Source organism: Micromonospora sp. CNZ297 (assembly GCF_007827625.1).
In genome coordinates this window covers 402739-460409 of record NZ_VISU01000002.1, presented here as the reverse complement: position 1 = coordinate 460409, position 57671 = coordinate 402739, and the positions used below count along the sequence as shown (strand labels likewise).

General features: G+C 72.9%; 51 protein-coding genes and 2 tRNA genes (2 of these 53 only partly in view). 32 read left to right on the top strand and 21 right to left on the bottom strand.

From position 1 onward, the window contains the following. On the bottom strand, positions 1-695 hold the beginning of the coding sequence (locus FB454_RS05585) for a hypothetical protein (protein WP_145753042.1). Its footprint begins 1891 nt before the window's first position; the window shows 695 of its 2586 coding nt (coding positions 1-695); its start codon is at positions 693-695; its stop codon lies off the left edge, out of view. Positions 696-778: 83 nt separating this feature from the next. Then, the gene (locus FB454_RS05580; RefSeq protein ID WP_145753040.1) at positions 779-1345 is read right to left on the bottom strand and encodes a sugar O-acetyltransferase; all 567 of its coding nucleotides are present in this window, start codon (positions 1343-1345) and stop codon (positions 779-781) included. A 140-nt stretch (positions 1346-1485) separates the two neighbouring features. On the opposite strand from FB454_RS05580, the gene FB454_RS05575 reads away from it, so the two are divergent. Then, positions 1486-4836: a S8 family serine peptidase gene (locus tag FB454_RS05575; protein ID WP_145822601.1), complete on the top strand. Its 3351-nt coding sequence runs from the start codon at positions 1486-1488 to the stop codon at positions 4834-4836. 57 nt (positions 4837-4893) lie between these two features. Here FB454_RS05575 and dapD read toward each other — a convergent pair whose 3' ends face one another. Next, the gene (gene dapD, locus FB454_RS05570) at positions 4894-5853 is read right to left on the bottom strand and encodes a 2,3,4,5-tetrahydropyridine-2,6-dicarboxylate N-succinyltransferase (RefSeq protein WP_013288428.1); all 960 of its coding nucleotides are present in this window, start codon (positions 5851-5853) and stop codon (positions 4894-4896) included. Between the two features lie 102 nt (positions 5854-5955). On the opposite strand from dapD, the gene dapE reads away from it, so the two are divergent. Beyond that, complete coding sequence (dapE, locus tag FB454_RS05565; protein WP_030273854.1) at positions 5956-7029, top strand: succinyl-diaminopimelate desuccinylase; 1074 nt, start codon at positions 5956-5958, stop codon at positions 7027-7029. 48 nt (positions 7030-7077) lie between these two features. Here the strand turns inward: dapE and FB454_RS34790 are convergent, their stop codons facing one another. Beyond that, positions 7078-7239, bottom strand: a complete 162-nt coding sequence (locus FB454_RS34790; RefSeq protein ID WP_013288426.1) for a hypothetical protein — start codon at positions 7237-7239, stop codon at positions 7078-7080. A gap of 173 nt (positions 7240-7412) precedes the next feature. Here FB454_RS34790 and FB454_RS05560 point away from each other — a divergent pair, with 173 nt between their 5' ends. From FB454_RS05560 to FB454_RS05530, 7 genes are all read left to right on the top strand, one after another. Beyond that, positions 7413-8276 (top strand): LOG family protein, encoded by an 864-nt coding sequence (locus FB454_RS05560; RefSeq protein ID WP_013288425.1) that lies wholly within the window; start codon positions 7413-7415, stop codon positions 8274-8276. Between the two features lie 3 nt (positions 8277-8279). After that, positions 8280-8825, top strand: coding sequence for a TIGR00730 family Rossman fold protein (locus FB454_RS05555; RefSeq protein ID WP_145822600.1), 546 nt, complete (start codon positions 8280-8282; stop codon positions 8823-8825). A gap of 291 nt (positions 8826-9116) precedes the next feature. Further along, positions 9117-12839: an ATP-dependent DNA helicase gene (locus FB454_RS05550; RefSeq protein WP_145822636.1), complete on the top strand. Its 3723-nt coding sequence runs from the start codon at positions 9117-9119 to the stop codon at positions 12837-12839. 55 nt (positions 12840-12894) lie between these two features. After that, entirely contained in the window at positions 12895-16299 is a 3405-nt protein-coding gene (locus FB454_RS05545; protein ID WP_013288422.1) for an ATP-dependent helicase, read from the top strand. Between the two features lie 204 nt (positions 16300-16503). Beyond that, the gene (gene cspE / locus FB454_RS05540) at positions 16504-16707 is read left to right on the top strand and encodes a transcription antiterminator/RNA stability regulator CspE (protein ID WP_013288421.1); all 204 of its coding nucleotides are present in this window, start codon (positions 16504-16506) and stop codon (positions 16705-16707) included. A 178-nt stretch (positions 16708-16885) separates the two neighbouring features. Next, positions 16886-18139 (top strand): DEAD/DEAH box helicase, encoded by a 1254-nt coding sequence (locus tag FB454_RS05535; protein ID WP_013288420.1) that lies wholly within the window; start codon positions 16886-16888, stop codon positions 18137-18139. 200 nt (positions 18140-18339) lie between these two features. Further along, positions 18340-18525 (top strand): hypothetical protein, encoded by a 186-nt coding sequence (locus FB454_RS05530; RefSeq protein WP_123110462.1) that lies wholly within the window; start codon positions 18340-18342, stop codon positions 18523-18525. 174 nt (positions 18526-18699) lie between these two features. Here the strand turns inward: FB454_RS05530 and FB454_RS05525 are convergent, their stop codons facing one another. The 4 genes from FB454_RS05525 to FB454_RS05510 are packed head-to-tail and all read right to left on the bottom strand — an operon-like array spanning position 18700 to position 21859. Then, entirely contained in the window at positions 18700-19143 is a 444-nt protein-coding gene (locus FB454_RS05525) for an RrF2 family transcriptional regulator (protein WP_030273860.1), read from the bottom strand. 4 nt (positions 19144-19147) lie between these two features. After that, positions 19148-20032, bottom strand: coding sequence for an ABC transporter permease (locus tag FB454_RS05520; protein ID WP_013475242.1), 885 nt, complete (start codon positions 20030-20032; stop codon positions 19148-19150). Further along, positions 20022-20801, bottom strand: coding sequence for an ABC transporter ATP-binding protein (locus tag FB454_RS05515; protein WP_013288416.1), 780 nt, complete (start codon positions 20799-20801; stop codon positions 20022-20024). Before FB454_RS05515 ends, FB454_RS05520 begins: the two co-directional genes overlap by 11 nt. Next, on the bottom strand, positions 20798-21859 hold the full coding sequence (locus FB454_RS05510; protein ID WP_145822599.1) for an ABC transporter substrate-binding protein: 1062 nt from the start codon (positions 21857-21859) through the stop codon (positions 20798-20800). The genes FB454_RS05515 and FB454_RS05510 overlap by 4 nt, the downstream gene beginning before the upstream one ends. A 148-nt stretch (positions 21860-22007) precedes the next feature. Between FB454_RS05510 and FB454_RS05505 the strand changes: the two genes are divergently transcribed. From FB454_RS05505 to nudC, 3 genes are read left to right on the top strand one after another with little or no spacing between them, the layout of a single operon-like run. After that, positions 22008-23318 carry a M16 family metallopeptidase gene (locus FB454_RS05505; RefSeq protein WP_013288414.1) on the top strand — a complete coding sequence of 437 codons (1311 nt, stop codon included), beginning with the start codon at positions 22008-22010 and terminating at the stop codon, positions 23316-23318. Continuing rightward, on the top strand, positions 23315-24643 hold the full coding sequence (locus FB454_RS05500) for a M16 family metallopeptidase (protein WP_013288413.1): 1329 nt from the start codon (positions 23315-23317) through the stop codon (positions 24641-24643). The genes FB454_RS05505 and FB454_RS05500 overlap by 4 nt, the downstream gene beginning before the upstream one ends. Further along, positions 24640-25587: an NAD(+) diphosphatase gene (gene nudC, locus FB454_RS05495; protein ID WP_145822598.1), complete on the top strand. Its 948-nt coding sequence runs from the start codon at positions 24640-24642 to the stop codon at positions 25585-25587. Before FB454_RS05500 ends, nudC begins: the two co-directional genes overlap by 4 nt. A gap of 826 nt (positions 25588-26413) precedes the next feature. Here nudC and FB454_RS05490 read toward each other — a convergent pair. From FB454_RS05490 to FB454_RS05480, 3 genes are all read right to left on the bottom strand, one after another. Continuing rightward, positions 26414-26683, bottom strand: coding sequence for a hypothetical protein (locus tag FB454_RS05490; RefSeq protein WP_013288411.1), 270 nt, complete (start codon positions 26681-26683; stop codon positions 26414-26416). A gap of 196 nt (positions 26684-26879) precedes the next feature. Next, positions 26880-27119, bottom strand: a complete 240-nt coding sequence (locus FB454_RS05485; protein WP_013288410.1) for a DUF397 domain-containing protein — start codon at positions 27117-27119, stop codon at positions 26880-26882. 71 nt (positions 27120-27190) lie between these two features. After that, a complete protein-coding gene (locus FB454_RS05480; protein ID WP_013288409.1) occupies positions 27191-28171 on the bottom strand; it encodes a helix-turn-helix domain-containing protein in 981 nt (326 codons plus the stop codon). Positions 28172-28374: 203 nt separating this feature from the next. On the opposite strand from FB454_RS05480, the gene FB454_RS05475 reads away from it, so the two are divergent. Beyond that, positions 28375-29628: an MFS transporter gene (locus tag FB454_RS05475; protein ID WP_030273871.1), complete on the top strand. Its 1254-nt coding sequence runs from the start codon at positions 28375-28377 to the stop codon at positions 29626-29628. A 58-nt stretch (positions 29629-29686) separates the two neighbouring features. Here FB454_RS05475 and FB454_RS05470 read toward each other — a convergent pair whose 3' ends face one another. Beyond that, positions 29687-29929: a mycoredoxin gene (locus FB454_RS05470; protein WP_013288407.1), complete on the bottom strand. Its 243-nt coding sequence runs from the start codon at positions 29927-29929 to the stop codon at positions 29687-29689. Positions 29930-30020: 91 nt separating this feature from the next. Here FB454_RS05470 and FB454_RS05465 point away from each other — a divergent pair, with 91 nt between their 5' ends. The 3 genes from FB454_RS05465 to FB454_RS05455 all read left to right on the top strand — a co-directional run bounded on the left by FB454_RS05465 (position 30021) and on the right by FB454_RS05455 (position 33027). Then, a complete protein-coding gene (locus FB454_RS05465; RefSeq protein ID WP_013288406.1) occupies positions 30021-32144 on the top strand; it encodes an ATP-dependent DNA helicase UvrD2 in 2124 nt (707 codons plus the stop codon). Positions 32145-32273: 129 nt separating this feature from the next. Next, a complete protein-coding gene (locus tag FB454_RS05460) occupies positions 32274-32528 on the top strand; it encodes a hypothetical protein (protein ID WP_013288405.1) in 255 nt (84 codons plus the stop codon). Positions 32529-32661: 133 nt separating this feature from the next. Continuing rightward, positions 32662-33027: a WhiB family transcriptional regulator gene (locus FB454_RS05455; protein ID WP_013288404.1), complete on the top strand. Its 366-nt coding sequence runs from the start codon at positions 32662-32664 to the stop codon at positions 33025-33027. A 322-nt stretch (positions 33028-33349) separates the two neighbouring features. Here the strand turns inward: FB454_RS05455 and FB454_RS05450 are convergent, their stop codons facing one another. The 3 genes from FB454_RS05450 to FB454_RS05440 all read right to left on the bottom strand — a co-directional run bounded on the left by FB454_RS05450 (position 33350) and on the right by FB454_RS05440 (position 36165). Beyond that, the gene (locus FB454_RS05450; RefSeq protein ID WP_013288403.1) at positions 33350-34696 is read right to left on the bottom strand and encodes an ABC1 kinase family protein; all 1347 of its coding nucleotides are present in this window, start codon (positions 34694-34696) and stop codon (positions 33350-33352) included. A 10-nt stretch (positions 34697-34706) separates the two neighbouring features. Continuing rightward, on the bottom strand, positions 34707-35819 hold the full coding sequence (locus FB454_RS05445) for a hypothetical protein (RefSeq protein ID WP_145822597.1): 1113 nt from the start codon (positions 35817-35819) through the stop codon (positions 34707-34709). A gap of 178 nt (positions 35820-35997) precedes the next feature. Beyond that, positions 35998-36165 carry a DUF5679 domain-containing protein gene (locus FB454_RS05440; RefSeq protein WP_007464795.1) on the bottom strand — a complete coding sequence of 56 codons (168 nt, stop codon included), beginning with the start codon at positions 36163-36165 and terminating at the stop codon, positions 35998-36000. 473 nt (positions 36166-36638) lie between these two features. Here FB454_RS05440 and FB454_RS05435 point away from each other — a divergent pair, with 473 nt between their 5' ends. Together FB454_RS05435 and FB454_RS05430 are read left to right on the top strand one after the other, a co-directional pair. Further along, positions 36639-37160 carry a M48 metallopeptidase family protein gene (locus FB454_RS05435; protein ID WP_013288401.1) on the top strand — a complete coding sequence of 174 codons (522 nt, stop codon included), beginning with the start codon at positions 36639-36641 and terminating at the stop codon, positions 37158-37160. Positions 37161-37272: 112 nt separating this feature from the next. Continuing rightward, a complete protein-coding gene (locus FB454_RS05430; RefSeq protein ID WP_145822596.1) occupies positions 37273-37908 on the top strand; it encodes a hypothetical protein in 636 nt (211 codons plus the stop codon). A 245-nt stretch (positions 37909-38153) separates the two neighbouring features. On the opposite strand, the gene FB454_RS05425 is transcribed toward FB454_RS05430, so the two are convergent. After that, on the bottom strand, positions 38154-39425 hold the full coding sequence (locus tag FB454_RS05425; RefSeq protein ID WP_082171395.1) for a zinc-dependent metalloprotease: 1272 nt from the start codon (positions 39423-39425) through the stop codon (positions 38154-38156). Positions 39426-39540: 115 nt separating this feature from the next. Between FB454_RS05425 and FB454_RS05420 the strand changes: the two genes are divergently transcribed. The 6 genes from FB454_RS05420 to FB454_RS05395 all read left to right on the top strand — a co-directional run bounded on the left by FB454_RS05420 (position 39541) and on the right by FB454_RS05395 (position 45585). Beyond that, entirely contained in the window at positions 39541-40554 is a 1014-nt protein-coding gene (locus FB454_RS05420; protein ID WP_030273878.1) for a YlbL family protein, read from the top strand. 127 nt (positions 40555-40681) lie between these two features. Beyond that, on the top strand, positions 40682-43672 hold the full coding sequence (locus tag FB454_RS05415; protein WP_225319643.1) for a UPF0182 family membrane protein: 2991 nt from the start codon (positions 40682-40684) through the stop codon (positions 43670-43672). A gap of 150 nt (positions 43673-43822) precedes the next feature. Then, the gene (locus tag FB454_RS05410) at positions 43823-44332 is read left to right on the top strand and encodes an RNA polymerase sigma factor (protein ID WP_013288396.1); all 510 of its coding nucleotides are present in this window, start codon (positions 43823-43825) and stop codon (positions 44330-44332) included. Continuing rightward, the gene (locus FB454_RS05405; RefSeq protein WP_013475253.1) at positions 44322-45248 is read left to right on the top strand and encodes a hypothetical protein; all 927 of its coding nucleotides are present in this window, start codon (positions 44322-44324) and stop codon (positions 45246-45248) included. Before FB454_RS05410 ends, FB454_RS05405 begins: the two co-directional genes overlap by 11 nt. Positions 45249-45298: 50 nt before the next feature. Then, positions 45299-45372: transfer RNA gene (locus tag FB454_RS05400), tRNA-Met, on the top strand. 136 nt (positions 45373-45508) lie between these two features. After that, a tRNA-Met gene (locus FB454_RS05395) sits at positions 45509-45585 on the top strand. 38 nt (positions 45586-45623) lie between these two features. Here FB454_RS05395 and FB454_RS05390 read toward each other — a convergent pair. Together FB454_RS05390 and FB454_RS05385 are read right to left on the bottom strand one after the other, a co-directional pair. Then, positions 45624-46199: a TetR/AcrR family transcriptional regulator gene (locus FB454_RS05390; RefSeq protein ID WP_013288394.1), complete on the bottom strand. Its 576-nt coding sequence runs from the start codon at positions 46197-46199 to the stop codon at positions 45624-45626. Next, complete coding sequence (locus tag FB454_RS05385) at positions 46186-47718, bottom strand: MFS transporter (RefSeq protein WP_013475254.1); 1533 nt, start codon at positions 47716-47718, stop codon at positions 46186-46188. The genes FB454_RS05390 and FB454_RS05385 overlap by 14 nt, the downstream gene beginning before the upstream one ends. A 135-nt stretch (positions 47719-47853) precedes the next feature. Between FB454_RS05385 and FB454_RS05380 the strand changes: the two genes are divergently transcribed. Next, positions 47854-48102, top strand: a complete 249-nt coding sequence (locus tag FB454_RS05380; protein ID WP_013288392.1) for a hypothetical protein — start codon at positions 47854-47856, stop codon at positions 48100-48102. 42 nt (positions 48103-48144) lie between these two features. On the opposite strand, the gene FB454_RS05375 is transcribed toward FB454_RS05380, so the two are convergent. Then, positions 48145-49467, bottom strand: coding sequence for an ABC transporter substrate-binding protein (locus FB454_RS05375; RefSeq protein WP_013475256.1), 1323 nt, complete (start codon positions 49465-49467; stop codon positions 48145-48147). 118 nt (positions 49468-49585) lie between these two features. Here FB454_RS05375 and FB454_RS05370 point away from each other — a divergent pair, with 118 nt between their 5' ends. The 5 genes from FB454_RS05370 to FB454_RS05350 all read left to right on the top strand — a co-directional run bounded on the left by FB454_RS05370 (position 49586) and on the right by FB454_RS05350 (position 53556). Next, complete coding sequence (locus FB454_RS05370) at positions 49586-50419, top strand: phosphoribosylaminoimidazolesuccinocarboxamide synthase (protein ID WP_030273884.1); 834 nt, start codon at positions 49586-49588, stop codon at positions 50417-50419. 381 nt (positions 50420-50800) lie between these two features. Further along, on the top strand, positions 50801-51199 hold the full coding sequence (locus FB454_RS34785; protein ID WP_030273886.1) for a hypothetical protein: 399 nt from the start codon (positions 50801-50803) through the stop codon (positions 51197-51199). 460 nt (positions 51200-51659) lie between these two features. Then, a complete protein-coding gene (locus FB454_RS05360) occupies positions 51660-52241 on the top strand; it encodes a MauE/DoxX family redox-associated membrane protein (protein ID WP_047892761.1) in 582 nt (193 codons plus the stop codon). Between the two features lie 14 nt (positions 52242-52255). Further along, positions 52256-52798: a hypothetical protein gene (locus tag FB454_RS05355; protein ID WP_198039684.1), complete on the top strand. Its 543-nt coding sequence runs from the start codon at positions 52256-52258 to the stop codon at positions 52796-52798. Positions 52799-52896: 98 nt separating this feature from the next. Further along, complete coding sequence (locus FB454_RS05350) at positions 52897-53556, top strand: hypothetical protein (protein WP_145753024.1); 660 nt, start codon at positions 52897-52899, stop codon at positions 53554-53556. Positions 53557-53664: 108 nt separating this feature from the next. Here the strand turns inward: FB454_RS05350 and glpK are convergent, their stop codons facing one another. After that, positions 53665-55149: a glycerol kinase GlpK gene (glpK, locus tag FB454_RS05345; RefSeq protein WP_222433924.1), complete on the bottom strand. Its 1485-nt coding sequence runs from the start codon at positions 55147-55149 to the stop codon at positions 53665-53667. 64 nt (positions 55150-55213) lie between these two features. Between glpK and FB454_RS05340 the strand changes: the two genes are divergently transcribed. Continuing rightward, positions 55214-56152 (top strand): ribose-phosphate diphosphokinase, encoded by a 939-nt coding sequence (locus FB454_RS05340; protein WP_145822593.1) that lies wholly within the window; start codon positions 55214-55216, stop codon positions 56150-56152. Between the two features lie 14 nt (positions 56153-56166). Here FB454_RS05340 and FB454_RS05335 read toward each other — a convergent pair whose 3' ends face one another. Then, positions 56167-56634 (bottom strand): ATP-binding protein, encoded by a 468-nt coding sequence (locus FB454_RS05335; protein WP_145822592.1) that lies wholly within the window; start codon positions 56632-56634, stop codon positions 56167-56169. A 115-nt stretch (positions 56635-56749) separates the two neighbouring features. Here FB454_RS05335 and macS point away from each other — a divergent pair, with 115 nt between their 5' ends. Next, a protein-coding gene (gene macS / locus FB454_RS05330) for a MacS family sensor histidine kinase (RefSeq protein ID WP_013475260.1) crosses the window boundary here: on the top strand, positions 56750-57671 show its 5' portion. The gene runs 200 nt beyond the window's last position; the window shows 922 of its 1122 coding nt (coding positions 1-922); the start codon lies at positions 56750-56752; its stop codon lies beyond the right edge, outside the window.

The window sequence follows — 57671 nt, the reverse complement described above, 5'->3', positions numbered from 1 at the left end:
TTCTGCGGGGGCTCGCGCGGGTTCGGTCGTTCGACCGGCTCACCATCCTCCCGGGCCGGCGCGTGGTGGTGCGGGTCGGCGGGCATCTGCGCCTCGTACTGGTAGGTGCGGAAGGCGACGAGCCCGATCGCGGCCAGCACGAGCAGCGGCAGCAGCAGCCCCAGCGCGAGCGCCCGGGTGCCCTCGCGCCACCAGGAGTCGCCGAGGAACTCCCACGGGCCGGGGAGCCGGCCGAGGCAGGCCGCGTCCACGCACTGCCAGCCGACCAGGTCCACTCCGACGCCGGTCACTGTGACGACGAGCGTGCAGGTCAGGCTCAGGCAGAAGAGGCGGATCAACCAGGCGGTGATGCCGGACCGGCTGGCCCAGCGTTCCTGGTCCGGGTCGGGCGGGATGCCGGCGCGGGCGTGCAGCGCGACGTTCGCCAGCGCGAAAGGGAGCATCAGCGTCCACAGCGCTCGTTCCACGTCCCGCCGGGTCCGCGCGCCGGAGGTCAACTGCCCCCAGCTGTACGCCTCGACCGTGATCGGGTCGTCCCGGCCGGCGGTGCTGGACCGGTAGAAGCCGGTGGTCTGACCGCCGGCGACCAGTGTTGGTTGCGCACCGTCACCGTTGACACCGGCGGTCAGGCCGAGCAGCTGATCCGGCGGGGTGTTGGAGACCCCGTGCACCCGCAGTTCGAGGACCCGTTCCATTGTGCCTCCCGGTAAACGCACTACTACCCAGAGTGCGTGACCGGACGGGAATCCGCATCCGCTGGAGCGGTTGTTCCCGCAGCTCAGGACGGTTGATCCAGGTTCCTGATCGGGCGAGCGGGGTTACCCACCGCCACCACGTTGGCCGGTAGGTCGCGGGTGACCACCGCGCCGGCGCCGACCACCGTGTTCTCGCCGATGGTCACCCCGGCCAGCACGATCACGCCCCCGCCGAGCCAGACGTTGTCACCGATGGTGATGGGCTGGGCCGACTCCCACTTGGCCCGGCGCGCCTCCGGCTCCACCGGGTGGGTGGCGGTGAGCAGCTGCACGTTCGGTCCGATCTGGACGTCCGCGCCGATGGTGATGCGGGCGACGTCGAGGAGGACCGCGTTGAAGTTGACGAAGGTGCGCGGGCCGATGTGCGTCTGGAAGCCGTAGTCGCAGTACAGCGGCGGCCGGACCCAGGCGTCGTCGCCGAGCGAGCCGAGCAGTTCGCGCAGCGCGGCGAGGCGGCCCGCCGGGTCGTCGGCGGAGCTGCGGTTGAAGCGTTCGCCGAGCCGGGCCGCGCGCTCCAGATCGGCGATGATCGCGGGGTCGTCGGCGATGTACTGCTCGCCGGCCAGCATCCGGTCCTTCATGGAGGTCATTGCTCGATCGTCCCGGCCCGCCCGGGACCGGGGCGGCGGTTCCGTCGGATCGGCGACTTCCCGATGCATACGCGGTATGCAATCCTGATACCCGCGTCGATGTGTCTCTCATCGATGAAACGTCCGACGAAGGAGGAAGGTTGCTCCGGAACCGCAGAAAGATGACGGCGCTCGGCCTCGGCCTGGCGCTGGCGCTCGGCCTGCCGGTGCCCGCGCTGGCCGCCACGCCCACCGCGCCGACCGGCCCGTCCGCCCCTGCCGGCCCGTCCGCCCAGCCCGGCGCCGGCCCGGTCACCGTCACCCTGATCACCGGCGACCGGGTCACAGTCGCCTCGGGCGGCCGTGCCGCGGTACGCCCCGGCGCCGGCCGCGCCGGCATCCAGTTCCTGGTCGGGCGGGAGCGCGACCGGCTCACCGTGATGCCGCAGGACGCGCTCCCGCTGGTCCGCGCCGGCAAGCTCGACCGGCGCCTGTTCGACGTGAGCGGGCTGATCGAGGCCGGGTACGACGACGCGCGGCGCGGCAGCGTACCGCTGCTCGTGACGTACCGGCCGGGGGTGGCCCGGCGGACGGCGGCCCCGCTCGCCGGCGCGCGGGTGACCCGCGACCTGCCGGCGATCGCCGGCGCGGCCGTCGTCGCCGACAAGGGCGACACCGGCGCGCTCTGGAAGGCGGTGAGCGCCGACCGCTCCGGCGCCCGGCTCGACGCGGCGGGGGGTGTCGACCGGATCTGGCTCGACGGCCGGCGGCGGCTGACTCTCGATCACAGCGTGCCGCAGATCGGCGCGCCGACCGCCTGGGCCGCCGGCTGGACCGGTAAGGGCGTGCGGGTCGCGGTGCTCGACACCGGCGTCGACCTCAGCCACCCGGACCTGGCCGGCAAGGTCGCCGAGTCGCGCAACTTCACCGAGGAGGCGGACCCGGACGACATCGTCGGGCACGGCACGCACGTGGCCTCCACCATCGCGGGCAGCGGCGCCGCCTCGGGCGGGAAGTACCGGGGCGTGGCGCCGGACGCCACGCTGCTGTCCGGGAAGGTCTGTGAGGTCTACGGCTGCACCGAGTCGGCCATCCTGGCCGGCATGCAGTGGGCCGCGGCCGAGCAGCACGCCACTGTGGTCAACATGAGCCTCAGCGGCGGTGACACCCCGGAGGTGGACCCGCTGGAGGAGGCGGTCGGTACGCTCACCGAGCAGCACGGGACGCTGTTCGTGATCTCCGCCGGCAACGACGGCGCCGACGGTTCGGTCGGCTCGCCGGCCACCGCCGACGCCGCGCTCGCGGTCGGCGCTGTGGACCGGGACGACGTGCTCGCCGACTTCTCCAGCCGCGGGCCCCGGGTCGGCGACGGGGCGATCAAGCCGGACATCACCGCGCCGGGTGTGGAGATCGTGGCCGCGCGGGCCGCGCACGGCCAGATCGGCGACCCGGTGGGGGACCGGTACGCCTCGCTGTCCGGCACGTCGATGGCCGCCCCGCACGTGGCCGGCGCGGTCGCGCTGCTCGCCCAGCAGCACCCCGGCTGGACGCCCGAGCGCTACAAGGCGACGCTGATGGCCTCGGCGAAGCCGCACCCGGAGCAGACCGCGTTCCAGCAGGGTGCGGGCCGGGTCGACGTCGCCCGCGCGATCACCCAGCAGGTGACGAGCGAACCGGCGTCCGTCTCGTTCGGCGTGGCGGCCTGGCCGCACACCGACGACCAGCCGGTCAGCCGGACCGTCACCTACCGCAACGGCGGGACCGCCCCGCTCACGCTCGATCTGAGCACCGAGTTCACCGGACCGGGCGGGCGGACCGCGCCGGCCGGCATGCTCACCCTCAGCACCTCGCGGCTCACCGTTCCGGCGGGCGGCAGCGCCCAGGTGACAGTGGTGATCGACACCCGGCTCGGCGGCGCCGACGGCTACTGGACCGGCCGCCTGCTCGCCCGCGCCGGCGACGCGGTGGTGGTGACCCCGCTCGCTGTCGACCGCGAGGTGGAGAGCTACGACCTGACCGTGACCCACCGCAACCGCTCCGGCGCCCTGACCGACGGCTACTACACCGTCCTGCTCGGGCTCGACGACGGCACCTACCGGGACGTCTACGGCGCCGGCGGCGAGACCCGGATCCGGGTGCCGAAGGGCCGGTACGGCGTACAGAGCCTGATCTTCGTCGACGGTGACCAGGGCTGGTCGGAGGTCTCCTTCCTCGCCCAGCCGGAACTGGTGGTGGCCGGGAACCAGCGGCTCGCGCTGGACGCCCGGCGGGCGAAGCCGATCCGCACCACGGTGCCGCAGCGCGGCGCGGCGCCACTGCTGATCGACCTCACAGCGGCCTGGGGATTCGGCGACTACTACAACAGCTTCGGGCTGTGGACCGACAGGTTCGAGGGCCTCTACTCGGCCCAGATCGGCCGTACCGTCTCCGACAAGGTCTTCGTCGGCGCGCTCGCCAGCCAGTGGGCCGAGCCCACAGCGCCCGAGCGCAGCCCGTACTTCTACGGCCTGAACGACCTGTTCCCGGGCCGGTTCCCGACCGGCTTCGTCCGGCACTACCGGCCGGCCGACCTGGCCACCGTCACGAACCGGTTCGCCGCCGGCTACGCCGGGATGGACAACGAACTGGTCGTCTACGCGGAGCGCGACTACAACATGGGCGGCTCGGCGATCGTCCTGCCCGTCCAGGTGCCGGGCAAGCGGATCGACCACCTCAGCGTCACCCGGACCCGCTGGAGCGCCGAGCTGGCCTTCGGTGAGCGGGCCGAGGAGGGCTGGCTGGAGCCGCGGGCGGCGCTGGAACGAGTGCCGACCCGCTACCGGGCCGGGCACAGCTACCGCGACGAGTGGAACAAGGCCCCGTTCGGCCCGTCGTTCCCGCAGCCGCAGTGGCCGGAGCAGGGCATCACCCGTACCGGCGACACCGTCATCGTCTCGCTGCCGGTGCACAGCGACGCGGCCGGGCACCCGGGCGGCTCGCTCAACGACACCGAGCACACCCGGCTCTACCGCAACGGCAAGCTTGTCGACGAGTCGCCCTACCCGGGTTACGGCGAGTTCACAGTGCCGCCGGGAACGGCGAACTACCGGCTGGAGACCAGTGCGACGCGCGGCTTCACCGACCTGAGCACCGAGGTCACGGCGAGCTGGACGTTCCGCTCCAAGCGGGTACCGGGCGACGTGCCGGCCCGGCTGCCGGCCATGGCGGTCCGGTTCACCCCGCCGCTGGCGGCGGACAGCTCGGCCCCGGCGGGCCGGACGTTCACCGTGCCGGTGACGGTGCAGCGTCAGCCCGGCGCGCCGTCCGGCCGGGTCGTGGCGCTCACCGTCGACGTCTCCTACGACGGTGGCAAGACCTGGCAGAAGGCGGCCCTGAAGAAGCAGGGCGGGGCGTGGACGGCCACCGTCCGGCACCCGGCCGGCCCGGGGTACGCGTCGCTGCGGGCCACCGCCCGTGACGACGCCGGCAACACCGTGACCCAGCGGATCATCCAGGCGTACCGCCTGCGGTGAGTCGGCCGTCCGGGTCCGCGCGGCGGTCGCCGTCGCGGACCCGGACGGGGGTACGCCTCAGTCGTTGGCGTGCAGCGCGGCGTTGAGCGCGATGCCCTGGCCGGTGCGGGGCTTCGCCTCCAGCGCACCGGTCACCGAGTTGCGCCAGAACAGCAGCCCGTCGACGCCGGACAGCTCGCGGGCCTTGACCGTCCGGCCGTCCGGCAGGGTGATCTTCGAGGCGGCGGTGATGTAGCAGCCGGCCTCCACCACGCAGTCGTCGCCGAGCGTGATGCCGACACCGGCGTTCGCGCCGACCAGGCTCCGCTCACCGATGCGCACCTTCTCGGTCCCGCCGCCGGAGAGCGTGCCCATGATCGAGGCGCCGCCGCCGATGTCGGAACCGTCGCCGACAACCACACCCTGCACGATGCGGCCCTCGACCATCGAGGTGCCGAGCGTGCCGGCGTTGAAGTTGACGAAGCCCTCGTGCATCACGGTGGTGCCGGACGACAGGTACGCGCCCAGCCGGACCCGGTCCGCGTCCGCGATCCGCACCCCCGACGGCACCACGTAGTCGGTCATCCGGGGGAACTTGTCCACCCCGTACACGGACAGGTGGCGGCCGGCGGCCCGCTCGATGACACGCAGCTCGTCCACCCGCTCCGGCGGGCACGGCCCGGCCGACGTCCAGGCCACGTTCGCCAGCTTGCCGAAGATGCCGTCGAGGTTCAGCTCGTTGGGCCGCACCAGGCGGTGGGAGAGCAGGTGCAACCGCAGGTACGCGTCGGCGGCGTCCTTGATCGGGTCGTCCAGCGAGCCGATCACAGTGGTCACCTCGACAGTGCGCAACCCGGGCAGCGCCCGCTCCCCGATCGCGCCCGGAGGCAGGTCGAGCACGTCGGCCCGGTCCTCGCCGGGCACCAGAGGCAGCTCGCCCAGACCCAGCTTGCCGGTCGGGTACCAGGTGTCGAGCACCTGGTCCTGCGCGGTGACGGTGGCCAGGCCGATGCCCCAGGCGGATGGTGCGGACGTCACTGTGTCACCTCTCGTTCCGGCGGCGGCGTCCGCCGCTGCTCGCGGCCGGGGGCGCGGCACGTGTCCCTCGCGCCCACCGAGGATGACGGTACCGTGCGAGACATGCAGAACCCGTTGACCCCCGAGGTCCTGGCCGATCCGGTGGCGCTGACCCGCGCCCTGGTCGACATCGAGTCGGTATCCCTCAACGAGAAGGCCATCGCCGACTGCGTCGAGGAGGTGCTGCGCGGTGTGCCGCACCTGACCACCTACCGGCACTCGAACACCGTCATGGCCCGGACCGACCTGGGTCGGGCGCAGCGCGTGGTGCTCGCCGGCCATCTGGACACCGTTCCGCTCAACGGCAACTTCCCCTCGACCATGCGTGGCGACCTGATGTACGGCTGCGGCACCTCCGACATGAAGTCCGGGGTCGCCTTCGCGCTGCACCTGGCGGTGACGTTGCCCGACCCGCGCTACGACGTCACGTACTTCTTCTACGAGGCCGAGGAGATCGAGTCGAAGTACAACGGCCTCACCCTGGTCGCGCAGAGCCACCCCGAGTGGCTGGAGGCCGACTTCGCGGTGCTGCTGGAGCCGACGTACGGGATCGTCGAGGCGGGCTGCCAGGGCACCATGCGGGCGGTGGTCACCACGCACGGCGAGCGGGCCCACGCGGCGCGCTCCTGGCACGGCGTCAACGCCATCCACGGCGCGAGCGAGGTGCTGCGGCGGCTGACCACGTACGAGGCCCGCCGGGTGACGATCGAGGGCTGCGACTACCGCGAGGGTCTCAACGCGGTGCGGATCACCGGCGGGGTGGCCGGCAACGTCATCCCGGACCGCTGCGAGATCGAGATCAACTACCGGTACGCCCCGGACCGCGACCCGGCGGGCGCCGAGGCGCACCTGCGCGAGGTCTTCGCCGGCTTCGAGCTGGAGGTCACCGACGCGGCGGCCGGTGCGCCGCCCGGACTGGAGAGCCCGGCGGCGCAGGAGTTCCTGGCGGCGGTCGGTGCGGCGCCGATCGGCAAGCTGGGCTGGACGGACGTGGCGCGGTTCGCGGCCATGGGCATTCCGGCGCTGAACTTCGGCCCCGGCGACCCGAACCTGGCGCACCACAAGGACGAGCACGTCGAACTGACCAAGATCCGGGACGGCGCGGCGACGCTGCACCGCTGGCTGGCCCCGGCCTGACGCGCTGCGATCCCGGGGTCCGCGCCCGCCTCGCGGACCCCGGGACCGTCAGACGGTCGTCGTCAGGGGTGCTTCCGCCTCGCCGGTCTCGCCGGTCAGGTCGGACCGGTGGGTCTCCATCATCCGGGCGCGGCGGCGCTCGGCCACCACGTCACGGATCCGCCGCTGCATCTGACGGCGGATCCGGATCATCTCGCTGTTACTGATCAACGCTGGCTCCTCCCCCGAAGGCGCGTCGCCCGGGGTATACCGGGTATGTGAATAGTAAGACGTACGTGCGACCGAATTAGTTGCCCGGATCCCAAAGATTTCTTCGGCTCCCGGGCCTGCGCGCCCCGCCGGAGCCGCTCTACTACGGTGACCCCATGGGCGAGAGCAGCGGAATGTCGGCCGGGCACGGCCAGCGGGGGGAGCGGCACCGGGGAGAACGGCACCGCGGCGCGGTGACGCTGCGCAACCGGGCGATTCCGACGAGTACGGCCGACCAGCGGCTGCTCGACTCCCGGGGACGCAGCGACTGGAAGACCAAGGACGCCTGGCGCGCGCTGCGGATCCTGTCCGAGTTCGTCGAGGGCTTCGACACCCTCGCCGACCTGCCCCCGGCGGTGAGCGTGTTCGGCTCCGCCCGCAGCAAGCCGGACAGCCCCGAGTGCCGGATGGCCGAGGAACTGGGCGGCGCGCTGGCCCGGGCCGGGTACGCGGTGATCACCGGCGGCGGTCCCGGCGTGATGGAGGCCGCCAACCGGGGCGCCGGTGAGGCCGGTGGCCTCTCCGTCGGGCTCGGCATCGAGCTGCCGTTCGAACAGGGCCTCAACGACTGGGTCGACCTGGCCATCGACTTCCGCTACTTCTTCGCCCGCAAGACCATGTTCGTCAAGTACGCCCAGGCGTTCGTGGTGCTGCCCGGCGGCTTCGGCACCCTGGACGAGCTGTTCGAGGCGCTCACCCTGGTGCAGACCGGCAAGGTGACCCGCTTCCCGGTCGTGCTGATGGGCACCGACTACTGGCAGGGCCTGCTCGACTGGCTGCGCGGCACCATGGCCACCGAGGGCAAGATCGGTCCGGCCGACCTCGACCTGATCCGCCTCACCGACGACGTCAACGAGGCGGTCCGGCACATCGTGGAGGCCGAGGCCGTGCTCTCCGCCGAGCAGGAAGCGGTCCGCGAGGAGGCGGTCGCCCGGGTGGCCGCCGACCAGCGCGCGGCCGCCGAGGCCGCCCCCGAGGGCCCGGCGGGACGGAGCTGACCCGTGGCCAACGTCTGTGTCTTCTGCGCGTCCTCCCGTACCCTCGACGCCCGCTGGCTGGCGCTCGCCACCGAGACCGGTGAGGAACTGGCCCGGCGCGGCCACACGCTGGTCAGCGGCGGCGGCTGCGTCGGGATGATGGGCGCCGTGGTGCAGGGCGCGCGGGCGGCCGGCGGTCGCACCGTCGGCGTCATCCCGCAGTCCCTGGTCGACCTGGAGGTCGCCGACCTGGACTCCGACGAGCTGCTGGTCACCGACAGCCTGGCCAGCCGCAAGACGCTGATGGACGAGAAGTCCGACGCGTTCGTGGCGCTGCCCGGCGGGCTCGGCACGCTCGACGAGCTGTTCGAGGTCTGGACCACAGCCACCCTGGCCCTGCACGCCAAGCCGATGGTGATCGTCGACGTGGACGGCTTCTACCGGCCGCTGCTCGACTGGATCCGCGGGCTCGGTGAGCAGCGGTTCCTCAAGCCGGCCGCGCTGGACCTGCTGCTGGTCGTCGACAGCGTCCCCGCCGCCCTGGACCTGATAGACACCCGCCTGACCTGACCCACCCCGCCCGCCCGGTCGGCCCGTCCTTGTGCACCACCGTTTCGACGGGCTTGATCGACACCATTTCGGGGAGGTGGTGGTGTCCGGGCGTGTGTGATGTGGCCATTTCCCCGAGGTGATGTTGATCTAGGGGTGGGATGCCGCCACTTCGCCGAAATCGCGTGAACGCCTGAGAGACGGGTGTGTGGCAGAGCCGGGCAGTGGTGCACGCTGCGGGCAGGTGAGCTGGTGACGGGCGGGACGGCGGTCGGTTTCCGGGTGTCGTACCGGCGTGGTGGGATGTCGGTGATGCAGGCGTACCGGTTGGTGCGCCGGCCCGGCGGCGCGGAGGCGGGGGTCACCCACGACGCCGGGGCGGGGCAGGGGGTGGGTCGGCCCGGTGGGCCGGCTGATGCGGAGCCGCGATCCGGGGGGTCGGCGGGCGATGCCGCACACCCGGAGCCCATCACGCCGCCCGCCGACGCCACGACTCCCGCGACACCCGGCACCGGCACACGCGGAGCTGCCCCACCCGCGACCACGCCGGATGCGGGGGGCGAAGAAGCGCGGACCGGCGACGAGACCCGGGAGACCGGGGCCGGGCAGAGACTGAGCCGTGTGCGTGCGGTGGACCCGGTGCAGGCCGAGGTGATCGCGCACACCGACGGGCCGATGCTCGTCGTGGGCGGCCCTGGCACCGGCAAGACGACGACGCTCGTCGAGGCGGTCGCGGCCCGCGTGGCCGAGGGTGTCGACCCGGAGCGGATCCTCGTGCTCACCTTCGGCCGGCGCGGCGCCACCGAACTGCGCCACCGGATCGAGGCGCGCATCGCCGAGGGCGGGCACCGGGTGATCCGTGAGCCGCTGGTGCGCACGTTCCCGGCGTACGCCTTCGGGCTGCTGCGCCGCGCGGCTGCCGAACGCGGTGAGCCTTCGCCCCGGCTGCTCACCGGCCCCGAGCAGGACCTGATCATTCGTGAGCTGCTCGACGTGGTGGGGGAGGAACCCGGCGACGACCCGGTCGGCTGGCCGGAGGACCTGCGCCCCGCGCTGCGTACCCGGGCGTTCGCCCAGCAGCTCCGCGACCTGCTGATGCGTGCCGCGGAGCGCGGCGTCGGCCCGGTCGAGCTGGCCCGGCTGGGCGAGAAGCTGGGCCGCGCCGACTGGCCGGCCGCCGCGCGCTTCCTGCGGGAGTACGTCGCCGTGCTCGCCCTGCGGGACGTGAGCAACCGGGGCTCGGTGGCGTACGACCCGGCGGAACTGGTGCGCGCCGCCACCGGCATGTTGCTCGACGACCCCGAGCTGCTCGCCGCCGAGCGTCGTCGCCTGACCCACGTGTACGTCGACGAGCTGGCCGACACCGACCCGGCCCAGCTCGACCTGCTCGCCGTGGTGGCCGGAGGCGGCCGGTCCCTCGTCGCGTTCGCCGACCCGGACTCGTCCACGTACGCGTTTCGCGGCGCCGACCCGGCGGGCGTCACCACGTTCCCGCACCGCTTCCGCACCGCCTCCGGTGCTCCGGCGGCGCAGGTCACGCTGACCACCTCGTACCGGGCCGGGCCGGAACTGCTGGCGGCGACCGCCCGGCTGGCCCGGCGGCTGCGCGGCCCGGCGGGGCACCGGCGGCTGCGCCCGCTTCCCGGCGTGCCCGCCGGAACGGTGGAGGTACTGACGTTCCGGTCCGCCACCAGCGAGTCGGCGTGGCTGGCGCACGCCCTGCGCGAGGCGCACCTGCTCGACGGCGTGCCGTGGTCCCGGATGGCGGTGCTGGTCCGCTCCACCGGCCGGCAACTGCCGTCGCTGCGGCGCGCCCTGCACACGGCCGGTGTGCCGACCGTCGTGCACGGCGAGGACCTGCCGCTGCACCTCCAGCCGGCGGTCGCCCCGCTGCTGCTCCTGCTGCGCTGCGCGCTCGAACCCGACCGGCTGGACGAGGAGGCGGCGGTCGCGCTGCTGCACTCCCCGCTGGGCGGGGCCGACCCGCTGGCCGAACGGCGGCTGCGCCAGGGGTTGCGGGCGCTGGCGCTGGCCGCCGGTGACCGCCGTCCCTCCGGCGAGCTGCTGGTGGAGGCACTTCGCGACCCGGCCGAACTGGCCACCATCGAGCGTCGCTGGGCGGCCCCCGCGCAGGCCGTGGCGCACCTGCTCGCGACCGCCCGGGAGACGGCCGGCCGGCCCGGCGCCACAGTCGAGGACGTGCTCTGGGCGGTGTGGCGGGAGAGCGGGCTGGCCGAACGCTGGGCCGGGGCGATCACCCGGGGGCGGGCGGCCACCGGCGAGCACGAGACCGCCCAGCGCTGGCGGGCCGAGGCCGCCGACCGTGACCTGGACGCCGTACTCGTCCTCTTCGACGCGGCGGCCCGGTTCACCGACCGGTTGCCCGGCGCGCGTACCGAGGTGTTCCTCGACCACGTCCTCGGGCAGGAGCTGCCCGCCGACACGCTCGCCGCCGCCGCCGACCGGGGCGACGCGGTACGCCTGCTCACCGCGCACGCCGCCAAGGGTCTGGAGTGGGATCTGGTCGCGGTGGCCGGGGTGCAGGAGGGCGTCTGGCCGGACCTGCGCCTGCGCGGCAGCCTGCTCGGCTCGGAGCGGCTCGTCGACGTGCTCGCCGGTCGCGCCGACGGCGCCGGGCTGCGGGCCAGCCTGGTCGGGCAGACGTCGGCGCTGCTGGACGAGGAGCGGCGGCTGTTCCACGTGGCGATCAGCCGGGCGCGGCGGCGGCTGCTGGTCACCGCCGTGGCGTCCGCCGCTGTCGGCGGGGACGACCACGAGGAGCAGCCGAGCCGCTTCCTGCACGAACTGGCCGCCGCCGACCCACCCGCCACCGGCGGAGGCGGCACCGCCCCGACCGGCCCGAACCCGACCGGCCCGGCTCCGACCGGCCCGAATCCGACCGGCCCGAACGCGACCGGAAACGGACCGACCGGGAACGGACCGACACGTACGGCCATGCGCGGGGGCATCGTGGACGGGCCGGTGCCGCACGGGGACGAGCATCCGCAGGACGGGCCGCCCGCGGCGCTCCCGGTCACCCTCCCGCCGCGTGGGCTCACCCTGTCCGCGCTGGTGGCGGAGCTGCGTACCGCAGTCACCGACCCGGCGACGCCGATCACCCGGCGGCACGCGGCGGCGGGTGAGCTGGCGCGGCTGGCCGCCGCCGGCGTGCCCGGCGCGCACCCGGACGACTGGTGGGGGCTGCGCGGCCTGTCCGACGACCGGCCGCTCGTCGACGAGGGCGAGCCGGTGCGGGTCACCCCGTCGGCGATGGAGAGCGCGTTGCGGTGCAGCCTGCGCTGGCTGCTGGAACGGCACGGCGGCAGCGGCCCGGCCAGCGCCGCGCAGGGCGTGGGCAACCTGGTGCACGCCGCCGCGATGCTGGCCGAGGATGCCAGCGTCGACCGGGAGGCGCTGCTGGAGTACGTGGCCGCCCGGTTCGACGCGATCGAGCTGGCCGCCCGGTGGATGGCCGGCCCGGAGCGGCAGCGCGCCGAGGCGATGGTGGACAAGCTGCTGCGCTGGCTGGCCGGCAACCCGCGCCGGCTGCTCGCGATCGAGCACGAGTTCGCGGTCCGCCTCGACGACCCGTCCCGTCCGATCGAGCTGACCGGCCGGGTCGACCGGCTGGAGGTCGACGACGAGGGGCGGCTCGTGGTGATCGACCTGAAGACCGGCAAGTCGACGGCTGTCACCGAGCGGGAGGTGGCCGAGCATCCGCAGCTCGGCGCGTACCAGGCAGCGGTGGAGGCGGGCGGGTTCGCCGAGTTCGGCGAGGAACCGGGCGGGGCGGCGCTGGTGCAGCTCGGCACCGGCGCGCGGGACGCCAAGGAGCAGACCCAGGCGGCGGCCGGGGAGGGCCCGGAGGCCGGGTGGGCCACCGCGCTGGTGCGCCGTACCGCAGACACGATGGCCGCCTCGACGTTCGCCGCAGTGGCCAACTCCAAGTGCCGGGTCTGCCCGGTACGCACCAGCTGCCCGGTGTCCGGCCAGGGCCGCCAGGTGGTCGAGCCGCCACCGGAGAACCAGCCGTGAGCGCGAGGAGTGAGCCGGTTTTGCGAGCCCCGCAGTCGCGAACAAAGACTGGACCATGACTGTTCAGCCGGCGCTGTTCGGCGCCTCCGCCACGCCCGCGCCGCGCACCGCCGACGCGGGGCCCCGCTACACGCCCGTCGAGCTGGCCCGGCTGCTGCGGCTGCCGGCGCCCACCCGGGAGCAGGCCGCGATCATCGCCGCGCCGGTGGAGCCGCTGCTGGTGGTCGCGGGCGCCGGCTCGGGCAAGACCGAGACGATGGCCGCGCGGGTGATGTGGCTGGTCGCCAACTCCTACGTACGCCCCGAGCACATCCTCGGCCTCACCTTCACCCGCAAGGCGGCCGGCGAGCTGGCGCACCGGGTCCGCACCCGGCTCGACCAGCTCATCCGGCGGCTCGGCCGGCAGGGGCGGGATCCGCACGACGACCCGCTGGCGGGCGAGCCGACCGTGTCCACGTACCACTCGTACGCCGGGCGGATCGTCACCGAGCACGGCTTGCGCGCCGGGTACGAGCCGACCACCCGGCTGCTCACCGAGGCGTCCCGCTGGCAGCTCGTCGACCTGCTGGTGCGCAACTACGACGGCGACATGTCCGAGGTGGACCGGATGCCGTCGACCATCACCGACGCCGTGCTGGCGCTCGCCGGTGAGCTGGACGAGCACCTGGTCGACCCGGACGAGCTGGCCGCCTGGACCGGCCGGTTCTTCGCCGACGTGCAGTCCCGGCCGGGCCGGGTCTACGCCGACGTCCGCAAGGCGCTCCAGCTCCAGCGGACCCGGCTGAAGCTGCTGCCGCTCGTGCGCGCGTACGCCCGGCGCAAGGACGACTTCGAGGCGATGGACTTCGCCGACCAGCTCGCCCGCGCGGCCCGGGTGGCCCGTGACCATCCCGGCGTCGGGGTGATCGAGCGGGACCGGTTCCGGGTGGTGCTGCTCGACGAGTACCAGGACACCAGCCACGCCCAGGTGGTGCTGCTCAACGCGCTGTTCGGCGGCGGCCACCCGGTCACCGCGGTCGGCGACCCCTGCCAGTCCATCTACGGCTGGCGCGGGGCCAGCGCCGGCACGCTCGACCGGTTCCCGGCCGAGTTCGCCCGCACCGACGGCAGCCCCGCCGACGTGCTCAGCCTGACCACGAGCTGGCGCAACCGGCCGGAGATCCTCGGCGTCGCCAACACGCTGTCGGTGCCGCTGCGGGCGGCCGGCGCGCGGGTGCCGGAACTGCACGCCGCGCTCAGCGTCCGCGACCCGATCCCGCACCGCACGCCGGGCGGGCAGGCCGGCGGCACCGTGCACTGCGCGCTGCTGGAGACGTACGCCGACGAGGCCGACTGGATCGCGGACAGCGTGCTGGCGGCCTGGCGGGGCGCGGCCGGGATGCCCGGCGCGCTGCCCGAGCACATCCCGGCCGACCGCCGCCCGACCACTGCGGTGCTGGTGCGGCTGCGCAGCCAGATCCCGGCGATCGAGGCGGCGTTGCGTGCCCGCGGACTGCCGGTCGACGTGGTCGGCCTGGGTGGGCTGCTGGACACCCCCGAGGTACGGGACGTGGTGTGCACGCTGCGCGTGCTCGCCGACCCGACCGACGGGGCGGCGCTGCTGCGGCTGCTGACAGGCGCGCGCTGGCGGATCGGCCCGCGTGATCTGGTCGCCCTGCACCGCCGGGCCCGCGCCATCGCCCGCAGCCGCCGGGAGCTCACCGGCGACGAGGGCCCGGAGATCACCGTGGACGCGCTGGACGAGGCGACGCTCGTGGAGGCGCTGGCGGACCTGGGGCCGGCGCAGGCGTACTCGGCCGAGGGCTACGCGCGGCTGCGCTCGTACGGGATGGAGCTGGCGCTGCTGCGCTACCGGCTGGACCAGTCCCTGCCGGAGCTGATCGCGGACATCGAGCGGACCATCGGGCTCGACGTCGAGGTGGCGGTCCGGGCCGGCCGGGACGGCGCGGGCGACGCCGGGCTGGCCCGCGCGCACCTGGACGCGCTCGGCGACGTGGCGGCCCGGTTCAGCGGCGAGACGCCCGGCGCCACGCTGGCCGGTTTCCTCGCCTACCTGGCCGCCGCCGAGGACGAGGAGCGCGGGCTGGCGCCCGGCGAGGTCGAGGTGGTGGCCGGCGCGGTGCAGGTGCTCACCGCGCACGCCGCGAAGGGCCTGGAGTGGGACGTGGTGGCGGTGGCGGGGATGACCCGGGGCGTCTGGCCGGGGCCGGTCCGCAACTCCGACCACTGGCTGGGCGGGCTGGGCGTGTTGCCGTTCCCGTTGCGCGGCGACGCGGACGGGCTGCCCGAGCTGGCCCTGCCGGAGGCGGAGGACCAGCGCGGCGTGGCCCGTGCGCTGACCGACTTCACCGACGCCTGGCGGGCGCACGACGAGCGGGAGGAGCGCCGGCTGGCGTACGTGGCGGTGACCCGCCCGCGTCGGCTGCTGCTCTGCTCCGGCTACTGGTGGGGGGAGGGGACCAAGCGGTTCCGCGGCCCGTCGGTGTTCCTGCGGGAGGTGCACGACGCCTGCCTGGCGGGCGGGGACGGGCACGTGGTGGACGCGTGGACGCCGGAGCCGGCCGGGGACGCGGTGAACCCGACCACCGAGACGGTGCTGCGGGCCGAGTGGCCGGCCGACCCGCTGGGCACCCGCCGCCCGGCGCTGACCGAGGCGGCGGCGCTGGTCCGCCGCCACCTGGCCGACCCGGAGACGGCCCGTCGCGAGGCGGCAGTGCTCGCCACCACGGGAGCGGCGGACGACGCCGAGGTGGCCCGCTGGCGGCGCGAGGCCGATCTCCTGCTCGCCGAGCGGGCGGAGCTGGCCCGGCAGGCCGAGGCGGTCGAGGTCGAACTACCCGGCCAGCTCTCGGTGACCCAGCTCGTGGCGTTGCGCCGCGACCCGGAGGCGCTGGCCCGTACGCTGCGCCGCCCGATGCCGACCGAACCGAACCCGTACGCCAGGCGCGGCACCGCGTTCCACGCCTGGCTGGAGCAGCGCTTCGGCACCGACCGGCTGCTCGACGTGGACGAGCTGCCCGGCGCGGCGGACGAGGACGCGGCCCCGGACGAGGCGCTGGCCGAGTTGCAGGAGCGCTTCCTGGCCGGCGAGTGGGCCGACCGGGTGCCGGTGGAGGTGGAGGTGCCGTTCGCCACTGTCATCGCCGGGGTGGTGATCAGGGGGCGGATGGACGCCGTGTTCGCCCGCCCGGGTGGGCGCTACGACGTGGTCGACTGGAAGACCGGGCGGCAGCCGGCCGGCCGGGAGGCCGACGCGGCGGCGGTGCAGCTGGCTGTCTACCGGCTGGCTTGGGCGGAACTGGCCGGGGTGCCGGTGGACCGGGTCGGCGCCGCGTTCCACTACGTGCGGGACTCCGCCACCGTCCGCCCGGCCGATCTGCTCGACGCGGAGGGACTGGCCGCCTTGGTGGCCGCCGTGCCGGAAATCCCGGGGGATCTCCCGGAGCGCGCGAATCCGTGATACGTTGGCTGGGTTGCAGTTTTGGTTTCCAGAGACTCTGTGTGCGCCTGGCGGATTGTGGCCCCAGGCGCTCTTTGTTGTGTCCGGAGTTCTCCGGGCGGGGCGACCAGCAGCGACAGGCACGCCGCGTATTCCACGCGCGGGGTGCTCCTCTCCGGCCCGCAACACGTGCGGGCCGACCGTTCCGTCAAGGAGACGAAACACATGGCAATTGGCACCGTCAAGTGGTTCAACGCTGACAAGGGCTTCGGCTTCATCACCCCGGACGACGGCGGCGCCGACGTCTTCGCCCACTTCTCGGCGATCCAGACCTCCGGCTACCGGAGCCTGGACGAGAACCAGCGGGTCGAGTTCGAGGTGACCCAGGGCCAGAAGGGCCCGCAGGCGGAGAACATCCGCCCGCTCTGATCTTCGGATCAACCGGCACCACCATCGCGCCCTCTCGGGCGTGGTGCACGGGCCGGCCCGCCTCTGCCGGGCCGGCCCGTCCCTTTCGGTTCGTGCTTGTGACCACCGGCGACGCCGGTGACGCGCCGCTGTCCGGCGCCCTTCCTCGACACGTGCCGCCTCGAGGAAGGCTTTCCGCATGACCACGACCCTGCCCACGTTCGCCGCCACCGGCCTGGCCCCGGCGCTCGTCTCCGAGCTGGCCGCGCAGGGCATCTCCGCGCCGTTCCCGATCCAGGCGGCGACGATCCCGGACTCGCTGGCCGGCCGCGACGTGCTCGGCCGGGGCCGTACCGGCTCCGGCAAGACGCTCGCGTTCGGGCTGCCGCTGCTGCACCGTACGGCCGGCCGCCGGGCCCGCCCGGGCCGCCCGCTCGCGCTCGTGCTCGTACCCACCCGTGAACTGGCCGCGCAGGTCACCGAAGCGCTCGCCCCGTACGCCGCCACGCTCGGCCTGCGCTGCGCCACAGTGGTCGGCGGGCTCTCGCTGACCCGGCAGGCGGCCGCGCTGCGTGCCGGCGCCGAGGTGCTGGTGGCCACGCCGGGCCGGCTGCACGACCTGATCGACCGCGGGGACGCCCGGCTGGACCAGGTGACCATCACCGTGCTGGACGAGGCGGACCAGATGGCCGACATGGGCTTCCTGCCGCAGGTGACGAAGCTGCTGGAGCAGGTCGCGCCGGGCGGGCAGCGGATGCTGTTCTCGGCCACGCTCGACCGCGGCGTGGACCGGCTGGTCCGCCGGTTCCTCACCGACCCGGTGACGCACTCCGTCGACCCGGGCACCGCCACCGTCACCGCGATGACGCACCACGTGCTGCACCTGGACGCGGAGGACAAGCCGGCCGCGCTGGCGCACATCGCCGCCCGCGAGGGCCGCACCATCGTCTTCATCGCCACCAAGCACCGCGCGGACCGGGTGGCCCGCCAGCTGCTCGCCAAGGGCGTACGCGCGGCGGCGCTGCACGGTGGCAAGTCGCAGCCGCAGCGCACCCGCATCCTGGAGCAGTTCCGCACCGGCCAGGTCACCGCGCTGGTGGCCACCGACGTGGCGGCCCGGGGCATCCACGTCGACGGGCTGGACCTGGTCGTCAACGCCGACCCGCCCACCGAGGCCAAGGACTACCTGCACCGGGGCGGCCGGACCGCCCGGGCCGGGGAGTCGGGCACTGTGGTCACGCTCGTGCTGCCGGACCAGCGCCGCGACGTCGCCCGGCTGATGACCACCGCGGGCATCAACCCCAAGACCACGCGGGTACGCGCCGGCGACAGCGAGCTGAGCCGGCTCACCGGCGCCCGGGAGCCGTCCGGCGTGCCGGTGACCATCACCGCGCCCGCCGCCGCGCATCCCGCCCCGGGAACCCGTCCTCGCCGGCGCCCGCGCCGCCGCTGACCGCGGCCCGCGCCTGACCGGCTCGCCTCCGAGCGGGCCGCTTCCGAGCGGGCCGTCTCCGAGCGGGCGGAGAGTTCGCTCCTGAGTCGGGAATCAGTCGATGTTCGGTCGGCTGCCCGACTGTGCGACCGGAACCCGACGGTGATGCTGCTGCGCGGGGGACCGGTCGGGGGGTCGGCCGGACGCGGAGGGAGCGGTTCATGGCGGGGGAAGCCGGATCGGGCGGAGCGCGGGAAGTGGTGCTGGTGCTCGCGGTGGCGGGGGCCGGCCTGGCGCTCGCCGCGGTGGCCGCGTTCGGGCCGTGGCAGCCGTCCGACGGCGGCTCGCCGGATCGCGGCGCCGCCCGCAGCTTCACACCCGGGATGCGCGCCCCGCACGCTCAGTAGCCGCCCAGGGCGGATGATACCGAGATACCGATATGACCCTCAGGCATAAATATGCCCCAGAGTCATATCGGCCGGGAGTCATGCCTCTGCGACCGACGACCGGCCGGGCGCGTCGCCCTGGGCTTCCGCACAGCGATCATGCGGTCCCGCCGCCGGCCCCGTGACGGACGCGCGTCAGGGTGCCGTGGCCCGGTCGCTCAGCAGATCGGCGAGCGTGGTCCGGTCCACGACCAGGGCGATGGCGCCGTCCACCGCCAGCCACACGTCCCGCAGGCCGGTGGCCACACCGTGGTAGCCGGCCCGGTCGGCGGGAATGCCCCGGACGCTCGTGATCGCGCCGCCTACCGCGCGCAGCACGTCGCCCACACTGATCTCGTCCGGCGGGCGGGTCAGCGCGTACCCGCCCTCGGTGCCGCGGTGGCTGTGCAGCAGTCCGGCCCGCCGCAGGTCGAGCAGGATCCCCTGAAGGAAGCTGAGCGGGATGTCCTGGCTCTCGGCCAGGCTCGCCGCCTTGACCAGCTCGCCGCCGCCGGCCGCCGGGTCGCCTGTGGTGACGGCGGCGTCGGCGACGGCGAGCATGGCCCGGAGCGCGTAGTCGGCGCGCGCGGAGATGTACACGACGTCAGTTGCCGGCCTGGTCCAGCACGCCCCAGCGGCGGCGGATCGCCTTGTCGGCGGCCCCGAACGCGGTGTCCACGAGCAGGCCCACGACCAGGATGACGATCATGATGGCCATCAGGCGGGGTGCCTCGCTCAGCTCGCGTGCGTACGTGAGCTGAGCGCCGATCGAGGTGCGGGTGGCGATGACCACCAGCAGCTCACCGGCCATCAGGCTGCGCCAGGCGAACGCCCAGCCCTGCTTGAGCCCGGCCACGATGGCGGGGAGCGCGGCCGGCGCGATCACGTACCGGTAGAGGTTGAGCCCACGGGCGCCGAGGTTGCGGCCGGCCCGGACCAGCAGCGGCGGCACGTAGTCCACGCCGTGGATGACGCCGTTGGCGACCGACGGCGCGGCGCCGAGCACCACCACGAAGAAGATCGCCTGCTCGCTGAGCTGGAACAGCAGGATGGCCAGCGGAAACCAGGCGATCGACGGCATGGTCTGCAACGCGGTGATCATCGAGCCGAGCGCGGCCCTGAGCACCTTGACCCGGGCCACGCCCAGGCCGAGCAGCAGGCCGACCGCGACCGCGGCGGCGAACCCGACCGCCGCGCGCCGGGCGGTGGTGGCGAGGCCCTCCCAGAGCGCCGAGCTGAGCAGGTAGTCCCCGAGGTCGCCGAAGACCACCGCCGGGCCGGGCAGCGCCCACGGCTCCTTCCATCCGGACCAGACCACCGCCTGCCAGATGGCGACGGCCAGCGCGAGCGCGGCGAACTTGGGCCAGGTGGCCGACCACAGGCGGCGTACCCGGGACGGGCCCTTCTCCCGGCCGGCGATCTCCAGCGCGTCGAGTCCGGAGATCTCCGCGTCCGTACGCGCCGACCCGGTGAGGGTGTCACTGGCCATGCCGGCCCACCTCCTTGCGCAGCCGGTCGGTGACCTCGGCGGCGATGGCCGAGACCTCCGGCGAGTCGATCCGCCGGGGGCGCGGCACGGCGACCTCGGTGGAGTAGATGATCCGGCCGGGCCGGCTGGAGAGCAGCACGATGCGGTCGGCGAGCCGGGCCGCCTCGCGCACGTTGTGCGTGACGAACAGGACGGTGAGCTTGCGCTCGGTCCAGATCCGCTCCAGCTCGTCGTGCAGGATGTCGCGGGTCATCGCGTCCAGCGCGCCGAACGGCTCGTCCATCAGCAGCACCGGCGTCTCCAGCGCGAGCGTGCGGGCCAGCGCGACCCGCTGCCGCATGCCGCCGGAGAGCTGGTGCGGCCGCTTGCGGCCGAACTCGGACAGGTGGACCGTGCGCAGCAGCTCGGCCACCCGCTCCTTGCGCTGGTCGCGGGGGAGTCCGCGCAGCTTCAGCGGCACCTCGATGTTGCCCTCGACGGTCAGCCACGGGAACAGCGCCGGCTCCTGGAACATCAGTCCCGGGTTGACGCCCTCGCCCAGCTCGATCGCGCCGCCGCTGGCCCGGTCCAGTCCGGCGACCAGGTTGAGCAGCGTGCTCTTGCCGCAGCCGGACGCGCCAACCATGCAGACGAACTCGCCCGGCGCGATGTCCAGCGACAGCCCGTCCAGCGCCAGGACCGCCTGCTCGCCCTGGCCGTACACCTTGGTCACGCCGCGCAGCGCGACCGAGCCGGTCGCGCTGCGCGGGGTCGTGCTCGTCGACGTCACGGCTGGCTGACCTCGGCCTTGCCCTGCGTCTTGAGCACCTCGTTGAGGTACTTCAGGTCGTAGAGGCCGTTCAGGTCGACCGGCTGGGTGAGCCCGACCGCGACCGCGTGGTCCAGGCCGGTCTTCAGCGACGACGGGATCGGGTCGTTGGTGAACTCCAGCGTCGGCCAGGCCTGCTTGATCAGCTTGAGGTCCAGCGGCTTGCCGGTGATCTTGCCGATGTGGTCGGAGATGGCCTGCTGCGCCTCGTCCGGCTTGCTGTTGACGAACTCGTTCGCCGCGACCTGGCCCTCGACCAGCTTCTTCACCACGTCCGGGTGCGCCTTGAGGAACTTGGTGCTGACCAGCAGGTTGGTGATGACGAACTTCTTGTCCGGCCAGAGGTCACGCTCGTCGACGAGCACCTTGCCGCCGGCGTTCACCAGCCGGGAGACGAACGGCTCGGGCACCCAGGCGCCGTCGATGGCGCCGCTGCCGAACGTCTCGACCGTCTGCGCGTTCTCCTGCGGCACGATCTTGACGTCGCCGCCGCCCTCCTTGGTGGTCTCCAGGCCCTTCTCCTTGAGCCAGAAGCGCAGCGCCACGTCCTGGGTGTTGCCGAGCTGCGGGGTGGCGATCTTCTTGCCGCGCAGCTGCTCCACCGAGGTGATGCCGGGCTTGACCACGAGCGCGACGCCGCCGGACGCGGCGCCGGAGACGACCCGGACCGCCTCGCCCTTGGACTTGGAGAAGGCGTTCACTGTCGGGTTCGGGCCGATGTACGTGGCGTCGAGCGCGCCGGAGAAGACGGCCTCGATGGCGGCCGGGCCGGCGTTGAACGTCTTGGTGTCCAGCTCGACGTCGCTGCCGAGCTTCTCCTTGAAGATCCCCTTCTCGACGCCGACCACAGCCGGGGCGTGCGTGATGTTGGGGAAGTAGCCGAGGCGCAGCGTCACCGGGCCGGAACCGGCGGCGGCGTCGCTGTCCTCGCCGCAGGCGGCGGTGGTGCCGAGCGTGGCCGCGCCGAGGGCGGCCAGGGCCGCCAGGGTGGCCAGGCGGCGCAGGGGAAGCCGTCTCATCGAATGTCCAATCCGCAGTATCCCTATTTAGTTGGTAGGAAGAGTGGGGCAAGCGGCCGCCGGCGTCAAGTCCCGTCCCGCGACAGTCCACCGTTCGGCCAGGGCACACCGGCGGTAGAGCCGGTACCGAGGCGCTAGTGTCGATCTCGTGCCGACGCGGAGAGCGAAGATCCCAGCGACGAAGTACCCGGTCGAACGGTTCACCCTCGACAACGGCCTGCGCGTGGTGCTCACGCCGGACCGCAGCGCCCCGGTCATCGGGGTCGCTGTGGTCTACGACGTCGGCATCCGCTCCGAGCCCGAGGGACGCACCGGGTTCGCCCACCTCTTCGAGCACCTGATGTTCCAGGGCTCGGAGAACCTGGAGAAGCTGGCCCACTTCCGGCACGTCCAGGGCGCGGGCGGGACGTTCAACGGCTCCACCCACCTGGACTACACCGACTACTTCGAGACGCTGCCCGCCAACGCACTGGAACGGGCGCTGTTCCTGGAGGCCGACCGGATGCGCGGCCCCCGGCTGACCGAGGAGAACCTGCGCAACCAGGTGGACGTGGTGAAGGAGGAGATCCGGGTCAACGTGCTGAACCGGCCGTACGGCGGGTTCCCCTGGCTGACGCTGCCCCCGGTGATGTTCGACACCTTCCCCAACGCGCACGACGGCTACGGCTCCTTCGTCGACCTGGAGTCGGCCACCGTGTCCGACGCCGCCGACTTCTTCCGCCGCTACTACGCCAGCGGCAACGCCGTGCTCGCGGTCAGCGGCGACATCGACGTCGCCGAGGCGACCACGCTCATCGAGCGGCACTTCGGGGACGTGCCGGCCCGGCCCGCCCCGCAGCGGCCCGACTTCGCCGAGCCCGACCTGACCGCCGAGCGGCGCAGCACGTACACCGACGCGCTGGCCCCGCTCCCGGCGGTGGCCGGCGCGTGGCGGGTGCCCGACCCGATCAGCGACTTCGCCGGCTACCTGCCCTACGTGGTGCTGGCCGAGGTGCTCACCGACGGCGACGCCTCCCGGCTGGTCGAGCGGCTGGTGCAGCGCGACCGGTCGGTCACCGGCCTCGGCGGGTACCTCGGCTTCATGGGCGACCCGTTCGACGTGCGCGACCCCACCGCGCTGCTGCTCCAGGCCCACCTGCCGCCCGGCGGCGACGTGGACAAGGTGCTGCGCACCGTCGACGAGGAACTGGACCGGCTGGCGGCCGACGGGCTGACCGACGGGGAGCTGGCGCGTACCCAGGCCCGGATGGCCACCCACCTGCTGCGCGACACGGACGCGGTGCTCGGCCGCGCGTTGCGGATGGCGGTGCTGGAACAGCAGCGCGGCGAACCCGGCCTGCTCAACGACCTGCCCCGGCTGGTCGGCGAGGTGACCGAGGAACAGGTCCGCGCCGCCGCCGCCACCCTGCGGCCCGAGCGCCGCGCGGCAGTCGAGGTCGTTCCCGGAGGTGCCCGATGACCACCACCACCGTCCGGCCGCTGCCGGCGCTGCGCCCGAACCGCCGCCTCAAGGTGCCCAAGCAGGCCGAGCGCACGCTCCGCAACGGCCTCACCGTGATCGCGGTACGCCGCTCCTCCGTACCGCTCGTCGAGCTGCGACTGTGGATGCCGTTCGGACGCACCCACCTGGCCCGCGGCGCGATGCTGGCGCAGACCATGCTCTCCGGCACCGAGGCGCACAGCGCCACCGAGCTGGCGGCCGAGTTGCAGAAGGTCGGCGGCGGGCTGACCGCCGGTCTCGACCCGGACCGGCTGATGCTCTCCGGCGCGGGCCTGGTCACCGGCCTGGACCGGATGCTGGAGCTGCTCGCCGAGGTGCTCACCGGTGCGACCTACCCCGCGGACTGGGTGGAGACCGAGCGGGACCGGCTGGTCGACCGCATCCAGGTCGCCCAGAGCCAGCCGTCGCACCTGGCCCGGACCGCGCTGCTCAAGCGGGTGTACGGCCGGCACCCGTACGCGGTGCAGACGCCCGACCCGGACCAGGTGCGGGCGGTCCGCCCGGCCGCGTTGCGGCGGCTGCACGCCGAGCGGGTGCATCCGGCCGGCGCGGTGCTGGTGCTCGTCGGCGACGTGGCGCCGGACCGGGCGCTGGACGCGGCCGAGCAGGCGTTGTCCGGGTGGCGCGGTGACGGCCACGTCGCCGAACTGCCTCCCGCGCCGCCGCTGGAACCCGGGCCGCTGCTGCTCGTCGACCGGCCCGGATCGGTGCAGTCCTCGGTACGACTCGCGCTGCCGGCCGTGCCCCGCACCCACCCGGACCACGCCGCGTTGCAGCTCGCCAACCTGATCTTCGGCGGCTACTTCTCCTCCCGCTGGGTGGAGAACATCCGCGAGGACAAGGGCTACACGTACGGGCCGCACTCGCTCGTGGAGCACTCGGTGGCCGGTTCGCTGCTCGTCGCCGGCGCCGAGGTGGCCACCGAGGTGACAGCGGCGGCCCTGGTGGAGACGAACTACGAGCTGGGCCGCCTGGCGACGGTGCCGCCGAAGGCCGACGAGCTGGAGCAGGCCCGCCAGTACGCGCTCGGCACGCTCCAGCTCGGCATGTCCACCCAGGCCGGTCTCGCGTCGCTGACCAGCGCGTACGCCGGCAACGGGCTGCGGCTGGACTTCCTCGCCGAGCACGCCGCCCGGCTGGCCGCCGCGACGGTGGACGACGTGGCCGAGGTGGCCGCCCGCTACCTGGCCCCGGCCCGCGCGGTCACAGTCGTGCTCGGCGACGCCGAGCGGGTGGCCGACTCGCTCGCCGCGCTGACACCGGTGCGTACGGAATCGGCATGAGCGGCGAATCCGACCCGCCGCTGGCCCGGTCGACGCTCGACCGGGCCGCGCACCGGCGTACCGATCCCGCCTGGCTGACCGAGGCGTGGGAACGGGCCCGGGTGCTGGTGCTGGATTCCACCGCCGAGGGGCGGGCGCTGGTCCGGGGCGCGTCTACCCCGCCGGAGCTGGTCCTGGTCGGCCCCGGTGAGCTGCCCGAGGTGCCCCGGTCGGTGCCGATGTTCCTCGGCGTCGAGCCGGACGGCGTACCCGTGTTCGCGGTGGACGGGCCGCTGCCGGCGCTGCCGGACACCCGCCCGGCTCACCTGCGCGAGGTCGGCCACCTGATGACCGACCGGGACGCGGGCCTGTTCACCACCGCGCTGGCGCTGCTCAACTGGCACCTGCGGCACGGCTACTCGTCGACGACCGGCAAGGCGACGAGCGCCGACGAGGCCGGCTGGTCGCGGATCGACCCGGACGGCGGCCGGGTCTGGCCGCGTACCGACCCGGCCATGATCGTGCTGGTGCACGACGGTGTGGACGGCCCGGACGGCCGCTGCCTGCTCGGCAACAACGCGGCCTGGCCGCGCACCCCGGGACAGCGCCGCTACTCCTGCCTGGCCGGATACGTCGAGCCCGGCGAGTCGGCCGAGGCCGCCGTGCTGCGCGAGGTCCGCGAGGAGGTGGGCGTCCCGGTCGAGGAGATCACGTACGTGGGCAGCCAGTCCTGGCCGTTCCCCGGTTCGCTGATGCTCGGCTTCCTGGCACGTGCCGACGCGGACGCGCCGATCCGGGTCGACCTGGCCGAGATCGCGCACGCGCGCTGGTTCACCCGCCGGGAGATCGGCGCGGCGCTCGCGGGCGAGCCGGTGCCGGTGGGCGGGGGAGACCGGCTGGTCCTGCCGCCGCCGTCGTCGATCGCGTTGTTCCTGGTGCACCGCTGGCTCGACGGCCACTGCTGACCCGGCCCGGCCCTCGTCGGTTGGCGTGTTCGGTTGGTGCGGCGGCGCCGGTTCGGGGATGTGGTGTGGTCGAGGCCGGTCCATTACCGCCACTTCGCCGAGCTGGCGGGGTGGGGGTGGGTGGGATGCCGCCACTTCGCGGAGCTGGCGGGTCGCGGGTTCCGGCGGTTGCGCTTCCGCGCCGCCCGGGTTCGACCTGTCGCTGCGGGTCGCCGAACTGACCGCCACCGGGGGGTGCGTGCGGTGGGACTCGGGGTCGGGTTGGCGGGTTTCGGGCTGGTGGGTGGCACCAGTTCGGGGAAGTGGTGTGGTCCAGACCGGTGGGATACAGCCACCTCCCCGGACTTGCGGGGTGGGGTGGGTGGGATGCCGTCACTTCGCCGAACTGGCGAGTTCGTTGGGTCGGGTTGGCGGGTTCGGCTGGCGGGCGGCGCCAGTTCGGGGAAATGGCGTGGTCGAGGGCGGTCGGTTGCCGCCACTTCGCCGAGCTGGTGGGTCGGCCGGGTTTCGGTGGTCGTGCCACCGGGGGGGGTGCGTGCGGCGGGACTCGCGGTCGGGTTGGCGGGTTTCGGCTGGTGGGTGGCACCAGCCCGGGGAAGTGGTGTGGTCCAGGCCGGTGGGATGCAGCCACCTCCCCGAACTGGCGAGGCCGGGCGGACCTGGGCCGGGCGGACCTCGGCCGGGTGGAACGGGGGTGGGGCGCGGCCCCGACCCGGACCGTCGTTGCCGCGACGGTCGCGGGCCGGGAACACGTGCCGTCGAGGCCGGGTGAGGCGGATAAACGGCGGGGGAGGCCGGTCCGGCCACGACGGACGTCAGCGTCCGGTCATCCACCGTCCCAGCGGTACGGGTGCCCGGGAGCGGATTCCTCGATCGGCAGCACCTTGACCCGGTGTCGGCCCGTGCGTACCGCACCGACGGCGGACAGTGCGCGGGCGAGCAGGAGTGCGGCGTCCCGGTCCTCGGCGTGGACGACCTGGCGGCGGGGCTCCGGCGTGCTCGTCTCGTCCCGCAGGCGGCCCCCGCCGGCCCAGGCGGCGGCGATGTCGGCGTCGGCGGCGGTACGGATCTCGGTGCGGACGATCAGGAACCGCATGGTGTCCCCCGGACAATCGGCGGTTACACGCTGGAACTTCCACGTCACTCCCGCGTCATGTTACGCCGATGTGACAGCCCGGCAAGGGGAACGCGCCAGCTCGACCGATCGGGGGATCCCAGGTCAGCACCGTTGTCGGGGGTGGACGCGCGAAGGGCCGCCGGCGCACGCCGACGGCCCTCCGGGGTTCGCCGGATCAGTCCAGATCGAACTGACCGCTCTTCGTTCCGGCGAGGAAGCCGAGCCATCCGGCCCGGTCGAACAGCAGGACCGGTCCGCTCGGGTCCTTGCTGTCCCGCAGCGCCACTGTGGCCGGCCCGGAGCCGAGCGGCGCGACCTCCACGCAGTTGGAGGTCTGGCTGCGGGTGCTCTTGCGCCAGGCGGCGCCGGCGAGCCGTCCCGAGCGGGCGGTCGTGCTGGTGTGGATCTCGTTCATGGTGCTTGCTCCTGGTGAGGTGCTCCGATGGGTCCGAGCGACGCCGGAGCGCGGGCGGTGTCCGTGCCGGATCACCGTTCCGTGGTGAGGCGCCCCGAGTCCCGGCGTCGCTGGGCCGGCGCCGTTGCCGGCCCGTACGCCACCGTGGACTCGACTGCCGTGCCGGTCAGCCGTCCCGTCGCCTCGATCAACCAGGAGAGGGTGTCCGATGCGGAGAGCGCCGACGAGCATAGCCACTCGAACACCACTTTATAGCGATTTAGGGTGTTTACCTCGGTCGACATGACGTCGGTGAACCCACCTTCGATGGCGAGTGTCTCCGGATCGAGGGGGTCGGCGAACCGGTAGACCGAGAACGCGGTCGGCGGAAGGTACCAGTCACCGACCCGGGTGTCCCGCAGCAGCAGGCGCAGCGTCACGTTCGGCAGCAGCGCCATCTCGCACAGGTGGACGAGCTGCTCGTGCAGCACCTCCGGTGGCCCGGCACGGCGGCCGAGCGCCGCCTCCTCCAGCACCGCCGTGTATCGGGGCACGTCGGGGGAGCGGGTCAGCAGCGACTGGCGGGCCTGCCGCGCGCGTACCTCGGTCTCGGGATCCTCGGTCTCCGGGTCGCCGGCCTCGGCGGCGACCTGCGCGGCGGACATGATCCGGTGCCGGGCGTACCCGGGCGTCTGCAGCAGCCCCGGCACCAGCACCGGGTTGTACTCGGAGATCTCCGCGCAACCGGCCTCCAGCTCGGCGAAGGCGCGCTGCTGCTGGGTCATCACCGGGAAGTTGCGCAGCCAGCCGCGCATGTCGCCGGCCTCGTGGGTGATCCCGGTCAGTTCCGCGCGCTGCTCCTCGTCGGCGCCGTAGAGCGTCAGCAACACGTCCACGTCGTCCGGGTCGGGACGGCTGCGGCCGTTCTCCAGACGGGACAACTTGGATGCGGAGGCCCAGCCGATCCGCTCGATGACCTGGTCACCGGTCAGACCGGCCTGTTCGCGGAGCCGACGCAGCTCGATGCCGAGTCGACGACGGCGCAGAATCGGGCCTGGTACGGCAGGAGGCACGGCGTCCTCTTTCCCGTCGACCGTCGCTTGACGCGACGGTAACTGTATGAAATTCGCCCCCCACGGTCAGTATGGACGGCGCGACCGGCGTCGGAGGTTCCGGCAAGGGCGTGTCACGAGACAAAAAGAGGACCGTGGAGGGTGTCTTCACCAGCGCCCGCCCCCGACGCGCCCTGGTGGCGCACCCCTGCCGGAGGGAACCGATGCGCACCGTCCTGCGCCGCCCCGACTTCCGTCTCCTGTTCGCCGCGCTCGTCGCGAGCATGGCGGCGGAGTCGGTCCTGCTGCTCGCCCTGGCCGTCTGGGTCAAGGATCTGACCGGTTCGGACAGCATGGCCGGGGCGACCATCTTCGCGGTCATCGCGCCGATGACGCTCGCCCCGCTGGTCGGCTGGGTGGTCGACCGCTACCGGAGGCGACAGTTCTTCATCGCCGCCAACCTGGTCGCGGCAGTGCTGCTCGGTCCGCTGCTCACGGTCCGGGACCGGTCCGACGTCTGGGTGATCTACGTGGTCGCCGCGCTCTACGGACTCTCGTACATCACGCTCACCGCCGTGCTCAACGGACTGATCCGGCATCTGGTTCCGCCCGATCTGCTCGCCGACGCGAACGGGCTGCTCCAGACCGTCCGGCAGGGTCTGCGGCTGATCGGGCCGCTGGCCGGGGCCGGTGTCTACGCCGCAGTCGGCGGCTGGCTGCTGGTCCTGCTGGCCATGACCGGCTTCCTCGTCGCGGCGGCGGTGGTCGGGCGGCTGCGCGTGGAGGAGAGCACGCCGTCGCGGCCGGGTCGGCGCGGGCCGTCCGAACTGGGCGCGGGGCTGCGGCACCTGACCGGCGAGCCGGCGCTGCGCCGGGCGCTGCTCGGGTACGGGCTCGGCTCGCTGGTGATGGGCTTCACCGAGTCGCTGATCTTCGCGTACGTCGATCTGGGCCTGCACCGCGACGCCGCGTTCGTCGGCGTGCTGGTCATGGTGCAGGGCGTCGGCGGGCTGGTCGGCGGCCTGTTCTCGGCCGCCGTGGTCCGCCGGTTCGGCGAGGTCGGCGCGCTCGCCGCGGGCGTGACGTTCTTCGGGCCGGCCGCGCTGGCGCTCGCGTACCCCCGGTTGTGGCTCGGGGTGGTGGCGCTGCTGCTGGCCGGCCTCTCGCTGCCGCTGACCATGGTGGGGTTGAACACGCTGATCCAGCGGCGGACGCCGCCGCGGCTGCTGGGGCGGGTCACCGCCGCGTCCGAGGCGCTGGTCAGCGGCCCGCAGGCGCTCTCCATCGGCACCGGCGCGCTGCTCGTCGGCGTGTTCGACTACCGGCTGCTGTTCGCACTCGTCGGTGCGGTCACCACGGCGGCCGGCCTCTACCTGTGGCGGGGGCGCGGGCTGACCATGCCGGTCGCCGGACCGGTGCGGATCCCGGCGCCCCGGAAGCCGGCCGACGACGGGGTGCTCAGCCGCGGTGGTTCCTGAACGACGGCGAGCGGCCGCACCCGGATCGGGTGCGGCCGCTCGTGGCGTCGCGGGCGGATCAGCCGGGCAGCGCGGCCAGGTGCTGCTTGACCTGGGTGATCGAAGGGTTGGTCAGGGCGCTGCCGTCGGCGAAGCGCAGCGTCGGGACGGTCTGGTTACCGCCGTTGACGCCCATCACGAAGTCCGCGGCCGTCGGGTCCTGCTCGATGTCGACCACCTCGTACGCGATGCCCTCCCGGTCGAGCTGCGACTTCAGCCGGTGGCAGTAGCCGCACCACGGGGTGGAATACATCGTCAGCATGGTCTGGTCCTCCAAGGGGTGGCTCGCGCCCGGTCCGATCAGGCCAGGCTAACCGCTGCAACGTCACACGATGCTGGGATGATTCCCTGCTGTGGGCGTTCACTCAGCGGCGGAACGGGTGCTGGCCGGGCTGGATCCGGAGCAGCGGTCCGCGGTGACCGCTCCGGCCGGTCCGGTCTGCATCCTGGCCGGCGCCGGCACCGGCAAGACCCGGGCGGTGACCTCGCGAATCGCGTACCGGGCGCTGACCGGGGACATCGCCGGCCGGCATGTGCTGGCGGTCACGTTCACCGCCCGCGCCGCCGCCGAGATGCGCAGCCGTCTCGGCGTGCTCGGGGTGCAGGGTGTGCAGGCGCGCACGTTCCACGCCGCGGCGCTGCGGCAGGTCCGCTACTTCGCGCCCCGGCTGCTGGCCGGCCGGGCCATGCCGGAGCTGCTGGACAGCAAGGTGCGGGTGGTCACGCTCGCCGCCGCCAAGGTCGGCCTGCGCGCCGACCGGGCCGCCGCGCGGGACCTGTCCGCCGAGATCGAGTGGGCCAAGTCGTCGCTGGTCGAGCCCGGGGAGTACGTCGTCGCCGCGGCCAAGGCGCTGCGCGAGACGCCGTACGAGCCGGCCCGGGTGGCCGACGTGTTCGACGCGTACGAGCGGCTCAAGCGCGGCAACGGGGTGATCGACTTCGAGGACATGCTGCGCGCCGCGGTCTGGGGCATCGAGGAGCACCCGGACGTGGCCGAGCAGGTGCGCAACCAGTACCGGCACTTCGTGGTCGACGAGTACCAGGACGTCAACCCGCTCCAGCAGCGGCTGCTGGAGGCGTGGCTGGGCGGCCGGGACGACCTCACAGTGGTCGGCGACGCCAGCCAGACCATCTACTCGTTCACCGGCGCCACCTCGTCGTACCTGGTCGACTTCCCCCGCCTGCACCGCGGCGCGACAGTCGTCCGGCTGGTCCGCGACTACCGCTCCACCCCGCAGGTGGTCGGGCTCGCCAACGCGGTGATCTCGCAGGCCCGGGGCACCGAGGCGCGGCTACGGCTGGAGCTGCACGGCCAGCGCCGGCCCGGCCCGGAACCGGAACTGCGGATCTTCACCGACGAGCCGGCCGAGGCGAACGCGGTCGCGGCCCGCTGCCGGGCGCTCGTGGCGGGCGGCACCCCGGCGCGGGAGATCGCGGTGCTGTTCCGCACCAACGCGCAGTCCGAGGCGTACGAGAAGGCGCTCTCCGAGGCCGGGGTGCCGTACGTGCTCCAGGGTGCGGAGCGGTTCTTCGAGCGGCCCGAGGTGCGCCAGGCGATGATCGCGTTGCGCGCCGCCACCCGGTCGGCCGACGCGGGAACCCCGCTGCCGGCCGCCGTGGTCGAGGCGCTCACCGCCGTCGGCTGGGCGCCCGACGCGCCCCCGCCCGGCGGCGCCGCACGGGAGCGGTGGGAGGCGCTCGCCGCGCTGGTCCAGCTCGCCGAGGAGTACGCGGCGCAGGCCGAGGAGGAACCGGGCCTGACCGGGTTCACCGAGGAACTCGCCCGGCGGGCCGCCCAGCAGCACGTGCCCACAGTCGAGGGGGTGACGCTCGCGTCGCTGCACTCGGCGAAAGGGCTGGAGTGGGACGCGGTGTTCCTGGTCGGGCTGGCCGAGGGAACGCTGCCCACCACGTACGCGAAGACCATGGAGCAGGTCGAGGAGGAACGGCGGCTGCTCTACGTCGGGATCACCCGGGCCCGGGAGTGGCTCTGGCTGTCGTACGCCACCGCGCGCTCGCCGGGTGGGCGGGCCCGGCGGCCCTCGCGGTTCCTGCCGCAGCTCGACCGGTCCGGCGGCGGGGAGCGGGCCGGCGGCGGCGGGCCGGCGCGGCGGGCCGAGCGGCGCCGACCGCAGGTGGTCTCGTGCCGGATCTGCGGTGCCACGCTGCTCGCCGGCGCGGACCGCAAACTGGGCCGCTGCCCGACCTGCCCGTCGGACATCGACGAGGAGCTGTACGAGCGGCTGCGCGAGTGGCGGCAGCGGGTGGCGGGCGCGCAGAAGGTGCCGGCGTACGTGGTCTTCACCGACGCCACGCTCACCGCGCTGGCCGAGCGGAAGCCCGGCCGCACCGAGGAACTGGTGGCGATCGCCGGGATCGGGCCCCGAAAAGTCGGGCTTTACGGGGATACGGTGCTCGCCCTGGTGGCGGGCGCCACGGTGGACGAGGTCTGCCCACAGAAAACTTCTGAAAACTAGCCGTAAATCGTTTGCCCTCCCCCGAGGGCTAGGAATAGCCTCATGACACACCTCGCGAGCGGCGCCGTTCTGGCTGCTCAAAGGGGATGAGTCCACGGTCGGCACGAGGAGAGTAGGGAGGTGGCACCAATGAAGATCTTCACCTATGAGCGTCTTGCGGCGATGCCGTCTGCCGTCGCTCCGCTGTCGGCTGTCCGGGTGGCCCTCGCCGCTCGACCGTCGGCTCCGCAGGTGCACCAGGTCCCGGTTCAGGCCGAGCTGAACCTGACCGTTGCGCCGATCGCCGGAGTCGAGGGAACCAGTGGCTTCGCGGGCAAGGGCATCGATGGCGCCAAGAAGCGCACGGATGTCCGCGGTGTTCCACCTCGAGGTAGACCGGTCTGATCCATCAGACCACCGGCTCACCTCGAGGCCGCGGAACCCGCATACCGGGATCCGCGGCCTCAGTTTTTTTGTCCCGCCGAAGTACGTCGGAATGCGATCCACGAGATCGAAGTGAGAGAGAGGTGACCGGAGGATGAGTCTGGCGTTGGCCCCCCTCGACGTGAGCGTCGACGTGGAGGCGAACCTGCCCTGCCGGAAGTTCGACCCCGACCTGTGGTTCTCCGACTCGCCCGCCGAGCTCGAGCTGGCCAAGTCGCTCTGCGGGGACTGCCCGCTGCGCGTCGAGTGCCTGGCCGGGGCGGTGGAGCGAGCCGAGCCCTGGGGCGTCTGGGGCGGCGAGATCTTCGAGCGTGGCGCGGTCGTCCCGCGCAAGCGGCCCCGTGGCCGTCCGCGCAAGGAGGACCTCGCCCGTGACGCGCAGCTCCGGGTCGAGGCGGAGGCGCGACTGGCGGCCAGCGGGCTGTCCGAGTCGCGTAGCTCCGTCCGGCTGGCAGCCTGACAAACCTACGTTCCGAAACCGACCGATGCCGGTGTCCCTCCACCGGCCGACCTGAGAGAGAAACCCTGATGCTGAACCTGCCGAACGGATTCGAGATGCAACTACTCCACGAAGCGTTGTCCAGGGCCCGAATGCGCCGGCCTCAGGCCGGTCGCACCACCACGAGCACTGAGGCAACCCGTTCCGCCCGTACCGTCGCCATGCGGGGTCGCAGCCAGTCGGCCCGCGACCTGGGCGTTCTGTAGAACGATCGCGTGAGGAAGGGGCGGTGACCGACAGGTCACCGCCCCTTCGCCGTGCCCGCGCGCTCGCCGGCTTGCGCTCAGACCACCGGCGCGAAGCCTGGTAGCCAGCGTTCCAGGATCGACCGGTAGGACGCCTTCGCCTCCAACTGGCAGAGCACCCCGATCGAACCCAGCGTGACCCGGTGGATCATCAGGTACGACGGGGGCAGGTTGAGCTGCCGGCTGAGCTGGTAGGCGGGGGAGCGAGGGCTGGCCAGCCGGGTCGCCTCGCCGCGCAGCCAGGCCCGGGTGAAGCGGAACTCCTCCGCGGCGATCGGCTCCAGCATCGGACGCAGGAAGTCGAGCACCGCCGGGGCGTCGATCGACTCGGTGCGGCTGACGAAGCCCTCGGCGCGCAGCCCTTCCACCACCGCGTCGGCGTCCCCGCGCAGCGCCAGTGCTGCGATCCGGCCGATCGGCTCGGGCGTGCCCTGCGGCATCCGGGCCACCGCTCCGAAGTCGATCACGCCGAGCCGGCCGTCCGGGAGCAGCCGGAAGTTGCCCGGGTGCGGGTCGGCGTGCAGCAGCCCGGCCCGCTCCGGCGCGGACAGGTGCAGCTCGGCCATCAGCCGGCCGGCCTCGTTCCGCTGCTCCTCGGTGCCCTCCCGGATGATCTGGGACAGCGGAATGCCTTCCACCCACTCGGTGATCAGCACCCGCGGCGCGGCGTCGAGCACCTCCGGAATGAAGATGTCCGGGTCGTCGGCGTACGCGGCGGCGAACGCCCGCTGCGACTCCGCCTCCAGTTCGTAGTCCAGCTCCTCGGTGATGCGCTCGCGCAGCTCGGCCAGGAGCGGCTTCACGTCCAGCCCCGGCTGGATGGCCCGGAACATGCCGCCGAGCCGGGAGAGCTGCTTGAGGTCGGCGAGCAGGGCGTCACCCGCCCCCGGGTACTGGATCTTCACGGCCACGTCCCGGTGCTGGGGGCCGCCGTTCGGCCCGTACCCCGGGTCGCGCCAGACCGCGCGGTGCACCTGGCCGATGCTCGCCGCGGCGGCCGGGGTGTCGTCGAACTCGACGAACCGGTCGCGCCAGTCCGGGCCGAGCTGCTCGGCGAGCACCTTGTGCACTGTCGCCGCAGGCAGCGGCGGCGCAGCCTCCTGGAGCTTGGTCAGCGCCTGCCGGTAGGGCGCGGCGACCTCCTCGGGCAGCGCCGCCTCGAACACCGACAGGGCCTGGCCGAACTTCATCGCCCCGCCCTTGAGCTGCCCGAGCACGCTGAACAACTGCTCGGCGGTGCGCTGCTGGATTTCGGCGGAGATGACGTCGGACGCGAGGCCGGTCACCCGCTTGCCCATGCCGAGGACGGTTCGACCGGCGAACCCGAGCGGCAGGGCGGCGAGTTTGGCGGTGCGGGACACGGCCCGGCGCGGGATGTCGGTCACCCGGCCATTGTTACCGACGCGGGGCCTCCGCTGCTGCCGTGCGGCGGGTAGTGGCCGGGGCCGACCGGATCGGGCGACGCCGGCAGCAACCGCAGGAGGGGTGTGGGGGCCACCGTCGGTAGCGGACGCGACCCGGACCCCGGACCTCCACCGCGCCGCCGAGCGTCTCCGGCTGGGCGCCGTCGAGCTGGGCCAGCACCTCGGCCGTGGCGAAGGCCGCCGCGGCGAGCCCGGTGGCGGCGGCGCAGGCCCGCGCACCCCGGTCGGCGGCGAGCTGGGCGGCGAGCGCGGGCCAGTCCGGATCCCGGTCGCCGCGGTGCAGGTCGAGGCAGCGCAGGCAGGGACCGGCGGGCGGGCGGACCAGCGGACCGACCACCGGTACGCCGCCGCGCAGGTCGAGCAGCAGATGGGGCTGACGCCGGTGGGCGTACCCGGTGGCCAGCAGCTCGGCCGGACGGTCGACGCCGAGCTGCACCACCAGGTCCGGCCGGGCCGCCCGGGACGGGCCGGTGACAGTTCCGGGCGCGCATCGTTCCAGCGCCGCGCGTACCGCCGGGGCCAGCGGACGGCCCAGCTCCGCGGCGGTCAGGCCGGTCCCGACCAGGTCACCGGCGCCGACCGGGCCGGCCAGATCGGGTACGACGTGCCCGACCCCGGCCTGGGCCAGCGCGACGGCGACCGCCGCGCCGAGGCGTCCCGTACCGGTGACCAGCACCCGGGCGGCACGGCGGCGGCGCAGCAGCCGGGCCGGTGTGCCGGGCAGGTCGGGCGACGCGAGCGCCAGTGCGGCAGCCTCGGTGGCCAGCCGGGCCCGGGCCGCTCCGGCCAGCTCGCGTGGGAGCAGTGCCTGTGCCGGCACCACCAGCCCGGCGTCCCGGAGCGTGTCGAGCAGGGCGCGTGCCTCGTCGGGCGGGACTCGCGCGGCGCCCGCCCCGGCCAGCACGGCGCGTTCGCTGCGGGTGCCGTCGAGCAGGTCGAGCAGGCGGGCCGTTCCCGGCGAGGACATCTCCAGCAGCACCGCGCGGCCGGGCGGCTCGCCCAGCTGGAGCGTGTGCCGGTCGCGCCAGAGCCGGGTCAGGCCGGGCAGCAGGACGGGACGGACGAGCGGTGTCGGATCGGTCACGCCACTGATCGTGACCGTCTCCACGCGCTCCGTCGCTCGTTGTCCACAGGTGCGGCGAGCCGTGGCCAGCGTTGTCCACAGGATCTCGCCGGTTTTCCACAACCAGCCGGTAACTGTGTCGGCTACACGACGGAGGAGGACGGCCGACGGCCGTCCTCCTCCGTTTCTGCCGTACGGGTCAGACCTTGGCCTTGCCCAGGATGCGGTTCACTGTTGTGCCGCACACCGGGCACTTGCCCTTGGCCATGTTCATGCCGGTCTTCGAGACCTCCACGTGCCCCTCGAAGTCCCGCTTCTCCTTGCACTTCACGCAGTAACCGTTGTAGGTCTGGGCCTGGTCGGCCACGGTAGCCTCCTCGTCTCGTCCGCCGGAGGTGTCCCGGCGGGTCTCCCTGCGGCGGCCCACGCGTGGCACCGGCGCCGGGGGTTCTCCGCGGTCAGTCACCTGACCGTGGTTGGCGGACCCTACCCAGGTCTGGGCGGTTCCATGTCAGCTGTACGCCGACTCTGTGAGCAAGTCGACGTCGAGAGTGTGCATGCCGAGTAACGTCGGATAAGTCAGTTTCGCGCGGACACGCCGGATGAATGCACCCAGATCCGCTTCGCGCGGCCCTCCGACAGTCACCCGTCGTAGATCACTTAACGTGAACAGAGCCGGTCAGGTGATGGTCAGCTACCGTCGCAAAGAATTTTTTCCGGACTCCTGACAATCAACCGCCACTTTCCGGGCGCGTGTCGTCGTGTTGACTCTTGCGGAGTCCTGGTCAGTACGCATTAGCTTTCCATCGTGACAGTCAACCGAGGCTGCGCGGACCGGTAATGGCCGTGACGCGGAAGCCCGTCGTCGAGGTGCGGCGCAGCCAGCGTCGGCGGCGCACGGTGTCCGCGTACCGGGACGGTGAGCGCGTCGTCGTGCTGATCCCCGACCAGTTCTCCCGGGCCGAGGAGAGCGAGTGGGTCGACCGGATGCTCGCCCGGCTCGCCGCCCGCGAGGGCCGGCTGGCCCGCTCGGATGCCGAACTGCTCGCCCGCGCCACCCGACTGATCGACCTCTACCTGCCCGAACACGGGTCGGCTGCCGCGCCGGCCAGCGTCCGCTGGGTGACCAACCAGAACGGCCGCTGGGGCTCCTGTACGCCCGCCGACCGCACCATCCGGATCTCGCACCGGGTCCAGGACATGCCCGACTGGGTGATCGACTACGTGCTGCTGCACGAGCTGGCGCACCTCATCGTGCCCAGCCACAACGCCGACTTCTGGGCGCTGGTCGCCCGCTACCCGAGGTCGGAGCGCGCCCGCGGCTACCTGGAGGGCGTGGCCGCCACCGCCGCCATCCCCTGACCACCGCCCATCGCGGTCGATCATGAAGTTGGTCTGGCGTTTCGTCCGCTTCGTCACCGCCAACCTCATGATCGTGAACGGACGCGGGTGGGGCGGGGGTTAAGGTCGGCGAATGTCGCGACGTGTGGTGGTGGCGCTGCTCGGCCCGGTGACCTGGACGCCGCCCGGAATCGATCCGGCGCGATGGCGTACCGCGCTCGCCGAGGACGTGGTGGACCTGCTCGCCACGTTGAACGAGGTGGAGACCGCGGTGGCGGTCACCAGCCGGGACCGATGGCTGGCCGACGCCGTGGTCTGGCCCGGCACCCAGGTGTACGAGGTGCCCGAGCCCACGCCGAACGCGGTGTTCGCGGCGCTGGCCGGTGACCGGGCGGCCCGCGATGGCGGGGCGGCCGGCTACGACCAGGTGGCAGTGGTGGCGGCGGACGCGCCGGACGTGCCCGGTCTGACGCTCGGCAAGCTGCTCCGGCCGCTCACCACCCGGCCGGTGGCGGTGGCCCCGGTCGAGGGGAGCGGAACCGGGCTGCTGGGAGTGGCGGCGCGACTGCCCGTACAGGCGTGGCTGCCGGCGCTGGACCTGGACACCACCGCGCCGGCCGAGGTGCGACGGGCGGCACCGAGCCCGGGCGACGTGGCGGTCACCGCCGGCTGGCACCGGATGCGCGGCCCGGCTGACCTGGCCGCACTCGATCCGGCCGTCGAGGGCTGGGAGGCGACGCGCGCCCTGCTGTCCGGCCGCCCCGTCTAGACCTTCCGCCACCCCGCCGCCTCCGCGCCCGCCCTGCCCGCACCGCGCTGCCCGCATGGCCGCCCTGCCGCCGATTCGCCGATCTTGGAGTTGTGGCACCTCACAGAAGCCGCACTCGGGACATCCTGGGCGCCACAAGTCCAAGATCGACGGTGAGATGGGCGGGGCGCGGCGAGGGCGGGGCGGGGGCGGGAACGCGGACGGGGCCCGCACGGTGAACCGTGCGGGCCCCGCTCGCGTACGTGTCAGTGCTTGTCGTCGTCCTCGCCCGGGGACTTCTCCTCCGGGGCGCCGGGGGCGGAGAAGTCGAAGTTCGCCAGCTCGTCGTCGAGGTCGGTGCTCGTCGTGGCGAACGCCTCCGGGGCGGCGAAGTCGTCGTCGGAGGGCAGCAGGTCCGGGTGGCCCCAGACCGCGTCCCGCCCGGCGATGCCGCGGTGCTCGGTCAGCGCCGCCCACAGCACCGTCGCCTCACGCAGGCGGCGGGGCCGCAGTTCGAGGCCGACCAGCGCGGCGAACGTCTGCTCGGCCGGGCCACCCGCGGCGCGGCGGCGGCGGAACGCCTCGCCGAGGCGTACGACGTTGGGGAGGCGGTCACCGGCGGCGCTGTCGACGACGTGGCAGACCCAGCCCTCGACCAGGGCGAGCACGGTCTCCAGCCGGGCCAGCGACGCCTTCTGCGCGGGCGTGTCCTCGGGCGTGAAGATGCCCTCCAGGGCGATCGCCTGCATCGACTCCGGGTCGGTCGGGTCGACCCGGCCCATCGCCTCCTCGATCGCCTCCCGGTTGACCCGGATGCCCGCGGCGTAGTTCTCCACCGCCGTCAGCACGTGCCCGCGCAGCCACGGCACGTGCTGGAACAACCGCTGGTGGGCGGCCTCGCGCAGGGCCACGTAGAGGCGTACCTCGTCCTCGGGCAGCTCCAGGCCCTCGCCGTACACCTTGATGTTGGCGGGGACGAGCGCGGCGGTGCCGGCGGGGCCGAGCGGCAGGCCGATGTCACCGGCGGAGAGCACCTCGGCGGCGAGCGAGCCGAGCGCCTGGCCGAGCTGGCCGCCGAAGAGGGCGCCGCCGAGCGTGGCGACCATCGACTGCATCGGGCCGAGCTGGGCGCGGGCCTCCGGCGGCACCAGGTCGCCCATCGCGCCGACCATCCGGCTGGCCACCGGGTCGCAGAGCTTGCGCCACACGTCGAGCGTCTTGAAGATCCACTCGTTGCGGTTCCAGGCGACCGAGGTGCGGATGCCGGAGGGCCACGAGGTCGCCGGCTCCAGCCAGAGGTCGGCGATGCGCAGCGCCTCCTCGACCGCGTTGCGTTCGAACGGCGACACCGCCGGGTCGCCGGCGGCGGCGAGCTGGCTGGCGGCTACCTGCCGGGCGAGGTCCCAGTTGACCGGCCCGCTGCCCGGCGCCGAGAGCAGGTGCTGCAACTGCGACATGAACTGCTGCATCGCCGCGGGATCGTTGGGGTCCGGTGGTTGACCACCCGGGAGCGCGAAGCCGAACGGAATATCAGGCACGACGTCTACGGTACGCGGGGCCCGCCGCAGGTCGTGCCACTCGGCGTTGCGCTGAGGGCGAAGTCCGCCGGTCACCGCGCCGGATGGCACGGTACGGATCGGTACGCTCTGGCCCATGAGACGTCGCGGCGTGACCGTCCTCCTCGGTGCCCTGCTCACCGCCCTGCTCAGCGTCGGCGTGCTGAGCGTGCCGCTGCCGTACGTGGTGCTCGGCCCCGGTCCGACGGTGAACACGCTGGGCAGTGAGGACGGCAAGGAGGTCATCCAGGTGACCGGCCGCGCGACGTCCACCTCCGCCGGTCAGCTCCGGCTCACCACTGTCGGTGTGCAGCCGACCGTGCGGCTGCGGTCGGCGCTGGCCGGATGGTTCTCCTCGGACGAGGCGGTGGTGCCGCGGGAGCTGGTCTATCCGCCGGGGGAGTCGCAGGAAGAGGTCGAGAAGCGCAACGCGGAGGACTTCCAGAACTCGCAGACCAGCGCCGAGACGGCGGCGCTGCGCGAGCTGGGTTACCCGATCAAGGTGCTGGTCAAGGCGGTCACGCCGGGCGGCCCGTCGGTCGACGTGCTGCGCCCCGACGACGTGGTCACGTCGGTCGACGGGGTGCCGGTGACGAGCGCGGCCAAGCTCACCGAGCTGATCCGGGCGAAGCCCGCGGGCACCGCGCTGACGATCGGCTACACCCGGGGTGACACACCGGGTACGGCGACGGTGACCAGCCGCGAGCAGGACGGCCGACCGCGCATCGGTGTGGAGATCGACCAGCAGCAGCCGCACCCGTTCACCCTGAAGATCGACCTGGGTGACATCGGCGGTCCGAGCGCCGGGCTGATGTTCTCGCTCGGCATCATCGACAAGCTGGAGCCGGCCGACCTCACCGGCGGGAAGATCATCGCCGGTACCGGCACCATCGACGACGAGGGTCGCGTCGGTCCGATCGGCGGCATCGCGCAGAAGCTGGTCGGCGCCAAGGACGCGGGCGCGAAGGCGTTCCTGGTGCCGGCCGACAACTGCGCCGAGGCGGTCCGCAACCCGCAGCCGGGACTGCCGCTGCTGAGGGTCGCCACGCTGGGTGAGGCATTGAAGGCACTTGAGACGCTGCGCGCCGGGGGACAGCCGACGCGCTGCTGAGGCGGGCCGGGCGGCGGCCGGCGGGCGGATCGTGACGTGACCTTGACCCGACGTGCTCAGGAACACCCCGTACTCTTGGTGCCTGGTCGGAGCCGATCACATCGAGCGTGCGGAGCCAACAGTGGTCATGCGTAGCAGTCCCTTACCGAGGATGAGCCGGCGCGGACGCGTCACCATCGGTGTCCTGATCGGGGTGTTCATCTTGTTCACCCTCCTCGGGTGGGGCGTCAACGCCTGGACCGACTGGCTCTGGTTCGACGAGGTCCGCTACACCCAGGTCTTCACCGGCGTGCTCGCCACCCGCCTGCTGCTGTTCCTCGTGGTCGGCGTCGGCATGGCGCTGCTCGTCGGCGGCAACCTCTGGCTGGCCCACCGGCTGCGGCCCAAGATGCGTCCGCACTCGGCCGAGCAGGCCACGCTGGAGCGCTACCGGATGCTGCTGAGCCCGCGGCTCGGCACCTGGATCGCGCTCGCCGCCGCCGTCGTCGGGCTGTTCGCCGGCCTCTCCGCGCAGAGCCGCTGGGGTCAGTGGCTGCTGTTCCGCAACGGCGGCGACTTCGGCGTGAAGGACCCGGAGTTCGGCGTCGACGTCGGCTTCTACGTCTTCCAGCTCCCGTTCTGGCGCTACCTGCTCGGCGTCGGCTTCACAGTCGTGGTGCTGTCGCTGCTCGGCGCGCTGGCGGTGCACTACATCTTCGGCGGCGTGCGCCTCCAGGGCGTCGGCGACCGGATGACGAACGCCGCCCGCGCCCACCTCAGCACGCTGGTAGCCGTGTTCGTGCTGCTCAAGGCCGTCGCCTACGTGCTGGACCGGCGGGCCATGCTGCTGGAGTACAACGAGGGCGCCAAGCTCTACGGCGCCGGCTACGCCGACGTGAACGCGCTGCTCCCGGCGAAGGAGATCCTCGCCTGGATCTCCGTCCTGGTGGCGCTGGCGATCATCGTGTTCTCCAACGCCGTCATGCGGAACCTGGTCTGGCCGGGCATCTCGCTGGCCCTGCTGGGCGTCTCCGCGGTGGCGATCGGCGGCATCTACCCGTGGGCCGTGCAGACGTTCGAGGTCAAGCCGAGCGCCCGGGACAAGGAGGCGCCGTACATCGAACGCAGCATCAAGGCCACCCGCACCGCGTTCAGCCTCGACGGCACGAAGACCACACCGTACGCGGCCAGCAACCTCGTTCCACCCGCCAGCCTGGCCACCGACACGTCAGTGGTGTCGAACATCCGGCTGCTCGACCCGCAGCTGGTCTCCGAGACGTACACGCAGCTCCAGCAGGTCCGCGGCTTCTACGACTTCGGCTCGAAGCTGGACATCGACAGGTACTCGGTCAAGGACAAGACCTCCGACTACGTGGTCGGCGTCCGTGAGATCAACTACGGCGAGCTGACCGACCAGCAGAGCAACTGGATCAACCGCCACACCGTCTACACCCACGGGTACGGCCTGGTGGCCGCCCCGGCGAACCAGGTGGTCTGCGGCGGCCAGCCGTACTTCGTCTCCGGCTTCCTCGGCGACAAGGCACAGGAGGCGTGCTCCGCGCCGGCCGAGGAGATCCCGGCCCAGCAGCCGCGGATCTACTACGGCGAGCGGATGGAGCCGGACGACTACGCGATCGTCGGGCAGACCGGCGAGCGCAACGTCGAGTTCGACCGGCCCACCTCCACCGGCGGCGAGCAGTACTACACCTACACCGGTGAGGGCGGCGTCAAGATCGGCTCGTTCCCGCGCCGGCTGCTCTACGCGATCAAGGAGCAGGAGTCGAACTTCCTGCTCTCCGAGGCGGTCAACGAGAACTCGAAGCTGCTGTACGTGCGTAACCCGCGCGACCGGGTGGAGAAGGTCGCGCCGTTCCTCACGCTCGACGGCGACCCGTACCCGGCGGTGGTCGACGGGCGCGTCCTGTGGATCATCGACGGCTACACCACGGCCGCGACCTACCCGTACGCCGAGCGGGTCAACCTCCAGGCCGAGACCGCCGACGAGCTGACCGGCCGGGGCACGTTCCAGCTCGCCCGGGAGAACGTCAACTACATCCGCAACTCGGTGAAGGCGACTGTCGACGCGTACGACGGCACGGTCAAGCTCTACTCGTACGACGACACCGACCCGGTGCTCAAGGCGTGGAACAAGGCGTTCGGCGGCGACCTGGTGCTGCCCAAGGGCGACATCCCGGCCGAGCTGGCCGAGCACTTCCGCTACCCGGCCGACCTGTTCAAGGTGCAGCGCAACCTGCTGACCAAGTTCCACGTCACCGACCCCGGCGACTTCTACTCCGGCCAGGACTTCTGGCAGGTGCCGAACGTGCCGGACGCGCCGGACAGCGGGCAGAAGCAGCCGCCGTACTACCTGTTCACCCAGTTCCCCGGGCAGGACGGTCCACGCTTCCAGCTGACCTCGGCGGTCACCCCGAACGGGCGGCAGAACCTCGCCGCGCTGGTCTCCGGGTCGTACGTCGACGGGCAGCCGAAGCTGGAGGTGCTGGAGCTGCCGGACCAGACCCGGATCTCCGGGCCGACGCAGGTGCACCAGCAGATGACCAACAACGGTGACATCCGGCAGCAGCTCAACCTGCTCTCGTCCAACCAGGCGCAGGTGCAGTACGGCAACCTGCTCTCGCTGCCGTTCGCCGACGGCATGCTCTACGTCGAGCCGGTGTACGTGAAGAGCAGCAGCCAGGACGCGTACCCGCTGTTGCAGAAGGTGCTGCTCTCCTACGGTGACGGCGGCTCGTACGTGGTGCTCGCCAACAACCTCAGCGACGGCATCAAACAGCTCGTCGAGCAGGGCAAGCGGGCGCCGAACAACAACCCGCCGCCCAGCACCGACGACAACCCCACGCCGCCGCCCACCGGGGGCGACAACAACAACACGCCGCCGCCGATGAGCGGGGAGCTGGCCCAGGCGGCCGCCCGGGTGCAGACCGCGATCGCCGAGGTCAAGGCCGCGCAGACGTCCGGCGACTTCGAGCGGTACGGGCGTGCGCTGAAGGCGCTGGACGAGGCGATGAGCGCGTTCCAGCAGGCCCAGGCCGCGGCGAACGGCTCGGGCAACCCGGCGCCGTCGGGCAGCGTCTCGCCACCGGCGCCGACGTCCCCCGCGCCGACACCTGGCGGCTGACGCCGAGCTGACACCACGAGCCCGTGGTCCGGGACCGCAACGGTCACCCGGGCCACGGGCTCGTGTCGTGAAGCGGACTCCCCGGCCGCAACCCCGGACCCCGCCGCGCCGTCAACAGTGCAGGTGAACGTGTGGGGGGCGGGAGGGCACATGCGGGACGCGGACAGCTTCGACGACTTCTACCGCAGCACGTCCGGGCGGGCCGTCCGGTACGGCTACGCGGTGGCCGGCGACCCGGCCGAGGCCCAGGATCTCGTGCAGGAGGCGTACGCCCGGGCCTGGCGGCAGTGGGCGAAGCTCGCCGGCCATCCCGCGCCGGAGGCGTGGCTGCGGCTGGTGATCAGCCGGCTGGCGACCGACCGGTTCCGGCGGCTGCGCGGGTGGCGCCTCGCGGCCAGCCGCACCGGCCCGCCACCCGACGTCGGACCGCCCGGCGAGGACACCGTGCTGCTGGTCGCGGCGCTGCGGCAGCTCCCGCCCCGGCACCGGCAGGCGCTCGCCCTGCACTACCTGTTCGACCTGCCGGTGGAGGAGATCGCCCGGGAGGCCGGCGTGCCCACCGGCACGGTGAAGTCCTGGCTGTCCCGGGGACGGGCCCGGCTGGCCGAGCTGTTGCCCGGCGTCGCCGCCGAGGAGCTGGAGGTCAACGATGTCGCGTGAACTGCACCGCTACTACCGGTCCCTCGCCGCCGACACCGACGAGCGGGTGCTGCCGGCACCGGACCGGCTGCGCCGCAGCGCCGACCGCTGGGCCCGGCGCCGCGCCGCGATCACCGTCCTGGCCGCCGCCGGGCTGGTCGCCGGCACGGTGGCCGGAAGCCGGCTGGTGCTCGCCGCCGGGCCGGGGCCCGTCCCGGTTCCACCCCCCGCGGGTACGCCCACCCCGCGGCCGTCGGCAGCCGCGCCCTCGGTCGCGCCGTCGCCCACCACGCCGCCGCCGGCCGTCGGCCGTACCTCCGGCTCGCGCAGTCCGATCGTGACCACCACGCCTCCGGCCGCGGCGACCCCGACCACGATCCCGGACCGGGCGTTCTTCGTGCTGCCCGCCGCAAACGACGCCGGCACCGGCAACTACTTCGGCCCGGGACCGGTCCTGCCGGTGCTGTGCGGCGCGACGCCCGGCGACGAGCGGGTCGTCGCGCAGCGGGCCCGGTCGCTGCCGTACCGGCGGGCCGGCGCACCGGCCGACGAGGTGCCGTCCGGCAACTACCGGCACAGCATCACGATCTACCGGTCCGGCGGCGCCGGCGCGGCGCTGGCCGAGCTGCGCGGGGCGGTACGCGCGTGCCCCGAGCAGCCCGCCCGGGGCACGCCGCCGGTGACGGTGCGGCAGCGTCTGCTGCCCGACAGCGGGTACGGCGACGAGTCGGTGCTGTTCGAGACGCGGACGCCGTACCGGGACGCCAACGGCGATCCGAGCGGCGGCGACGAGGTGCACCTGGTACGCGCGGTGCGCTCCGGCGACGTGGTGACGGTGCTGTGGGAACAGGGCTGGGAGAGCACCTCGACCCAGCGCGCCCAGTTCGACGCGGACAGCCGGCGGGCGGTCGAGGCGATCCGGCGGTGGCTGGACTGAGTACCCGTTTTGCGCCTGCCCGGGTCGGTGCGCTACGGTTGTCGAGCCGACGCGGGGTGGAGCAGCTCGGTAGCTCGCTGGGCTCATAACCCAGAGGTCGCAGGTTCAAATCCTGTCCCCGCTACTCGTGACGAAGGGCCCCGGAGTTCTCTCCGGGGCCCTTCGCCGTTCCTGCCCGAGGCGTCCCGGGAACGGTCGGCAGCGGATCCGGGTACCCGGCTGATCTCCAGGATCGGGGTGCGATAAGCTTTGTGAGCCGACGCGGGGTGGAGCAGCTCGGTAGCTCGCTGGGCTCATAACCCAGAGGTCGCAGGTTCAAATCCTGTCCCCGCTACCAAGGTTCAGGCCCGGAATCCATGGATTCCGGGCCTGAACTCATTCCGGGGCCGTCTCGGTGAGTGCGAGCAGTTCCGCGCGGGCCAGCCGGAGCTGCTCGTCAGTGACATAGGCGGTGCCGATGCCGATGGCGAGTCCCTCCGCGGCGTACCGGACGGCCCAGACGCGGCCCGGTGGCAGGCCGTCGGCCTCGAAGGCGCGGTTCCAGCGCGCCGGGTCCTCGGGATCCACCGCGAGCACGTGCTCCATGCTGTCGATCCCGAGTTGCGCGAGCAGGCCGGTGGCGCTGTTCAGTTCCGCCAGGTACGCGCTGTCCCCGGTGAGGGCGCGCACGTAACCACGGGTGAAGGCGCCGGGCCGGTCGTCGCCGGGGTCGACGTGGGCGTTCACCTCCTCCCAGAATCGGGTGATCACCTGCTCGACCAGTGCGGCGAACAGGTCCTCCCGGGACGGGAAGTGGTGCATCAGGCCGCTCTTGGTGACACCCGCCTCCCGGGCGATGGCGGCCAGGCTGACGTTGGCGCCGTGCCGGGTGACCACCCGTTCGGCGGCGTCCAGCACGGCCCGCCGGGTGCGTGCGCGATCGCGGATCGGACGACGGTCAGTGGCCGGCACGAGCACCTCCAGCAGACACGGGCTCGGAGGGGATGACCTTCCAGGCCACCACCGAGGCGCCGACCAGGATCACGGCGGCGACGAAGGTGGCGGACTGCATCGCCTGGGCGAAGGCGTCCTGCGCAGCGGCCACGACGCCGGGCGCCGGTGACCCGTACACGGCCGCGGCCAGGGAGTCCTCCGCCAGCGCCCGATCGGCGGCGGTGGTCCCGGCGGGGAGCGTCAGCGACGAACGGTAGAGCAGCCCGTGCAACGAGCCGAGGACGGCGATGCCGAGCGCGCCGCCCAGCTCGTACGCCGTCTCGGCCACCGCCGACGCGGCGCCCGCGCGCCGCTCCGGGACGGCGCCGACGACGGCGTCCGTCGAGAGCGTCATGGCGACACCGATGCCGAGCCCGATGACGGCGAGGCCGATGCCCAGGCCCCAGTAGCTCCGGAAGTCGACGCTCGTCCCCATGACGGCGAGCCCGACGGCGGCGACCAGCAGTCCCAGCCCGATCGCGCGGCCCGCCCCCAGCCGCGACAGCAGGACGCCGATCAGTGCCACGACGAGCACCGCGGCGAGTGTCCCGGGCAGCTCGGCGGCGCCGGCCTTCAGAGGGCCGAAGCCGCGAACCAGCTGGAGGTACTGGGAGAAGAAGAACAGCAGCCCCAGGAACCCGAAGATGGCCAGCACGTTGGCTGCAAGCGCGCCCGAGAACGCCGGCACCTTGAACAGCGAGACGTCGAGCAGCGGCACCGCCAGCCGGTTCTGCCGCCGCACGAACCACCATCCGGCCAGCAGCCCGACAGCGGTGGCCGCCACGGTGAGGGCGTCGACGCCGTCACTGAACAGACGCTTGAGGGCGAAGACCAGCGGGACGATCGTGACGATGGACAGCGCCGAGGAACCCACGTCGATCCGCGCCGGCGCCTCGCCCTTCGACTCCGGCAGCAGCAGCCGTCCCGCCACCAGCGCCAGCACCATGACCGGCACGTTGATCAGGAAGACCGATCCCCACCAGAAGCGCTCCAGCAGCGCGCCGCCCACCAGCGGGCCGAGCGCGGCCCCGGCGGTCGCCCCGGCCGACCAGAGCGCGATGGCCCGGGCCCGCTGAGCGCGATCGGCGAACATCGACCGGACGATGGAGAGCGTCGACGGCATCAACGTGGCGCCGGCCAGGCCGAGAAGCGCACGGGCCGCGATCAGCACCTCCGGGGTGGAGGCGAAGGCCGCCAGCACGGACGCCGAGCCGAAACCCACAGTGCCGATCATCAGCAGGCGCTTGCGGCCGATCCGGTCGGCCAGGTTGCCCATCGTGATCAGGAGCCCGGCGAGCACGAAGGCGTAGATGTCCCCGATCCACAGGATCTGCGTGGCGGTGGGCCCGATGTCCTCGGTCAGTGACGGGACCGCGAGGTAGAGGACCGTCCCGTCGACGGCCAGGAGAAGGACCACGAGGACGAGTACCACGAGGGCAGCCCATTCCCGCTTCCCGGCGAGGGCCGGTGCGGGGACCGAGGGCGGGGAGGAGGTCACCAGGAAACCGTAACAGTCCAAATGGACGGCTAATCGTGAGTAAAGCCACCCGGCCTGCGGCGACGACGCGACGTGTCCGGAGACATCCGCCCTGTCCGCCGTGCCCCGGTTGCGGGCCTCGGCGAGGATGGGGACATGTCTGCATGGAACAAGTGGTGGGGCCGCCTGGGCGCGGTCCTCGGTACGGTCGTGCTCTCGGTCTTCGTACCGGTCGCGGCCTGGGCGTCGTCCGGCACCGGCGAGATCGTGGTGGAGGCGGCGCGCCGGCGGTCCCGTGGCGGGTTCGGCATCCTCGGCCTGCTCTGCTGCCTCGTGGTGGTCGGCGGCATCGTGCTGCTGGTGGTGCTGCTCACCCGCGGCCGCCGCAACCGCCCCCCGCGCTGACACCCCTGCCCGCCCCGCCCACGCCGGGCGGGGCAGGGCGGGTCACTCGGCGAGGGCGGCGTTCGCCTGGGCCATGAAGCGGGAGGTGGCGGTACGGGCACCGGCCCGCTTGCCGCGGATGCTCTCGGCCGCGTCGATCAGCAGCTCGCGCACCTCGGCGTGCCCCTTCGGCGGCGGCGCGGGTGACGGGCCGGCCAGGTCGTCCAGCTCGGCGCCGAGCGCGGCCATGCGCTTCTCGGCCCGGCCGGTCACCTCCGCGGCGACGAACGAGCGCACCTGCTTGCTGGTGTTCAGGCCGCGCTCGACGCCGAGGAGCCGGCCGGCGGCCACGTTCGTGGTCAGGAAGTCGAGCACGTCGACCACCGCCTCCGGGTGGCGGGTGCCCCGGAAACCGGCCCAGTACATCGATGCGCGCGGCCACTGGGCGGCGGGCGTACCCGGGAAGGCGACAGCGCCCAGCTCGTCGTCGGTCAGGCTCTGCAACTCGGGCAGCTGGTGCGACCAGGCGAAGGAGGCTGCGGTGTGCCCGGTGACCACGAGCTGGCGGGCCAGCTCGCCGCTGTCGGCCTGCTCGACCAGCGCGGCGCTCGGTGTGGCCCGGTCGAAGCGCGCCACCTCCCAGAACTCGAACCAGGCGAGCAGTTCGGCGGAGCTGAAGCCGAGCTGCCGCCCCTGGTACAGCTCGCTGCCCTGGCCGCGCAGCCAGAGCCAGAACGCCCGGTAGTCGCCGGAGGCGTCCATGGTGCCGGCCACCCGGTTGCCGGAGGCGCGCGTGACGCGCGCGGCCCAGCTCACGTACTCCTTCCAGGACATGCCGGTACGCGGCTCGGGCTGGCCCAGCCGGCGCAGCAGCCGGCGGTTGAACACCAGCGCCGCGCTCGTCTGCGCGGCCGGTACGCCCACCGTGCGCTCGTCCACCCGGCCGTAGCGGGCCAGCTGCTCCGGCACCTCGCGCAGGTCGAGCCGATCGTCGGCGACGTACCGGGTCAGGTCGAGCAGGATGTCCCGGCCCGCGTACTCGGCGAGCAACGTGTCGTCGATCTGGAACAGGTCCGGCGCGTTCCCGCCGGTGGCCTGGGTGGCGAGCCGGTCGTAGTAGCCGCCCAGCCCCTGCCAGGTCACCCGGAAGCTGACCCGCGGGTTCTGCTGCGAGTACAGCCGCAGCGCCTGTTCCGTGGCCGCGGCCCGGCGGGCGCCGCCCCACCAGAACACGGACAGCTCGATCGGGCCGTCGTCGGCGGCCACCTCCTCCGGGCTGCACCCGGTGAGCAGCGGCAGCCCGCCGGCGATCGGCAGCCCGGTGAGCGCGCCGAGGAACCGTCGCCGGTCGAGCCCGGGACGGGGTACGGACTGCGGAGCGCGCAAAGGTCTCTCCGAAGGTGGGGTGGACGGATCATTTCACCGGCCCCCGGCGGGGTGTCAACGCCGGGCGGGCCCGGTGGGCGCGCCGGGCGGGCCCCGGCGGTCATGGTGTACTAGCGCCGTGGAACTTCTGCACTCGGGCAAGGTCAGGGACGTCTACGCCGACGGCGAGGACCTGATCCTGGTCGCCACGGACCGCGTCTCCATCTACGACGTGGTGCTGCCGACCCCGATCCCGGACAAGGGCCGCCTGCTCACCGCGCTGTCGCTGTGGTGGTTCGAGCAGCTGTCCGACCTGGTGCCGAACCATGTGATCTCCGCGACGGACGTGCCGGCGGAGTTCGCCGGCCGGGCGATCCGCTGCCGGCGGCTGGACATGGTGCCGGTCGAGTGCGTGGCCCGGGGCTACCTGACCGGCGGCGGCTTCGCCGAATACCAGCGCACCGGCTCGGTCTCCGGGGTGCCGCTGCCCCGCGGCCTGGTCGAGGCGTCGATCCTGCCCGAACCGATCTTCACGCCGTCGACCAAGGCGCCGAAGGGCGAGCACGACGAGCCGATCACGTACGAGCAGGTGGTGGACAAGGTCGGGCCGGAGGTCGCGGAGCGGCTGCGGCAGATCACCGTCGACGTCTACCGGCGCGGCGCGGAGATCGCCGCCGAGCGGGGCATCCTGATCGCCGATACGAAGCTGGAGCTGGGCTGGGCGCCGGACGGCACGCTGGTCCTCGGCGACGAGGTGCTCACCTCCGACTCGTCCCGGTTCTGGCCGGCCGAGTCGTACCAGCCGGGCCGCGCCCAGTTCTCCTACGACAAGCAGTACGTGCGGGACTGGGCCACGTCGAGCGGCTGGGACAAGCAGCCGCCCGCCCCCGAGGTGCCGGCCGAGGTCATCGAGGCGACCCGGACCCGCTACGTCGAGGTGTACGAGAAGCTGACCGGCAACAGCTGGGACTGACCTCACGTGCGGGTCGAACTGCGACCCGGGTCGGTGCCGTTCTCTGTGCCCAGGGGGTGCAGCGCAACAAGTCGAATGGTGGCGTCTGTCAAACCCATTTGCGACGGTTCCCCGAACTGCGACAGAAGCGCCTGCCGATTCGATGCGCAGCGTAATGATGCATTGACATGTTGCCATGTCGATGGCAGGCTGCGAGTTGGAGGGCATCTCCACAAAAGACGGGGGAGGCAGATGGCCGGCCATGGCAGGTTGTCACGACGTTCATTGATCTCTGGATCGGCGGCTCTGGTGGCGGGTGCCGCCGGCGCGGCGGCTGTCGGTGTAACTGCCGCTAATGCCGCAGCTCCGACAAGCTCACCTGGCCGAGCCCGCATCGCCAGGGTGATCAGAAGCTCCGGCGGCGCCGCCGAGGTGGAGGTGTTGTCGTCCTCCGGGTCCGTGGTCGCCAGACATGTGGCACCGGTGACCGGCTTCCCCGCCGGCTGGCAGCTCCAGCCGGGCGACCGGGTGATTCTCGCCGGCATGCTGGACGAGTCCGGCTCGGGAGCCGTCATGCCGCTCGTCGAGCCGATCCGTGGCCACCTGGAGGGCACATCGGGGTCATCCGCCCGAATCGCCGGGCGAACGGTCAGGTTGCAGAATCCGGGAACGACGGTCTCGCGAAGCGCGACGTCCGAGGAATCGATCGCCTTCTGCGTCAAGAATGATGTGAACGGCGAACTCTCATGCGTGAGTGTGAAGCCGGTGTCTGCATTCGCGACGCTTCCGAAGAATTCCTAGACCGCCTCACCCAAGGACTTGTCAATGGATACGTTGGTTTCGCCTGCCCAAAATACAACTGCGTCAGTCCAATCATCTGGCTCTGGTCGGCTCGAACCGATGACTGACGGGCGCCGCGGCGTCCTCAAGTTCTTCGGCCGCGGAGGGCTCGCTATCGTCGCCGGGCTGTCCGGCGTGTTCGCGGCCTCCAGGCCCGCCGCAGCCGGCCTTGCGTCGCCTTGCTGCTCACTTGCCAGCAACACGAGGTGCAGTGGGTGCGACGAGAGGTTCTCCTGCAGCAAGGGCTACAAGAGGTACTGGTGGTGCCAGGCGGGCATGCGCATCATCGGTTGCGGAGAATGCCAGAGGGACAGCGGTACTTGCTGGCAGGGCGGCGTCTACTACTGCTCCATCTGGTGGGACGACGGCGCCGGGTGCGGATGACGGCATCGGCTGCTGATCGAGGCAAGAGGGTAACCGCGTGGTTCTGTTTTCGGCACTTGTTGCCTTTGCACTGACTGCCGTGTTCGTCGTCGGTGGGGTGGAGAAGCTCAGAGCGCAGTCCTCGTTCGGCTCGACATTGGCCGGCCTGGGAGTGCCGGACGTTCTGATTCCACCCCTCCGTGTCCTGGTGCCGGTCGCAGAACTCGGCACGGCCGTCGGCCTGATGCTGTTTCCTGCGATGGCGTGGCCCTCGGTTGCCGTGGCCGCTCTCGGCGTGGCCTTCGCCGCAGCCGGCGCGCTGAGTCTGCGTGCCGAACAGCCCGTTGCCTGCTCGTGTCTGGGCGCTGCCGCGGACGGACTTCTCGGCCGGAAGCAGATCATCCTTCTTCCGCTGTGGCTGGCGGCGGCTGCTGTGCTCACCTTGTCCCCGCCGCAGTGGTCCGTTTCGCAGGGTCTGAATCTCCTGGCCCTGGCCGTCGTCGCCTCCTCCGGGCTGCACGCCGTCAAGGTCGTTCGAGCCTGGCGGAACGACGCGGCCTACCGGGCGGCCATCGAGGAGGCCGCGGAGTCTCGGGCCGACATTGTCGTCGGCCTCCACACGATTGAAGGGGTTCGATGACAATAGCTTTGTCGGTGGCCGTCGTGCTGCTGGGAACGCTGCTCCTGCTGCTTCTCGGCTCGCAGGTCGAGATGTACCGGACCATCGAGCAACTTCGGGAGTACAGCGGTCTGGTCGACCGGCCGATCCCGCTCGATCTGCCGGCCGACCGCACGCCGAGCAGAGCCGGCCTGCCGGCGACTCTGGACACCGCGGTCCGGGGGGTCGTGCTTCTGCTCTCCGACCGATGCGGCACATGCCGCTCGATCGCCGCCTCACTGGACGGCAGCGTCCACCCCGACCTCTTCCTGGTCGTCGAGCCCGGCCAGGGGGCGGACGGCGCCGGCGAGCTCGCGCTGAGCTACCGGCTGGATCCCGAGCGGACTCTGATCGACCGCGATGGCAAGATCGCCTCCGGACTGGGGCTCAAGCTGACGCCTGCCGCAGTCGTCATCGAGCATGGGCGGATGACCCGCGCCAGTAGCATTCCTTCGATCCGGCAACTCGAACTCGTCCGCGCCTCGGTACGTGACGTCGGTGGCTCCCGGCAGGCTGCGGTGGCGCCGGAGAATGTATGACCGCTCCGTCTGATCTCGTCGTTCCGGCCATGGTGGTCCTGGCCATGACCGCGGGCTTCGCCCAGTTGTTCAGTCCTTGAGGCGTTTCGTTCGTGGGGATGTTGCGTCCGCTGGCTCTCAGCGGCACCCCTCGAACCCCTCTGGTGCAGGGGGGCAACTCACTCGCTCACCGGTTCCGCGACGCAGGACTGCCGACAGGGGCGCTCTGTGCCGGATTCCTGGTCTCAGCGACCGCACTCTTCGGCATCGCCAACTTCGTCGGCATGGCCCTCGGCACGTACCTGCTTCCGGAGAAGGCACGCCTGGCGGCAGCACTGGTGTGCATCGGCGCGCTGATCGTGCTGGACGTCCTGTCGTTCCGTCGCCGCACGATGTGCCCGATCACCTTCCGCCGTCAGACCCCGAAGAACCTGGTCTTCCGCTACGGCAACACCAGGGGGGCGCTGATCTGGGGACTGGACACCGGACTGGCCGTGACGACGTTCCGGATCTCCGCCGCGACATGGGCCTTGATCGTTCTCGGTCTGCTCAATGTCGCGCCCTGGTGGCAGGGCATCGCGTACGGCGTGGGATTCGGCCTGCCGATCGCAGCGGCCATTCTTCTGGTGCCACCCCGGCCCGACCGTGAGGACGGCACGTCGCGGGAGCCGCACTGGATCTCGGGGATGTTGAACCGGCACCGTCGATTCGCGCAGGTCGTCACGCTGCTCACCGCCGTCGTCGGGTTCGTGGCCGTTGCCCAGACCGTCGCATCCTGAACCGCTGCAGGGCCGGCGCCTCCGTGGGGCCTGGCGGGCCGGGCCACGTCCGGGGCGGACGCGATCATGCCTGGGACGACGCTCACCGACCTAGGTCGGAGGGTCGGGCTAGTCGACCCAGTCGAGCGTGCGCCGCACCGCCTTGCGCCACTGGCGCAGCTCGTGCTCCCGGTGCGCCGGGTCCATCGTCGACTCCCACTGCGCGTCCGATCGCCACTTCTCGCGCAGCGTGGCCAGGTCCGGCCAGAACCCGACGGCCAGGCCGGCGGCGTACGCGGCGCCGAGGCAGGTCGTCTCGGTGATCCGGGACCGCACGACCGGCACGTCGAGCACATCGGCGAGGAACTGCATCAGCAGCTCGTTGCCGGTCATCCCGCCGTCGACCCGCAGCCGGCGCAGCGCCACGTCGGAGTCGGCGTTCATCGCGTCCACCACCTCCCGGGTCTGGAAGGCCGACGCCTCCAGCACCGCGCGGGCCAGGTGTCCCTTGGTGATGTAGCCGGTCAGCCCGGCGATGACGCCCCGGGCGTCGCTGCGCCAGTGCGGGGCGAACAGGCCGGAGAAGGCGGGCACCACGTAGCAGCCGCCGTTGTCGTCGACGGTGCGGGCCAGCTCCTCGACCTGCGGTGCGGAGGAGATCAGGCCGAGGTTGTCGCGCAGCCACTGCACGAGCGAGCCGGTGACCGCGATGGCACCCTCCAGCGCGTACACGGCGGGCTGGCCCTCGATCCGGTACGCCACGGTGGTGAGCAGGCCGTGCCGCGACGGCACCGGGCTGGCGCCGGTGTTGAGCAGCAGGAAGCTGCCGGTGCCGTAGGTGCACTTGGCCTCGCCGGGCTGGAAACAGGTCTGCCCGAACAGGGCCGCCTGCTGGTCGCCGAGCGCGCTCGCCACCGGCACCCCGGCCAGCACCCCCTGGGCGGTGCCGTACACCTCGGCCGAGCTGCGGATCTCCGGCAGCACGGCGGCCGGGACGCGCAGCGCGTCGAGCAGCTCCGGGGCCCAGTCGAGCGTCTCCAGGTCCATCAGCATGGTGCGGCTGGCGTTCGTCACGTCGGTGACGTGCCGGCCGGTCAGCTTCCAGATCAGCCAGCTGTCCATGGTGCCGAACAGCACCTCGCCGCGCTCGGCCCGCTCGCGCAGCCCGTCGACGTTGTCGAGCAGCCAGCGCAGCTTCGGGCCGGCGAAGTAGGTGGCCGGGGTCAGGCCGGTGCGGGCCCGCAGCCGCTCCTCGTCGTACGCCTCGGTCAGCTCCCGCAGCAGCGGGCCGGTGCGGGTGTCCTGCCAGACGATGGCGTTCGCCACCGGACGGCCGGTCTCCCGGTCCCACACCACAGTGGTCTCGCGCTGGTTGGTGATGCCCACCGCGGCCAGCATCTCGGTGCCGATGTCGGCGCTGGCCAGCGCCTCGCGCACCACGTGCTCGACGTTCGTCCAGATCTCCTCGGCGTCGTGCTCCACCCAGCCGGGCCGGGGGAAGATCTGCCGGTGCTCGCGCTGGGCCACGGCGACGATCTCACCGGCCCGGTCGAAGACGATGCAGCGCGAGGACGTGGTGCCCTGGTCGATGGCGGCGACGAACTCTGCGGTCACGGCAGCACCGTACCCGCCGCGAGCGTCCACCGTCTCCCTCCGGCGGCCCGTACGATCATCAGACGTGCGTGACATTGCCGTGTTCAGCGGATCAGCCCATCCCGACCTCGCCGCCGAGATCTGCGCCCACCTCCACGTCCCGCTGCACCCGGTACGGGTGTCCCGGTTCGCCAACGACTGCCTGGAGGTGCAGTTGCAGGCGAACTGCCGGGAGCGCGACGTCTTCCTCATCCAGCCGCTGGTGCCGCCGGTGCAGGAGCACCTGGTCGAGCTGCTGCTCATGATCGACGCGGCCCGCGGCGCGTCGGCCGCGCGGATCACAGTGGTGCTGCCGCACTACGCGTACGCGCGTTCGGACAAGAAGGACGCGCCGCGCATCTCCATCGGCGGCCGGCTCGTCGCCGACCTGCTCACCTCCGCGGGCGCGGACCGGGTGCTGGCCATGACGCTGCACTCGCCGCAGGTGCACGGCTTCTTCAGCGTCCCGGTGGACCACCTGCACGCGCTGCGCGAACTGGCCGCCCACTTCAAGGGGTACGACCTGAGCAACGCGGTGGTGGTCTCGCCGGACCTGGGCAACGCCAAGGAGGCCGCGGCGTTCGCCCGGATGCTGGGCACGCCCGTGGCGGCCGGCGCGAAGCAGCGTTTCAGCGACGACCGGGTGCAGATCAGCACGGTCATCGGTGACGTGGCGGACCGGGACGTGATCGTGCTGGACGACGAGATCGCCAAGGGCAGCACGGTGATCGAGCTGATCTCGCATCTGCGGGAGCGGCGGGTCCGCTCGATCCGGCTGGCCTGTACGCACGGCCTGTTCTCCAGCGGCGCGCTGGAGCGGCTGGGCGGGCAGGAGGGCGTCCTGGAGATCGTCTGCACCAACACGGTGCCGATCCCGGCGGAGAAGCGGGTGCCGAAGCTGGAGGTGCTGTCGGTGGCGCCGGCGCTGGCCGAGGCGATGCGGCGGATCCACAACGGGGAGTCGGTGAGCGCCCTGTTCGCCTGACGCCGGCGGCGGGGTCAGCCGTCCAGTGGGCCGGTGGCGGGCTGGCGGGTGGCGAGCGCGGCGGTGATCCGGACGACGGTGCCGGCGTCGCCGGTCTTCACCTCCATCGCGTCGCTCAGCTCCCGGGCCAGCCAGAGGCCCCAGCCGCCGGCGGTGTCCGGCGCGGGCCGCTCGCGGTCGCGCAGCCGCCGTTCGCTGATCCCGGGCCCGTGGTCGGCGACCTCGCAGACCAGTTCGCCGTTCCGCTCCCAGAGCCGCAGCCAGCCCTGCCCGCCGCCGTGCCGGACCGCGTTGGTGATCAGCTCGTTGACCGCCAGCACGAAGTCGTCCAGCCGTTGGCCGGACAGGCCCGAGCCGTGCGCACAGGAGGTGACCGAGTGCCGCAGCCCGGTCACCTGCGCCTGGTCGAAGGCCGTGGCGAGAAGCAGGGAAGGTTCGATGGGCACAACCGTACGCGGTGCGGGGAGTTCTGCGTCTGTCATGACCCCGTCCCGACGATGGTTCTCGACGACTTTCGCGGCATTTCCACCGTACGTCAGGGTTTCTCGGGGCGCACCGCCCGGGGTGCCCTGGACCGGCTGTGACAGGGTGTCGCACATGCCGTCGTCCTCCGGCCTCGAGGGCCCCTTCTGGCGATCGATAGCGGTGTTCCGCTTCGCCGCGCTCGCGTACGTCGGACTGGTCGTGCTGCGCGACGCGGACCGCTACGCGCACCCGGTCGCCGCGGGCGGCGTCCTGCTGGCGATGCTGGCGTGGAGCGGCGTGACGGCGGCCGGTTACGGCCGTCCGGCCGGGCGGCGCTGGCCGCTGCTCCTGGCCGACCTCGGCGTGGTGCTGGCGATCATCCTGGTCACGCCCTGGGTGGTGGGCCGCGCGGCGCTCGCCGCCGGGGTGCCGATGCTGACCGCCGCCTGGCTGGCCGGGCCGGTGCTCGCCTGGGCGGTCTCCGGCGGGCGGCGGCGCGGCGCGGTGGCCGCGATCGTCCTCGGCGGCGCCGACCTCGCCACCCGCGACCGGATCAGCCCGTCCGCGCTGACCGGGGCGATCCTCATGCTGCTCGCCGGCGTGGTGGTCGGGCACGTGGCCCGGCTGGCGGTGCAGGCGGAGGAGCGGTTGCAGCGGGCGGTGGAGCTGGAGGCGGCCACCCGCGAGCGGGAACGGCTGGCCCGCGACATCCACGACTCGGTGCTCCAGGTGCTCGCGCTGGTCCGGCGGCGCGGCGCGGACCTGGACGGCGAGGCGGCCGAGCTGGCCCGGCTGGCCGGCGAGCAGGAGGCGGCGCTGCGGGCGCTGATCGGCCGGGCGGGCGCGCCGCCGGACCCGGGCGGGGACGAGCAGGATCTGCGCGACCTGATCGACAGGTACGCCTCGGCCACCGTCGTGGTGTCCGCGCCCGCCACACCGGTGCCGTTGCCGGCGCGGGCCGCCGGTGAGCTGGGCGCTGCGGTCGGCGCGGCGCTCGACAACGTGGCCCGGCACGCCGGCGGGCGGGCCTGGGTGCTGATCGAGGACGAGGAGG

What these genes read in the sequence shown, in the direction of transcription:
- FB454_RS05580 (WP_145753040.1), bottom strand. Translation starts at nt 1,345, where the DNA reads ATGACCTCCATGAAGGACCGGATGCTGGCCGGCGAGCAGTACATCGCC.
- dapE (WP_030273854.1), top strand. Translation starts at nt 5,956, where the DNA reads ATGCAGAACCCGTTGACCCCCGAGGTCCTGGCCGATCCGGTGGCGCTG.
- FB454_RS05560 (WP_013288425.1), top strand. Translation starts at nt 7,413, where the DNA reads ATGTCGGCCGGGCACGGCCAGCGGGGGGAGCGGCACCGGGGAGAACGG.
- FB454_RS05550 (WP_145822636.1), top strand. Translation starts at nt 9,117, where the DNA reads ATGCAGGCGTACCGGTTGGTGCGCCGGCCCGGCGGCGCGGAGGCGGGG.
- FB454_RS05545 (WP_013288422.1), top strand. Translation starts at nt 12,895, where the DNA reads ATGACTGTTCAGCCGGCGCTGTTCGGCGCCTCCGCCACGCCCGCGCCG.
- cspE (WP_013288421.1), top strand. Translation starts at nt 16,504, where the DNA reads ATGGCAATTGGCACCGTCAAGTGGTTCAACGCTGACAAGGGCTTCGGC.
- FB454_RS05535 (WP_013288420.1), top strand. Translation starts at nt 16,886, where the DNA reads ATGACCACGACCCTGCCCACGTTCGCCGCCACCGGCCTGGCCCCGGCG.
- FB454_RS05530 (WP_123110462.1), top strand. Translation starts at nt 18,340, where the DNA reads ATGGCGGGGGAAGCCGGATCGGGCGGAGCGCGGGAAGTGGTGCTGGTG.
- FB454_RS05520 (WP_013475242.1), bottom strand. Translation starts at nt 20,032, where the DNA reads ATGGCCAGTGACACCCTCACCGGGTCGGCGCGTACGGACGCGGAGATC.
- FB454_RS05510 (WP_145822599.1), bottom strand. Translation starts at nt 21,859, where the DNA reads ATGAGACGGCTTCCCCTGCGCCGCCTGGCCACCCTGGCGGCCCTGGCC.
- FB454_RS05500 (WP_013288413.1), top strand. Translation starts at nt 23,315, where the DNA reads ATGACCACCACCACCGTCCGGCCGCTGCCGGCGCTGCGCCCGAACCGC.
- nudC (WP_145822598.1), top strand. Translation starts at nt 24,640, where the DNA reads ATGAGCGGCGAATCCGACCCGCCGCTGGCCCGGTCGACGCTCGACCGG.
- FB454_RS05490 (WP_013288411.1), bottom strand. Translation starts at nt 26,683, where the DNA reads ATGCGGTTCCTGATCGTCCGCACCGAGATCCGTACCGCCGCCGACGCC.
- FB454_RS05485 (WP_013288410.1), bottom strand. Translation starts at nt 27,119, where the DNA reads ATGAACGAGATCCACACCAGCACGACCGCCCGCTCGGGACGGCTCGCC.
- FB454_RS05475 (WP_030273871.1), top strand. Translation starts at nt 28,375, where the DNA reads ATGCGCACCGTCCTGCGCCGCCCCGACTTCCGTCTCCTGTTCGCCGCG.
- FB454_RS05470 (WP_013288407.1), bottom strand. Translation starts at nt 29,929, where the DNA reads ATGCTGACGATGTATTCCACCCCGTGGTGCGGCTACTGCCACCGGCTG.
- FB454_RS05460 (WP_013288405.1), top strand. Translation starts at nt 32,274, where the DNA reads ATGAAGATCTTCACCTATGAGCGTCTTGCGGCGATGCCGTCTGCCGTC.
- FB454_RS05455 (WP_013288404.1), top strand. Translation starts at nt 32,662, where the DNA reads ATGAGTCTGGCGTTGGCCCCCCTCGACGTGAGCGTCGACGTGGAGGCG.
- FB454_RS05435 (WP_013288401.1), top strand. Translation starts at nt 36,639, where the DNA reads ATGGCCGTGACGCGGAAGCCCGTCGTCGAGGTGCGGCGCAGCCAGCGT.
- FB454_RS05430 (WP_145822596.1), top strand. Translation starts at nt 37,273, where the DNA reads ATGTCGCGACGTGTGGTGGTGGCGCTGCTCGGCCCGGTGACCTGGACG.
- FB454_RS05420 (WP_030273878.1), top strand. Translation starts at nt 39,541, where the DNA reads ATGAGACGTCGCGGCGTGACCGTCCTCCTCGGTGCCCTGCTCACCGCC.
- FB454_RS05415 (WP_225319643.1), top strand. Translation starts at nt 40,682, where the DNA reads ATGCGTAGCAGTCCCTTACCGAGGATGAGCCGGCGCGGACGCGTCACC.
- FB454_RS05410 (WP_013288396.1), top strand. Translation starts at nt 43,823, where the DNA reads ATGCGGGACGCGGACAGCTTCGACGACTTCTACCGCAGCACGTCCGGG.
- FB454_RS05405 (WP_013475253.1), top strand. Translation starts at nt 44,322, where the DNA reads ATGTCGCGTGAACTGCACCGCTACTACCGGTCCCTCGCCGCCGACACC.
- FB454_RS05380 (WP_013288392.1), top strand. Translation starts at nt 47,854, where the DNA reads ATGTCTGCATGGAACAAGTGGTGGGGCCGCCTGGGCGCGGTCCTCGGT.
- FB454_RS05350 (WP_145753024.1), top strand. Translation starts at nt 52,897, where the DNA reads ATGTTGCGTCCGCTGGCTCTCAGCGGCACCCCTCGAACCCCTCTGGTG.
- FB454_RS05335 (WP_145822592.1), bottom strand. Translation starts at nt 56,634, where the DNA reads ATGACAGACGCAGAACTCCCCGCACCGCGTACGGTTGTGCCCATCGAA.